The organism is Naasia sp., assembly GCF_025465545.1.
Lineage (GTDB): Bacteria > Actinomycetota > Actinomycetes > Actinomycetales > Microbacteriaceae > Naasia.
On record NZ_JAODMK010000014.1, the window covers coordinates 1 to 57,671 of the forward strand.

Here is a 57,671-nt window from a genome sequence, read left to right on the forward strand (position 1 = left end):
GACGATCTCACGGACCTGCCTGTGACAGCGGAGTCCGGCGTGGGGGAACTGATGACAGCGACAGATGCGGCGAATCCGCCGAGTGCAACGCGCCGTCAGCTCGGCATCGATGTCGGCGGCTCGGCCATCAAGTGGTCGATCGTGGGCGACGGACAGCTCGAGCGCACCGGCTTCCTCGCGACGCCCCGTACCGGCGGCACCGCGGTCATCGACGCGATCTGCGAGCTCGCGACCACCCTGGATGCGGCGCCCTCCGCCATCGGGCTGACGTTCCCGGGAACGATCGACGCGCTGCGCCGCCGAACCCGCTTCATCCCCAACGTCCCCGGCGACTGGGACGGGTTCCCCGTCGCCGAGGTCGTCGAGCAGCGGACCGGGCTGCCGGTCGCTCTGCTCAACGACGCACGTGCGATGGCCTACGCCGAGTTCGTGGCGGGCGCGGCCGCCGGCGAGCAGAACGCGCTCTTCATCGCCCTCGGCACCGGTGTGGGTGGCGCGGTCGCCCTGGGCGGGAAGATCCTCATCGGCGACGTGGATTCCATCGGCGAGATGGGTCATTTCCCTTCCGAGGCAGACGGCGAGCTGTGTCCCTGCGGCGGGCGGGGCTGCCTCGAGACCCTCGCCTCCGCGTCGGCGATCGTCGGCCGCCTCTCGCGCACGTTGATCACGGCGCAGTCGGCCGTCCTCAACGAGCTGTGCGGCGGACGAGTCGAGAATCTCACCGCGCGAGTCGCGTCGGAAGCGGCCCTCCGCGGCGACCCATGGGCGCTCGACGCCTTCGCTCGAGCCGGTCGCGCGATCGGCATGGCCGCCGGAGCGACCTGCATGCTGCTCCAGATCCCGACCCTCGTCCTGGGCGGGGGACTCGCACCGTCCGTCCCCCTGATGCTTCCCGAGGTGCGTCGCATCCTCGACCAGCGCATCTCCATCTCGGGACCCATCGATGCGCGCGTCGGGACTTTCGGCGCCGAGGCGGGATCGGTGGGGGCCGCCCTGTACGCCGCCTCCACCTTCGATCCGCCTCCGTCCACCTCCACTTCCCACCGAAGGAGCAATGCCTGATGTCCTGGATCGACGAAGCACGACACGTCCTCGATCGGATCGAGTCCACCCAGTCCGAGGCCATCGAGCGGGCGGCGGACATCGCGGCCGCCGCGATCGGCGGCGGAGGAGTCGTGCACACGTTCGGCACCGGCCACTCGCGCATCCCCGTGGAGGAGATGTTCCCGCGCTACGGCTCGTACCCGGGCTGGCACCCGCTTGTGGAGCTCTCGATGACCTTCCACACGGAGATCGCCGGCTCCAACGGTCAGCGCCAGGCGATGTTCATCGAACGTGTGCCCGGCTTCGCCGCCGCGATCCTCGCCAACTTCAAGCTGCGCCCGAGCGACGCCATCCTCATGTTCAGCGCGACCGGCCGCAATGCGGTGCCGGTGGAGACCGCGATGCTGGCGAAGGAGGCCGGGCTGAAGGTGATCGCCGTCACCTCCGCCAGCGAAGCACGTGCCGTTCCCGCCACCCACGAGTCGGGCACGATCCTGGCCGACCACGCCGACGTCGTCATCGACATCTGCACCCCGCTGGGTGACGCGGCGATCGCCATCGACGGCTGGGCGAACAAGGTCGGCCCGGTCAGCAGCATCGCCAACATCACGATCGTCAACGAGCTGAAGGTGCGGACCGCTCAGAAGCTCGCCGACATGGGCATCGAGCTTCCCGTGCTCACCGGCGCGCAGATCGTGGGGGTCGACGCCTCCGCGCAGCTCTTCGAGAGCGCCTACCTCGAGCACGCACGGCGCAAGGCAGACGTCCTCAAGGTGGGACCCGCGATCAGGGTGTCGGCTTGACGAAGCAGGCCTGGGTCGTCGGAACCGACGGGGGCATCGGCGGCGCCTGCATCGTCGGTCTCGCGGAAGACGGATTCGCGGTGCACGGATCGGATCGGCCCGATGAGGACATCACCATGCCGGGGGTCGCGGATCGCGTCGCGTCGGCGCTGGCCGCCCAGGGCGGGTTCACCGCGGCCGTCCACACCATCGGCATGAGCGGTCGACGCTTGGGCGATGGCCCGGTGTCCGAGTGCACCGACGAGGCCTGGGACGAGGTGATCCGCGTGGATCTGACCTCCGCCTTCTACTTCCTCCGCTCCTGTCTTCGGCGCTCGGAACCCGGCGCGTCGATCGTGCTGATCGGATCCGCTCTCGCCAGAGGCCTCGACGGCGACTTCCTCACCGCGGCGTATCGAGTCGCGAAGGCGGGCCTCATCCCGCTGCTCGAGGCCGCCGCCTACGAGGGAGCCCGACGAGGCATCCGGGTCAACCTCGTCGCGCCGGGTCTGGTCGATACGCCGATGGCGGCTCGCGCGCTCGGCGACGAGAGCATCCGCTCCCGTTTCGGCGAGCTCATGCCATTGACCCGCCGCCCGTCGTCCGCGGACGAGGTCGCCTCGGCGGTCCGGTGGCTCGTCAGTGAAGACTCGCCTCAGACGACAGGAGCCGTCATCCCCGTCGACGGCGGCTGGCTCCTTCGCTGACCCACTGCCCTGTGCTCCCAGCAGGAGCGTGAAAGGACCGCACCGATGAACGACACCTTCCGTCCCGAGCTCATCCGCACGCCTCCGGACACCGCCTGGTCTCTTGTGCGCCTGTCCGTCGGCGATGCCGTGCACTACCCCGAGCTGTGGGCAGGCGACGTCGCGGTCGTGGGTGGCGGCTCGGCAGGCAGCGCAGCGGCGGTGATGGCAGCGCGGCATGGGGCGAAGACTCTGCTCATCGAGAGCGGCGGCTTCTTCGGAGGAACCGCCGCCGGGGTGCTCGACACCATGTACGGCTTCTTCCCCGCGGGCAGCGAGGAGCGAATCGTCGGCGGCATCGGGTGGGAGGTCGCGGATGCCCTGCTTCGGGACGGTCAGGCGGTGCTGCGGGGCAACACCTACGGCGCGGGCACGGGCGTCACCTACGAACCAGAGGCCCTGAAGCTCGAATGGGACCGTCAGCTGCTCGCAGCGGGGGTGACTCCGCTGCTCCATTCGCGCATGAGCGCGGTGATCATGGACGGCAGCACCGTCTGCGGGGTGATCGTGCTGACCCGCCGCGGTCCCTTCCGCATCACGGCCCGCAGAGTCGTCGATGCGACGGGTGATGCGGACGTCGCCTGGGCAGCGGGCAGCTCGTTGGAGATGCCGGAGGAGAAGCGTCGCGTCCAGCCGCTCACGACCACCTTCCGCGTCGGCGGTGTCGGTGAGCCGGCGAAGACCCCGGAGATCCACCGCCTGATGGCCGAGGCGGATGCCAGCGGCGAATACCGCCTCCCTCGGCTGGAAGGCTCCGCGCACTACACCGTGTTGCCCGGCGTCTACCACACCAACATGACCCGGGTGGCCGGGATCGACCCCACCAACCCGTGGGCCATGACGGCTGCCGAGATCGAGGGACGCTCGCAGGCCACGGAGTACGCGCGCTTCCTTCGTGACAAGGTCCCCGGATATGAGGAGTCCTACCTCTTGGCGACCTCGGTATGGATCGGTACTCGGGAGACTCGACGGCTTCTCGGCGAGTATGTGCTCAGGAAGGAGGACGTGCTGGGCGCTCGGCAGTTCGACGACGCCATCGCTCTCTGCGGCGCCCCTGTCGAAGATCATGACGGTGGCGCCGGGACCATCTGGCAGTACGTCGGCACGAACGGCGAAGGCGGGCCGACCGGGAAGTCCTACGGCATCCCCTACCGCTGCCTGCTTCCCGTCGAGACGGAGGGACTCATCGTCGCGGGCCGATGCCTGTCGGCCACCCACGACGCGCACGCGTCCGCTCGCTCCATCGCTCAGTGCCTGTCCTACGGGCAGGCGGCCGGAACCGCCGCCGCCCTGTCGGTCTCCGCGGACGTGCGGCTCCGCGATCTGGACCGGAACGCGCTCCGGGCGGCGCTCGTCGCTGACGGCGTGATCCTGTGACGGGCTCGACGGGCGGGTTCGTCCGCACCGTGCTCGGCGACCGTGCGTCGATCGGCCCGGGCACGGTCTACATGCACGAGCACCTCATCATCGATTCACCGCTCATCGCGGACCGGTTCCCGCATATCCACCTCTCTGACGTCGAGGCCGCCGTCGAGGAGGTTGTCGCCTGTCGCGAGGCGGGGGCCGTGCTGATGGTGGATGCGATGCCCGTCTCCTCCGGACGAGATGCGGTGCGTCTCGCCGCGATCTCGACTCGCACGGGCGTGGATGTCATCACGGCGACCGGTCTGCATCACGACCGCTACTACGGACCCGCCCACTGGACCAACCGCGTGAGCGTCGACGAGCTGATCAGCGCATTCGTCGCGGACCTCACCGAGGGCGTCGATGAGTTCGACTACACGGGCCCTTTCGTGCATCGGACGCCGCATCGAGCCGGGCTCGTCAAAGTCGCCACAAGCGGCGAGATCCCGGATGACCGCGATGTGCGCAACATGACGGCCGTTGCGGAGGCGGCGCTGATCACCGGCGCGCCGATCCTGACCCATTGCGAAGGCGGCGTCGGCGGCCTGGCCCAGATCGAGTTCCTCGTCGGCCGGGGGATCGCACCCAGCCGAATCATCCTCAGCCACGTCGACAAGTCGGGGGACCTCGGCTATCTGCGGGCTCTCGCCGGCACGGGTGTCGTGCTCGAACTCGACCAGGGACTCCGTCAGGCGGGGAAGGGCCTGTCATCGATCACCGTGCGGGCGACCCTCGATCTGATCACGGCGGGGTACGGGCGACAGCTCGTGGTCGGCACCGACGGTGCCCGGCGGGACCTGTGGACGTCTCTCGGAGGATCCCCCGGCCTGGCCTGGCTGAGCGCGCAGCTTCCGAAGCAGCTCGCCGAGGCGGGAGTGTCCGCCTCGGACATCCGAAGCATCTTCCGGGACAACGCGGTCCGCGCCCTCACCTGGTCCCCGAGCGCCGCGATTCAGCCCTCCTGAGTGCCGGACAGCGAGAACACGGCATCGATCACGTATCTCTCCGGCGCATACACGGTCGTCGTGAACTCGAGCTCCTTCGACTCCTGATCGGAGATCACCCGCTCCTCGGTCAGCACCGCCGACCGAGGAGCCAGTCCCAGGAGCTTCGCCTCCTTCGCGGTGGCCGCCCGCGCGCTGATCCGGCAGAGCGCAAGGGTCGGCTCCCTTCCGAAGGTCCTCAGCGCCTCGTGGAGTGAGCCCTTCTCGAGGTCCCCGCCCAGCAGGGGCAGGCAATCCGGCGTGAGCCGCGTGTGCTCGATCGCCATCGGTGACCCGTTCGCCAGGCGCAGCCGGATTATCGCAACCAGTCGCAGCCCGGGTGCGAGTCCCAGCGCAGTGGACTCCGATCCGGTGGGCTCCCGGAGTTCCGCCGAGATGAGCTGCGAGGACGCCATCAGCCCTCGTCGCTTCATGTCCGCCGTGAAGCTCATCAGCGGGCCGAAATGGCGATGCATCGGCGTGGCAGCGATGAACGTCCCTGCACCGGGCCGCCGACTGACCAGCCCTTCTGAGGCGAGGTTCTGCACGGCATGACGAGCGGTCATGCGGCTCACACCGAACCGGGTCGCGAGTTCCGTCTCGGAGGGGAGGGGGTCTCCCTCCTTGCCTGCGTGCACCTTCTCGCGGAGCCAGTCCTCGATGGCTTGCGCCCTCGTCGTGCCGCCCGCCGTCGTCATCGCGTCGCCCTTCCCGCCGAAAGGAGTCTATTGCGTGGCCGTCGCCAGCCGTCTATACAGGCGCGCAGAAGCTGTGCATACTGCTTTGGCGGCAGAGAGACGCCACCGGGATCCGGCGGCGTCTCTGCAGTGCCTGGACCGGTGCGGGCAATCCGTGCCTGCACCGTGCGGTCAGATCAGTCGTCCTCGCTGTCGCCCTCGTCGTCGGAGCTGTCATGCCCGGAGTTCGCGGAGTCGTCCGACTGCTCGTCCTCGGCGGTGTCGCGTGCCGCCCTGTCGGCTGCCTTCGCCGCATTCTTGGCCGCCTTGTCGGCGTGCTTCTGTTCGTGCTCGGCGTCCTTCGCGGCGTCGCGGGCGTCCTCCTCCGCATCCTCCGCGGCCTCGCGGGCGTCCTCCTCGGCGTCCTCCGCGGCCTCGAGTGCGTCCTCCGCGGCGTCCGCGGCGTCCTCGAGTGCGTCCTCTTCCGCTCGGGCGGCATCGCCCGCCGGCGTGGAGTCGTCGCCGTCCGCGGCGCTGGACGTGTCGTCGCTCTGCGACTCGTCGTCCGCACCCGCGAGCTCGTCGTCGGCGCTGTCGTCCGCTGCCGCCTCGTCCGACGCGGTGTCGTCCGGGGTGCTGGCGTCCGAGGCGCTGTCGTCCGCGGAAGTGACCTGGCTCGGGTCGGTGACGCCGTCCGAGCTGTCGTCCGTCGGCGCGATCACGGTGGCGGCGGTGTCGAAGGCCTCCTGAGCGACGATGGGCAGCACATGTGCTGCGCCGGCCCCGACGACGGTCGCCGTGGCGGCCGTGACCCCGATGCTGACCTTTGCCACGAGCCCAAGCCCGACGAACCATCCGAACATTGCGTATCCCCCTTGAGACTGCGACCCCCCCGGCCGCACCTCGGAGACTAGGCCGGGGGGAGTGCGCCCGGGGAGCCCCACAGCGGGGGCCCCTCGATGCGGGGCCAGGCCGCGAGCCGCCGCCGAAGAACGCAGGCGGAGGGTGAACTCGGTTGATGTCCGGTCGACAGGGGCCGGCTGCAGGCGACCGGCGTCGTGGTCGGCGTGCCTAGAGGAAGACGACGTTGCAGGTGCGGCAGGACCAGTAGGGAGTCGCGACCTCCCCGCCGGCTTCGAGCCTTCCGCCGCAGTCCGGGCACCGGCTGGCGGGAGCGCGGTCGGCCGGCGTGTTCACGAGCGGCGCTGCCCGAAGTCGGCGACGACAGCGTCGGGGTGCTGAGCGTGGGTGAGACGAGTCTCCATGGTGCGGTGCGGCGAGCCGATTCGGTGCTGCCGCTTCCTCCCGGTCCCCACGCTACGTCCGTTCGGCCTGGCAGCCAAGCGCCGGATTCCCCGCGGAACCACGGGCTCGCCGGCAGGAGCGCACAAGGAGAGAGCCCTCCCGCTCCTCGTGGAGAGCGGAAGGGCTCGACCTTCGTGCTGTCAGGTGGTGCTCGTAAGGATGTGTTCGACGTGGGGAGACGCCGCATTCCAGGGGCTGAAGGCCGGCCGGGTGAACCGTCCTCTGTACCCCATGAACAGCATGCCTGTCCGCAGGATGGGGGACAAGGGGGTCGACTTCCCCACTTCGCGGGTCAGCGGACGAGCAGCACGCCGACCAGGAAGGTGGCCGCCGCAGCGCCGAGCGTGCCGGTGGCGGCCCACATCAGGACTGCATCCCGCCGTCGGGGCTCGAAGGTGGAGCGGCGGTGGCCGCTTCCTCCCTCGACCGGGAAGGAATGCACGGGGGCCACGTCAGAGGCTCCGAACCGATCGAGCATCGACGAGGTGGCGACCGGATCGCTGTCGCCTTCGCGCACCTCGTGCGAGAAGAGCGCCTGGCGTGCCGGGCTGAGCAGGGAGTCGGAGCGCGTGGTGCTGGCCATGCTGACCGTGCCTCTCGAGGCGTCGTGATGCCTCGCTATCGACCGAGGACAGCGTCCTGGCCGGGCTTCGCTGACTGCGTTCGTCCCGGCGTCGGACGGGGGTGGGGCTCCCCGGTGAGGAGAAAGTACCGCGCACCCCCGACATCCGTGCGGGGGTTTACCGAATTGTCATCATGTGTATCCTGCCCGGGCGCCTTAGGGGATCGTGCGGCGGCTGTCCAGGGCCAGCTCAGCGGAGGCGACACGCAATCCACCAGGACTACGCTGGTCGCGCTCGACTATGGACGACAAGAGGGATTCGCCTTGGTGACACTGCACAGGCTCACGGTCAACGGACGTGACTACTTTCTGCCGGATCCGGTGACCCAGCTCAAGGGTGAGATCCTCCGTGCCATCCAGGCGGGGGGCGGCTATGTCACCATTCCGCCGCTCCGCGGTGGACCCGGGCTGGAGATCCTGTTCTCGCCGGGCATGCCCGTGCTGTGGGCGGAGATCGATGTGAGCGGCGGGAACGACGACGCCGACCATCAGCCGCAGCACGCCGGAGCGTACGAGGACCCGAGCGGCTTCGATCCGCTGATGTGATCCGGCCGCTCGCGGCCCGCCCATCGGGGTGACCGGTCGCCCTAGACGGCGACGACGGTGACTCTGTCCTTGCCCTCGGTCTTCGACCGGTACATCGCCTCGTCGGCCTCGTGCAGCAGGCCCTCGCCCGTCATCGAACGACTGGACTCGGGGGAGTGCACGGCGACGCCGATGCTCGCCGTGACGAGGAAGCCGTCGGCGACTCCGGGGAACGGCTGACGTATCGACTCCCGGATCCGCTCCGCGATCAGCAGAGCGGTCGCCTCGTCCGCGTCCTCGCAGAGGACCACGAATTCGTCGCCGCCGAGCCGCCCCACAGTGTCCTCTCGGCGCACCACCTCGCGCAGCCGCTCGGAGATCTCTGCCAGCACCTGGTCGCCGGCGGCGTGGCCGAGCGTGTCGTTGATGGGCTTGAACCCGTCGAGGTCGACGAAGACCAGGGCGACGGACGTCTTGCGCTGCCGGGCGCCGAGGACGACGTCGCCCAGCCGCGTCCGGAGGAGATTGCGATTGGCGAGCCCGGTGAGGCTGTCGTGGAACGCGTCGTGCCTGAGCTGGTCCTGCAGGCGGAGCCACTGGAGCACCTGCGCGGCCTGCCGGCCCAGTGCGCTCTGCAGGTCCAGCGCGCCGCTGTCGAAGGTGCGCTGCCGGCCGAAGAAGGCGACGACGACGCCGAGAGGGGTGGTGCCCTGGATCAGGGGCGCCACGGTCAGCGCCTCCAGATGCGCGTCGAGCATCGCCCGCGCGAGCGCGGGATACTTCCGCTCCGCCTCGTCCACGCTCGTCACGACGACCGGCATTCCGGAACGGAGCGCTTCGGTCTCGGGGCCGGAATCGGAGCGGGGAAGCGACATGCCGATCGGGTGGACTCCCGCCCGGAGGCGGAGATCGCCGTTGCCCTCCAGCAGGAGGACCGCGGCGGCGCGCGCGTCGAAGGCGTCGTGCATCGTGGAGACCAGCGCCTCGGCAAGCGCCTCCTCCGAGGTGCTGGAGCCGAACCGTCCCGACGCCTCCTGCAGCACCCGCACCCGCGCCTCCGACTGCTCGGACGCACGACGAGCCAGGAGCAGGTCCCGCTCGTAGTCCTGCCGCTTGGTGGAGTCGAACACGGCGGTGCGCACGGAGACCGGGGAGCCCGCGTCGTCCCGCACCAGGATCGAGTTGACCAGCACCGGGAGGACGGTGTCGTCAGCCCGCCGGACGCTCAGCGCGGCCTCCCGGATCTCGCCCTCGAGGCGGAGGATCGGCAGGAAGCGGGTCTCGAAGAAGAGACGGCTGCCGACGCTCAGGAGGCTGTCGAACGAGCGGCCCAGCAGCTGCTCGCGGGTGTAGCCGGTCCAGTCCAGGAAGGTCTGGTTGACGCGGACGATGCCGCCTGAGATCTCTGCGGAGAGGTATCCGCATGGCGCGTGCTCGTAAAGCTCCTCCGCGGACTCCGCGGTCACGAGGACTGCTCGGGGGCAGGTCGCCGGGTCATGCGAGATAAGCCAGGATCTCTGCCGAGACCAGCTCCGGATCGGAGAGATTGGGGCAGTGCCCGGTCGTCGGCATGACGCGGAGCGTGCTTCCCGGGATGTGCTCGTGCACGTACTGGCCCACCTGGCGCGGGGCGATGGCGTCGTCCGCCGACTGGAGCACCAGCGTCGGCACGGAGACCGCCGCGAGGTCACGGCGGTTGTCGGACAGGAAGGTGACCCGGGCGAAGTGCCGCGCGATGGCCGGCTCGGTGCGGCAGAAGCTCTCAGTGAGCTCGGCGCCCAGCTCCGGGCGCTGGGGAACGCCCATGATGACGGGCGCCATCCCCGCGGACCAGCCCAGATAGTTGGCATCGAGCGCGTCCAGCATCGACTCGATGTCCGGCAGTGTGAAGCCCCCGGAGTACCCGTCGTCGTCGATGTACCGCGGCGAGGGGCAGACGAGGATCAGCGCGCGGAAGCGGGACGGGTCCATGTTGGCGGCCAGCACGCCGATCATCGCGCTCACCGAGTGGCCCACGTAGACGACATCGTGCAGGTCGAGCTGCTCCAGGATCTGCAGCAGATCCTCCGCGTACCCGTGCAGGGAGTCGTATCGGCTGCGCTGGTAGGCCGAGAGGTCCGAGTTGCCGGCGCCGACGTGATCGAACAGCACAACGGGGTGGTCCGCCTCGAAGGCGGGCGCCACGTGCCGCCACATCTCCTGGCTGCAGCCGAACCCGTGCGCGAAGACCAGGGGCGAGCCGGACGCGGCACCGAGCACGTGAACGTTGTTGCGGCGCCGCACGTCCGCCGTCGGCGCGGTTGCTGTCACCGAGTACCTCCTGGGATGGGCACGCGGCACTCGGCGGGTCCGGACGGCACGGCGGCCCTTTCACTATAAGTGTCAACCTCCAATTGACGCAGTTAGGCGCATGCAGGACCGAGTGACAGGCTGTCGGTACGGAGTGGAGAGGGTTCTGGACGTGGTCGGAAGCGCGGAAGCTGGCACTGCCCTGCAGCTCGGGATCGAGCGCGAGGAGATGGTCCTCGTCTACCAGCCGGTGCGCCGCCTCGACGACGGATCGGTGCAGGGCGCCGAGGCGCTGGTGCGCTGGATGCGCCCCGAGCTCGGTCAAGTGGCTCCCGACGACTTCATCCCGCTGGCCGAAGCCACCGGCCTCATCGTGCCGCTGGGGGAGTGGGTGCTCGGTGAGGCACTTCGCCAGCTCACCGAGTGGCGCAGGAGCGCGTCCGTCCCGGACGACTTCCAGATCGCCGTCAACCTCTCGCCCCGGCAGTTGGAGGACCCCGAGCTGGTCGACAGCGTCGCGCGGCTGCTGGACTTCCACGAGGTGGAGCCGAGCGGGCTCATCCTCGAGCTCACCGAGTCGGTTCCGGTCGCCGATGCCGACTCCGTCGCCCGGGTCGCCGAGATCGCGGCGACCGGTGTCTCCATCTCGATCGACGACTTCGGCACCGGCTACGCCTCGTTCGCGCACCTTCGCCGCCTGCCCGCCCGGCAGCTCAAGGCGGACCGCTCCTTCGTCGCGGGGCTGCTCACCAGCCCGGTGGATGCGGCGCTGGTCGGCACGCTGATCTCCCTCGCCCACGATCTGGGCATGACCTGCGTGGCCGAGGGCGTGGAGACGCTGGGACAGCTCGAGCTGCTGCGGGAGCTCGGCTGCGATCTCGGGCAGGGCTACCTGCTCGGCCGCCCTGCCCCGGCCGTTGCGCTGACGCCGGCCGAGCTGATCCTGCCCTGGGTGGGGCCCGTCGGCGCCTGACCCTCCTGACCGGCGTCCGATTCAGCTCTGGCAGCGGGGGCACCAGAACACGATGCGATCGGTGCTCCCCTGCCCGGGACTCACCGGATCGCCGAGGCTGTCGGTGATGATTCGGGTGCCGCAGCGGCGGCACGGCTCGCCCGCCCGGCCGTAGACCCACTTGCCCTGGCCCTTGCGGGTGTTGCCGGTGAAGACGCGGGAGGGGCGGTCCCGGTTGGCGAACATGGTCCGCCGGCTCAGGGCGACCCACGCGGGCAGATCCGGGACCTCCCTCACCGGCCGGGTGGGCAGCACCCCCCGGAGGAAGCAGATCTCGCTGCGATAGACGTTGCCGAGCCCCGCCATCACCCGCTGGTCGAGCAGGGCGATGCCGATGGGGCGCTCGCCCTCCGCCCGCAGCCGGCGCTCGGCCTCCGCCGCATCCCAGTCGGGGCCCAGCAGGTCGGGGCCGAGATGACCGAGGACGTCGTACTCCTCGGTGCGGGAGAGGATGTCGAGCGCGCCGAGGGAGAAGCCCACCGCCTGCACATCGACGGTGCCGAGCACGATTCGGGCCTCGTGGGCGGGCCGGTTCCACCGCCTGCCGGGGGCATAGAGGATCCACTCGCCCTCCATCTTCAGGTGCGAGTGGATCGTCGTGTCGCCGAGGCGCATCAGCAGGTGCTTGCCGCGGGAGAGGACCTCGTCGATGGTCCTGCCGGTCAGGTCCACCGTCGCGTACTGCGGCACCCGCACATCGCACGAGGTGAGCACCTTGCCGCGGAGTGCCGCGTCCAGGCGCTTGGCGGCGCGGTAGACGGTGTCGCCCTCAGGCACGGAGCCGGAGTCCGCGGGGAGTGGGGGAGAAGCCGGCGCTCTCCAGCGCGGTGCCCACCTCCGTGCCGAGCACGAACTCGCCATTGACCTTCTCGATGGCGAGCTTGTCCACGAACCCGGACCGCACCAGATCGCCGAGCGCCGCAGACGCCTGAGTGAGGTCGCCTGGGTCGTCCGTGAACGTGAGGAGGGTCTTGCCGCCGCGTTCGAGGTAGAGGGCGAGCGAGCCGTCGACGAGCACGACCAGCCCGCCCGCCTTGCGTCCGGGGCGGTGGCCCTCGAGCTGCGGCCACGGCAGGGCGGCCCCGTACGGGTTGGCCGGATCGGTCGCCGCGAGGGCGAGCACGGGGGTGTCGCCCCGGTCGTCGCCGGGCGCCCTGCTGAAGGAGCGCAGTCGATCGACGGCGCCGCTCGTGGCGAACTGCGCGGCGCCGAGCGACTCGATGAAGTACCCGCGACGGGCCTTGCCGCTGTCCTCGAAGGCGCTCAGCGTCTTGTAGACGAGAGCGAAGCCGCCCGGGACGCGCTCGCTGGCCACGGCGCCGCGGGTCACGACCCCGTACCGGTCCAGCAGGATCTCGGCCGTCGCGGCGGCCCGCACGGTGGTCTCCGCCTCGGCGAGCGGCACGATCGACCAGCGGCCGCTCACGAGCGGTGTGCCGGAGCGGGCGGGCATCGAGGGTCGGCTGCGGCCCCGGTAGGAGCGCGTGCGGGTGGGGCGGCGCGGTTGGCGATGGGCGGAGCCGCCCGAGCCGACCATCGCGCGCAACGGGGAGAACGTGTCGCCCGTCACGAGACCCGCCCAGACCAGATTCCAGATCGCCGTCGACATCGCCTCGTCGTCGAGGCTGCCCACAGAATCGGAGAGCTGGCGGAAGAAGTAGCCGCCGCCGGTGCCGAGTGCGGCGAGGATCTCGGTCTCGAGGGGGCTGAGCTCGGGCTCGGTGGGTTCGGGCAGGGTGACGGGGACCGTGTCGGCGAGGTGCAGGCTGACCCAGCCGTCGTTCCCGGGGAGCGGCCCCGACCCCGTCCACAGCACCTCGCCGGTCGCGGTGAGCTCGTCCAGCATGCTGGGCAGGTAGTCCCGGACCCGGGCGGGCAGCACCAGGCTCTCCCAGGCGGACGCGGGGATCGGCACGCCGCCCAGCTGATCGATGACGGCGGCGACCCCGTCCACCCCGCGGAGTCTGCCGCCGACCTGCTGCCAGCTGGGCAGGAAGCGCGCGTAGGCGGTGCCGTCGACGGGCTCCACCTCCTTGCGGAGCGCCGCGAGGGAGCGGCTCCGCAGCCGACGGAGCACTTCTGCGTCACACCATTCGGTGCCCTGGCCACCCGGGCGGAACTCGCCGTCCACCACGCGCCTCTGGGCCGACAGCCGCCGGAGGGTGTCGGTGACGACCGCGGTGCCGAGGCCGAACCGGGCGGCGGCTGCCGCGGCCGTGAAGGGTGCGTGCGTCCGGGCGTAGCGACTGATCAGGTCGCCCAGCGGGTCCTCGACGGGCTCGACGAAGGCGGTGGGGGTGCCGATGGGGAGGGGGACCCCGAGCGCGTCCCGGAGCCGACTGGCGTCCTCGATGGCGGTCCACCACTCGCTTCCGGCGAAGGACACCCGGAGTGCGCGGCGGGAGTCGACGAGCTCGGCGAGCCAGCCCGCCGCGGAGGCCCGGAACTCCGGCTCGAGCCGCTCCCTGACCTCGTCCTCGGTGAGCGGGCCGAGCAGGCGGAGGTGGTCGGCGATCCCCTCCAGGTCGTGGCCGCGGCGGTCCACCGCGAGTCGCTGGAGCTCGAGCTCGGTGCGCTCGATCACAGCGGGGTCGAGCAGCTCGCGGAGCTCGGTGCGCCCGAGCAGCTCGGAGAGGAGGGAGGTGTCGAGGGAGAGGGCCGCCGCCCGGCGCTCGGCGAGCGGGCTGTCGCCCTCGTACATGAACGCGCCGACGTAGCCGAAGAGGATGGAGCCGGCGAACGGGGAGGCGGACTCGGTGGTCGTCTCGACGATGCGGATGCGGCGGGACGCGATCTCGCGGGTGATCTGGTCGAGGGCGGGCAGGTCGTAGACGTCCTGCATGACCTCGCGGATGGTCTCGAGGATGATCGGGAACGACGGGTACTTGCGGGCCACGTCGAGCAGCTGGGAGGCGCGCTGCCGCTGCTGCCAGAGCGGCGAGCGGCGGGCCGGGTTGTAGCGCGGGAGCAGGAGCGCCCGGGCGGCGCACTCCCGGAAGCGGGACGCGAAGAGGGCAGACCCGGCGACCTCCGCGGTCACGATCCCGTCGATCTCGTCGGGGTCGAAGACGAACAGGTCGGCGCCGGGCGGCTCCGCGTCGGTGTCGGGGATGCGCACCACGATGCCGTCGTCGCTGGCGATGGTGTTGCCGTCGATCCCGTATCTCTCCTCGACCCGTGCGCCGACGGCCAGGGCCCACGGGGCGTGCACCTTCATCCCGTACGGGGAGTGCAGTACCACCCGCCAGTCGCCCAGCTCGTCGTGGAAGCGCTCGACCACCATCGTGCGGTCGGTCGGCAGGGTGCCCGTGGCCGCGCGCTGCTCGGTGAGATAGGCGAGGAGGTTGCTGGTGGCCCGCGCGTCGAGCCCGAGAGCGCCCACCCGGTCGGTGCCTGTTGCGGCGTCCAGCGAGCCCACCTCGCGGAGGAAGGCGCCGATCGCGCGCCCCAACTCGGCCGGACGACCGAGTCCGTCGCCCTTCCAGAACGGCACCCGGCCCGGCTGACCGTAGGCCGGGGTGACGAGGACGCGATCGTGGGTGATCTCCTGGATGCGCCAGCTGGTGGCGCCGAGGGCGAAGACGTCGCCGACCCGCGACTCGTAGACCATCTCCTCGTCGAGCTCGCCGACGCGGGACGAGCCTTCACCGCCGACCATGAAGACGCCGAAGAGTCCGCGGTCGGGGATGGTGCCGCCCGAGGTGACCGCCAGCCGCTGGGCTCCGGGACGACCGGTGAGGGTGCCGGCGTCGCGGTCCCAGACGATGCGCGGCCGCAGCTCGGCGAACTCGTCCGACGGGTAGCGGCCGGCCAGCAGGTCGAGGGTCGCCTCATAGGCGGAGCGTGGCAGGGAGCCGAACGGGGCGCTGCGCCGGACCAGGTCGAACCACTCCTCCACGTCCAGCTCGTCCATGGCGGAGGCGGCCACGGTGTGCTGGGCGAGGATGTCGAGCGGGTTGGCGGGAACGGCGATGGCCTCGATCTGGCCGGTCACCATGCGGCCGGCCGCGACGGCGGAGTGCACCAGGTCGGCCCGGTGGGTGGGATAGACGACGCCGCGGGACACCTCGCCCACCTGGTGGCCGGCGCGGCCGAGGCGCTGCAGCCCGCTCGCCACCGACGGCGGGGCCCCCACCTGCACGACGAGGTCCACGGCGCCCATGTCGATGCCCAGCTCGAGGCTCGAGGTGGCGACCACGCAGCGGAGGCGCCCGCTCTTGAGGTCGTCCTCGATGCCGGCCCGCTGCTCCTTGCTGACGGAGCCGTGGTGGGCGCGGGCCAGCACCGGATCGGCTCCCCGCGTCGACCCGCTCTGGGCCTGCATCAAGGCGACGGGCACCCCGGCCGGGGCGAGCTCCAGCTCCTGCCGCTCAGACCAGACCTCGTTGAGGCGGGCGGTGAGGCGCTCGGCGAGCCGCCGCGAGTTGGCGAACACGATGGTGGAGCGCTGCTTCTCGACCAGATCGACGATGGCCTCCTCCACGTGCGGCCAGATCGAGCCCTGGGCGGGGGCGCCGGGGGAGCCGTCGAGCGCCGGTGGGGCGCCGAGGTCGGTCATGTCGTCGACGGGGACCACGACGCGGAGGTCGAATCTCTTGGTGGAGGTCGGCGCGACCAGCGCGACCGGGGCCCGGCCGCCGAGGAAGCGCGCGACCTCCTCGATGGGCCGGACGGTGGCGGAGAGGCCGATGCGCTGCGCCGGCTTGGCGAGCAGGGCGTCGAGCCGCTCGAGCGAGACGGCGAGGTGCGACCCGCGCTTGGTGGCCGCGACCGCGTGCACCTCGTCGACGATCACGGTGTCGACGCCGCGGAGCGTCTCCCGCGCGCTCGAGGTGAGCATGAGGAAGAGGGACTCGGGGGTCGTGATGAGGATGTCGGGCGGGTCCCGAAGCAGCGCACGCCGGTCGCCCGCTGGGGTGTCGCCGGACCGGACCCCCACCCGGATGTCGGGAGCCGGCAGGCCCATGCGCTTGGCGGTCTGGGTGATGCCGACGAGCGGGCTGCGCAGGTTGCGCTCCACGTCCACGCCGAGCGCCTTGAGGGGCGAGAGGTAGAGCACCCGGGTGCGGGGCAGGTCGGGATCCCGGGTGCCTGCGGCCAGGCGGTCGAGGGCCCAGAGGAACGCGGCGAGCGTCTTGCCCGACCCCGTGGGCGCCACCACGAGGGCGTGAGAGCCGCCCGAGATCGCGTTCCACGCCCCCGACTGCGCCTCGGTGGGGGCGGGGAAGGCGCCCTGGAACCACTCGCGGGTCGCCTCCGAGAAGAGGGCGAGTGCCCCCGCTTCCGCGGGTGTGTCGGGTGTCACCCCGACATTCTCGCCGCAGCTCCCGACATCCGGCAGGGAGTCAGGCCTGCCGGCGTCCGAGGAACGCCACGACGTCGGCCAGCTCCTCGTTCGAGACGCTGTGTCCGAGGTCCTCGTAGATGTGCGACTCCAGCGACGAGTGGCGGGGCAGCCACTGCTCGGTGTGCTCGATCGCGATGCCGGGGATCACCTCGTCGACGGTTCCCCTGCCCCAGAACACCGGCGGCCTGCGCCGCTCCAGCTGTGCGTCGCCCGGCAGGTCGCCGGAGGTGACGTAGCCCGAGAGGTGCACGAGGTAGGCGAACCGGTCCGGCGCGTGGCGGAGCATCTGGGTGGCGACGGCGGCGCCCTGGGAGAAGCCGAGCAGTCCGATCGACGGGGGAGCGACGGGGAGCTCGTCGAGCCAGCGGAGCACGGCCCGCGCGGCCGCGTCGACTCCGTCGCTGTTCGGCTCACCCGGCGTGCCGAGCTCGTACCACGACCAGCCGGCCCCGTACGGGCTCGGGGCCCGCAGCGATGCGATGACGGGATGCAGCGGCAGCCGCGGGGAGAAGGAGAACAGGTCGCCCTCGTCGGCGCCCACGCCGTGCAGCAGGATCAGGAGCGGCCGGTCGGCGAGGGCCTTCGGGGCGGACGACCAGAGCACCGCGTCCGGGTCCACGCGGGGTTGGCCAGCATCCGTCATCGGTCGATCTTCGCATCCGGAAGCTGACAGGACGGCGGGAGGCCGGGGAAGGGCTGGTAAGAATGGGGGATGAGCTTCGTTCGGACCCCCGACCCGAACCCCGGCTGGCTGAGCGACGAGGAGCTCGAGAGCATCCGGCAGCGGCTGCCCCTGCTCTACGTAGAGGCGGTCCCCGTTCGGGTGGACGGCCTGGGGCAGGTCACCGAGGTCGGCATCCTGCTCCGCGTGAGCCAGACCGGCAACATCGCCCGCTCGATCGTCTCAGGCCGCGTCATGTACGGAGAGACCCTGCGGGACGCGCTGTTCCGGCACCTGGAGAAGGACCTCGGTCCGATGGCCTTCCCGCAGCTGCCGGTGAGCCCGAACCCGTTCTCGGTGGCGGAGTACTTCCCGCAGCCGACCCTCAGCCAGTACACCGACTCGCGCCAGCACGCCGTCGCCCTCGCCTACGTGGTCCCCGTCACCGGCACCTGCGAGCCGCGCCAGGACGCCCTCGAGCTGACCTGGCTGACACCGGAGGAGGCGGCGAGCGACGCGGTGGCCGCCGAGATGGACGGCGGTCGCGGCGCTCTGGTCAAAGCGGCCCTGGCGTCCGTCGGCCGCCTGACCTAGAGCGTCCCCTCGCTGAGCTGCCCAGCTCTGCGGCAACTCAGCGGTGACGTGCCGCAGTCCCTGGCCCAAGCATGCGCCAGGGGCCCAGTGGGCGGGTTGCTTCCGCGAACTCACACTGACGCGAAAACGCTCCGGCGGTCCCGAAGGACCACCGGAGCGTTTCGGCAGGAGCGGAAGGCTCAGCGGCCGCCGGATCGGCGACCGGCGCCGGCCTGCGACATGCGGACCAGACCGCCGACGGCGAGCGGCTTGGCGGGTGCGCCGTTGCCGCGAGCGGGACGGCCCTCGCCGCGGGCAGGACGACCGTCTCCGCGGGCGGGCCGGGCGTCGGTCCGCTCACCGGTGCGCTGTCCACCCCTGCGGGCGCGGTTGCGCTCGGCGTTGGCGCCAGTCGAGCGGCCGGAGGGCGCCTGCTCGGTGCGGATGGAGGGCGTCACGTGCGCCGCGACCACGCCGACGAGCTGGGCGATCGTCTCGCCCGCCGCGCTCGCGGCGACCGGGATCGCCGTGATGGCGGCCTTCCGGAGCAGGGCGCGCACGTCCGAGCGCTGTTCGGGCAGCACGACGGTGACGACGTCGCCGGCCTTGCCTGCCCGGGCGGTGCGACCGGAGCGGTGCAGGTAGGACTTGTGCTCCATGGGCGGGTCCACGTGGACCACCAGGTCCACGTCGTCCACGTGCACGCCGCGGGCTGCAACGTCGGTGGCCACCAGCACGCGCACCTCGCCTGCGCCGAACGCGGCAAGGTTGCGATCGCGAGCGGCCTGGGAGAGGTTGCCGTGCAGGTCGACCGCGGGGATGCCGGAGTCGGTGAGCTGACGGGCGAGCTTCTTGGCGGCGTGCTTGGTGCGGAGGAACAGCACCCGGCGTCCGCTGCCGGAGGCCAGCTTGTGCACGAGGTCGCGCTTGCCGTCGGTCCCGGTCACTTCGAGGATGTGGTGCGTCATCGCGGCGACAGGCGAGTTGGCCTCGTCGACGGAGTGCAGCACCTGGTTGTGCAGGAAGCGCCCGACCAGCTTGTCCACGCCGTTGTCGAGCGTGGCCGAGAACAGCAGGCGCTGCCCGCCGGACGGGGTCGCGGCGAGGATGCGCGTCACGGCGGGGAGGAAGCCGAGGTCGGCCATGTGGTCGGCCTCGTCGATGACGGTGATCTCCACGGCGTCGAGGCTCACGAAGCGCTGCTTCATGAGGTCCTCGAGGCGGCCGGGACAGGCGACGACGATGTCCACGCCGGATTTGAGGGCCGCGACCTGGCGGCTCTGGGAGACGCCGCCGAAGATCGTGGTGGTCTTCAGGCCGTAGGGGGCCGCGAGCGGCTCGATCACGGCTGCGATCTGGGTGGCCAGCTCCCGGGTCGGCGCCAGGATGAGCGCAGTCGGGTGGCCAGCACGGCGGGATCCGCCGGAGAGCGCCCCAGCGAGCCGGGCGATGACCGGGATGGCGAAGGCGAGGGTCTTGCCGCTGCCCGTCTTGCCGCGACCGAGCACGTCACGCCCGGAGAGCGTGTCGGCAAGGGTGTCGGCCTGGATGGGGAAGGGCTCCGCGATGCCCTGCTCGGCGAGCACGGAGACGATGCGGCTCGGCACGCCGAGCGCGCTGAAGGAAGGGGTAGAGCTCATGGAGAACGAGTGCCTTTCAGGCAGTATCCGACCGGAATCGGTCGGAGAGGCGAGTGCACCGGACGGCGCATCCGTTCGCCGTTAGAAGATCCATCGCAGGGATCGGATCCTTGGGATCCGCTCCGCGGAGTGAGGGGCGTTCTTTCGACGCAGGCGCACGCAGATGGGCGCCAGATTCGTCAAGCCTACCGGCTTTCCGCCTCGGGGTGGTAACGCTCGCCCACCGGCACCGCCACTGCCAGCCGATTCCCGGGCGGCGCGAGCGGGCACGCCCACGCCTCGTCGTAGGCGCACGACGGGTTGTAGGCGAAGTTGAAGTCGACCAGGAGAGCCGCCCGGCCGGGACCGAGATCGGCGCCCTTCACCGTGTCGAGGAGGTACCGGCCGCCGCCATAGGTGTCGAGCGACGGGTCGCCGACCGGAAGGAACAGGCCGCCGCCGTAGGAGTCGAGCCACCACACGTCGAGGGGGCCGGCATCCGGGACCTCGACTCGGCCGACGAGCTGGAAGGGGACGACGCCGTCGGTTCCCGTCTCGACCTCCCACAGCCGTGGCTCGGCGGGAAGCAGGGGAAGCTCGAAGCGCCAGCTCGGGTCGTAGTCCGCCACCGGCAGCCCCGTGAACCCGGCTCGCTCCTCCGCCGGGATCGGCGAGGCGGGGTGGCTGGCGAAGAGGCGGTCGCGCCCCTCCCGCCAGAGCCGGTGCCCCTCCTCGGGGTCGGCGGCACGGACCGCGGCGTAGAGCGCGGTGACCTGGCGCCGCCAGTCGAGGATGTCCAGCGCGTCCACCTAGACGGCCGGTTCGCCGATGCGCGATGACCAGCTCGGCGCCAGGTGGGTGAGGCGGGCGCCCCGCCACTGCCACAGCGCCCACAGACCCGGCCAGACGGCCGCCGTGTAGGGGCCGGCCGAGTAGCTGAGCCGGTCCCGATACAGGGTCTTGCCGGTGCCGGCGGGGTCAGCGGCGATCGCCATCCGGTGGTCCCAGCGGGTGAAGAGCGCGTTCAGCCCGGAGTCGCCCGTCCCGTTGTCGCGAAGGATCTGCACGCCCTCGTGGCGCCGCTCCGGGAACTCCAGGTTGAGGGTCTGCCGCCCGATCGGCACGGTGCCGGCGACCATCATCCGCACCGGGTGCGCGCCGGGCTGCCAGCGCGACGGGAACCCGCTGGGCTCGAGCGAGGCGATGTCGATGAACGGCGCGGACACCTCCCGGAAGACCGTGGGGGACTGCAGCGCCCTCCAGGCCGCCTCGGGCTCGCAGTCGAGGAGAAGCTTGAGCAGGACCCGCATCGCGCCAGTCTGACACGCGGGTCTCAGCGCGGAACTGGGGATTCCCTGGCCGGGGAATCCTCGGAGCGCGAGGCGGGTTGGCAGAGGGAGTACCCACCGAAGGAGAGCGCATGAAGGCAGTCCTGAACGACATCGTGATCGCCGAGGCGGACCCCTCCGACCTCATCAAGATCGAGGGGAACTGGTACTTCCCGCCGCAGAGCGTCAACGCCGAGCTGCTCCAGAAGAGCTCCACCCCGTACACCTGCCCGTGGAAGGGCGAGTGCCAGTACTTCAGCCTCAAGTCGGGCGACGTCCTGCTGCAGGACCGCGCCTGGAGCTATCCCACCCCCTACCCGACCTCGTTCGACCGCGTGGGCAAGGACTACTCCGACTACGTGGCGTTCTGGAAGGAAGTCCAGGTCGTCGACTGACCCGGTCTCCTGCTGCCGGGCTCGTCTCGCCGCCCCGGGTCGCTCCTCAGCGGAGGCCGGCGGCATCGGTGGCTCGCATGGCCGCCCGCCGGTCCGCCGTGCTGACCTCGCGCCTGGTCCAGGAGATGGCCCGGGTCGGTGAGAAGCCGGGGCCGCAGAGTCGGCAGGACAGCGGGGCGGTGGGAGCCCGGAACCGGTAGTGCACGTGCCCGTTCGGGCAGCGCCCCGTCCAGGGCGCGAGCTCGGACGCGGTTTCGCCGTCGTGCAGGCGCGCGCCGGTGTAGCCGAGCCGCCGGGCGACGCTCAGCCAGCGGGCACCGTGCCCGGCTCGATGGCCCGCGAGAGCGTGCGCGATCTCGTGCAGCAGCACCTGATCCACCTCGTCGTCGCTCCAGCGCGCGGCGAGGTATCGGGACACACTGATCCGCTTCGCGGAGTAGTCGCAGAGGCCGGCCCTCTTCTTGGCCGCGTCGAAGCCGAACGTCCAGGTGCTGTCGAGGTGGCGGCCGAGGAGGGCGTGCGCTCGGTCGCGCACGCGGGTGAGTTCCGCCATCGTCTTCTTCTCCTTCCCCGGCACGGCCCCGAAGCTAGCCGTGGCGCCCGACAGCGCCGCGGCCCGCCTCTCCCGGTGGCCGACAGCGACCTTCATTGTGCGCGGTCGGGCAGCCTTCCCCGCTCTCCGCCACCGCCGACCTGCCCACTTCGGTCGCAGATCTCGCCGAAAGACCGACCAAAGTGGGCAGGTCGGGGGATCAGGCGGGCGCGAGGGGGATCCGGACGAGCCGGTCGTCACCGTCGCGGGGGCTGCCGCGCCCGTCCGTGTTGTTGGTGAGGAACCAGAGCGAGCCGTCCGGGGCGGCCAGCACGTCGCGGATCCGCCCGTACTCGTCCGAGAAGTACGCGGTGGCCTCGGCGCCGTCGTCCTGGATGACCCAGAGCCGCCTGCCGCCGAGGCCGGCCAGGAAGAGGGTGCCGCCGACGGCGGCAAGGCCGCTCGGGCTCGCCTCGTCGGTGCTCCACTGCCGCACCGGGTCGACGAAGCGGGCGTCGTGCGCCTCGCCCTCCACCACGGGCCACCCGTAGTTGTTGCCCGGCTCGATGCGGTTGAGCTCGTCCCAGGTGTCCTGGCCGAACTCGGCGGCCCACATCGTGCCGTCGGACGCCCACGCGAGGCCCTGCGGGTTGCGGTGGCCCAGCGACCAGACGAGCGAGTCCCCGAGCGGGTTGCCGTCGGGCACGTCGCCCTCGGGCGTCATCCGCAGGATCTTGCCGTTCAGCGAGGCCGGGTCCTGGGGCGCGTCGGGATCGCCCGCGTCGCCCACGGTGGCGTAGAGCATCCCGTCGGGACCGAACGCGATGCGCCCGCCGTCGTGGTTGCCCGCCTTCTTCAGGCCGGTGAGGATCTCCTCCTGGTCGCCCAGTTCGAGTGCCCCCGGGTCTCCGGAGAGCGGCATGCGGACGACCCGGTTGTCCGTCGCCGACGTGTAATAGGCGTAGACCCAGTCGGCCGTGCCGTCGAGGAGCGCGCCCCCCTGGAGGAGCGCGAGCCCGAGCAGTCCGCCCTCGCCCTCGTGCACGGAGCCCGTGACGGCGGTGACCTCCCGCAGCTGGCCGGTGGAATCGAGCTCGACGATGGTTCCGGCGTCGCGCTGGCTGATGAGCGTGGATCCGGTGTCGCCGATCGGCAGCACCGACCAGGGCGCCTCGAGCCCGGTGACGACGTCCTCCGGCGTGCCCGCCGGCTGCAGGGCGTCCTCGAGCGGCGTGCCGGAGGGCGTCGAGGAGGCGCCGGGCGGGGGGCTGGGCAGCGGAACGGGCGTCGCGCCGCCGCCCGCGTCCTGCGGGACGCAGCCGGCCAGCACAAGCGCCGCCGCGGTCAGGCCGGCGGTCGCGCTGACCCGCGGGAACACCACGAACCCGCCGGCGCCCTGGCGTCCTTGGCGCGGCTCGCGTGGCTCCCGGCGCCCGCGGCGCTCGCACTGAGCGTCCCTCATCCCCCGACGCTCGCACGTCTTCCTGCAAGCCGCACGTGTCTGGCGACGCAAGAGCGGCCGAATTGCCACTCGATGTCCCTTCCCGGGCCATGAGGGGACATCACGTGCCACTTCGGCCGGCGAGGGGAGGGGTCAGGGGCGGGTGCGGTCCACCGCGAGGAAGGTGCGCGCCGGCGGCGGGGACGGCTTCGCGGACTCGTCGGTCACCACCGCGGCGCCGCCGAGGAAGTTGCGCAGCTCCGCGCCGGCCACCGCCTTGGCGGGATGCGGGCCCGCGGCGAGCAGCCGCGGCAGCCACTCGAGGGGCAGCGCCGACGTCGAGCCGATCAGCACGATGTTGCCGAAGCGCCGGCCCTTGAGGATCTGCGTCTCGGCGAGCGCGGCGACCTCGCGAACCGCCGCGGCGAGCGTCGCGGCCTGCCCGCGGGCGAAGGCGAGCCCCGGGCCGTCGGCGAGGTTCACGGCGACCACGCCGCCGGGGGCGAGGAGGCCGGCGACCTCCCGGTAGAACTCCACCGAGGTGACGTGGGCGGGGATCTGGGCGCCGCTGAAGATGTCGACCACGACCATGTCCACCGATCCGTGGAGCGCGGCGGGCAGCTTGCCGAGGCCCGCGCGGGCGTCGCCGTAGCGGACGCGGATGCCCGAGTCCTGGGGCAGGGGGATGCGGCGGCGCACCAGATCGACCAGGGCGGGCTCGAGCTCGAGCACCTGCTGGCGCGAGCCCGGACGGGTGGCGGCGACGTAGCGGGGGAGGGTGAGGGCGCCCGCACCCAGGTGGACCGCGGTGATGGGGGCGCCGGGCTCGGCGACCAGGTCGATGACGTGCCCGATCCGCTGCACGTACTCGAAGCCCAGCTCTCGCGGGTCGTCCGGGTTCACCTGGGACTGCGGGGTGCCGTCCACCACGAGGTTGAGGAACCCCGGCCGGTACCGGTCCTCCTCCACGAGGGCTCGCATGCCGTTGGAGAGGATGGTGTCCGGCTCGCTGTCCACCCGGCGATCCTGCCATGGCGGCGACGGCCGATCGGGGGAATGCGCACGGCGCTCGCCGGGTTATACCCGGTACCGCACGGACAGGTCAAGGATTCCGCTGGACACCGCCTGATCGGCGACATATAGTAGATCCTTGCGCTCCCACGTTCTCCCTCGCGGAGATCCTCGCCTTCATATTGCGGTCGGCGGTCGCGTGCCCACAACCTCGACCCTTCTCCGGCCCTTCGGTCTGACTATTCGTCGAGCGCGCTGGCTCCCTCCAAGCAGGGAGATCACCGGGAGTTTCTCGTCCCATCGTTCCATCCCATACTCGGCACACCGACAGTGACACGGCTCCCACCAGGGGCCCCGGAGGTTATTTCTTTGGCTGCTGCGCGCAACGCATCGTCCACCACTCCCAAGAACGGCCGCGACGCACAGCGGCTCTCGTTCGCGAAGATCACGGACACCCTTACCGTCCCCGACCTCCTCGCCCTGCAGACCGAGAGCTTCGACTGGCTCGTGGGAAGCGATGCCTGGAAGGCCCGCGTCACGCAGGCCAAGGCCGAGGGCCGCACCGATCTCCCGGCGCACAGCGGACTCGAGGAGATCTTCGAGGAGATCTCGCCGATCGAGGACCTGGCCGAGACGATGCAGCTCTCGTTCACCAACCCCTTCCTCGAGGAGAAGAAGTACACCCTCGACGAGTGCAAGGAGCGCGGCAAGACCTACGCCGCCCCGCTGTACGTCGAGGCGGAGTTCATGAACCACCAGACCGGTGAGATCAAGACCCAGACGGTCTTCATGGGCGACTTCCCGCTGATGACCGACAAGGGCACCTTCATCATCAACGGCACCGAGCGCGTCGTCGTGTCGCAGCTCGTCCGTTCCCCCGGCGTCTACTTCGACAGCGCCCAGGAGAAGACGTCCGACAAGGACATCTACTCCGCGCGCATCATCCCCAGCCGCGGCGCCTGGCTCGAATTCGAGATCGACAAGCGCGACCAGGTCGGCGTCCGCATCGACCGCAAGCGCAAGCAGTCCGTCACCGTGTTCCTCAAGGCCCTGGGCCTGACGAGCGAGGAGATCCTCGAGCACTTCCAGGGGTTCGCGTCCATCGAGGCCACCCTGGAGAAGGACAACATCCTCACCAAGGAGGAGGCGCTCAAGGACATCTACCGGAAGCTGCGCCCGGGAGAGCAGGTCGCCGCCGAGGCCGCGCGTGCGCTCCTCGACAACTTCTACTTCAACTCCAAGCGCTACGACCTCGCCAAGGTCGGCCGGTACAAGATCAACCGCAAGCTGGGCCTCGACGCCCCGCTCAGCGACTCGGTCCTGACGATCGATGACATCCTCGCCACGATCAAGTACCTCGTCGCGCTCCACGACAACCGCACCACGCTGCCCGGCATGCGTGACGGTGCGCCCGTGGAGCTCCGCCTCGACGTGGACGACATCGACCACTTCGGCAACCGCCGCATCCGCGCGGTCGGCGAGCTCATCCAGAACCAGGTCCGCACCGGACTGTCCCGCATGGAGCGCGTCGTCCGCGAGCGCATGACCACGCAGGACATCGAGGCGATCACCCCGCAGACCCTGATCAACGTGCGCCCCGTCGTCGCCGCGATCAAGGAGTTCTTCGGGACCAGCCAGCTCTCCCAGTTCATGGACCAGAACAACCCGCTGGCGGGCCTGACCCACAAGCGCCGCCTGTCCGCGCTCGGCCCCGGCGGACTCTCCCGTGAGCGCGCCGGCGTCGAGGTGCGCGACGTGCACCCGAGCCACTACGGCCGCATGTGCCCGATCGAGACCCCGGAAGGCCCGAACATCGGCCTGATCGGCTCGCTCGCGTCGTTCGCCCGGATCAACTCGTTCGGGTTCATCGAGACCCCGTACCGCAAGGTCGTCGGCAAGCTGGTCACCGACCAGATCGACTACCTCACCGCGAGCGAGGAGGACGAGTACCTCGTCGCCCAGGCCAACGCCCCCCTCAACCCGGACTTCACGTTCGCCGAGGACTCGGTGCTGGTCCGCCCCAAGGGCGGCGAGGTCGAGCTGGTCGACGCGGAGCGCGTGCACTACATGGACGTCTCCCCGCGCCAGATGGTGTCGGTCGCGACGAGCCTCATCCCGTTCCTCGAGCACGACGATGCGAACCGCGCGCTGATGGGCGCCAACATGCAGCGTCAGGCCGTCCCGCTGCTCCGCTCCGAGTCGCCGGTCGTCGGCACCGGAATGGAGGGCTACGCCGCCATCGACGCGGGTGACGTGGTCACCGCCGAGAAGGCCGGTGTGGTTCTCGAGGTCTCGGCCGACGTGGTCACCGTCCAGCTGGACGAGGGCGGCACGCAGAGCTACTACCTGCGCAAGTTCGACCGCTCCAACCAGGGCACCAGCTACAACCACCGCGTGATCGTCGATGCAGGCGAGCGCGTGGAGGTCGGCCAGGTCCTCGCGGACGGTCCCGCGACCGAGAACGGCGAGCTCGCGCTCGGCAAGAACCTCCTCGTGGCCTTCATGCCGTGGGAGGGCCACAACTTCGAGGACGCGATCATCCTCAGCCAGAACCTGGTGAAGGACGACGTCCTCTCCTCGATCCACATCGAGGAGTACGAGGTCGACGCCCGCGACACCAAGCTCGGCAAGGAGGAGATCACCCGTGACCTCCCGAACGTGAGCCCGGAACTGCTCGCAGACCTCGACGAGCGCGGCATCATCCGCATCGGCGCCGAGGTCCGTCCCGGTGACATCCTGGTCGGCAAGGTCACGCCCAAGGGCGAGACCGAGCTGTCCGCGGAGGAGCGCCTGCTGCGCGCGATCTTCAACGAGAAGAGCCGCGAGGTGCGCGACACCTCGCTGAAGGTTCCGCACGGTGAAGAGGGCACGATCATCGCCGTCAAGGAGTTCTCCGCGGAGAACGACGACGAGCTCGGCTCGGGCGTCAACCAGCGGGTCGTCGTCTACATCGCCCAGAAGCGCAAGATCACCGAGGGTGACAAGCTCGCCGGCCGTCACGGCAACAAGGGCGTCATCGCGAAGATCCTGCCCGTCGAGGACATGCCGTTCCTCACCGACGGCACGCCGGTCGACATCATCCTCAACCCGATGGGCATCCCCGGACGGATGAACTTCGGCCAGGTGCTGGAGACCCACCTCGGGTGGGCCGCCAAGCAGGGCTGGGACGTCGAGGGCAACCCCTCGTGGGCCGGTCGCCTGCCCGCCGCCGCGCACACCGCGGCTCCGGGCACCAAGGTGGCAACGCCCGTGTTCGACGGCGCCCTCGAGGAGGAGATCGCGGGTCTGCTCGACTCGACGACCCCCAACCGCGACGGTGAGCGGCTGATCGGCTCGTCCGGCAAGACGCGCCTGTTCGACGGCCGTTCCGGTGAGCCCTTCCCCGAGCCCGTCTCGGTCGGCTACATGTACATCCTGAAGCTGCACCACCTGGTCGACGACAAGATCCACGCCCGCTCGACCGGACCGTACTCGATGATCACCCAGCAGCCGCTCGGTGGTAAGGCGCAGTTCGGCGGTCAGCGCTTCGGCGAGATGGAGGTGTGGGCCCTCGAGGCCTACGGCGCCGCCTACGCGCTGCAGGAGCTCCTCACGATCAAGTCCGACGACATCCTCGGCCGCGTGAAGGTTTACGAGGCCATCGTCAAGGGCGAGAACATCCAGGAGCCCGGCATCCCCGAGAGCTTCAAGGTGCTGATCAAGGAGATGCAGTCGCTGTGCCTGAACGTCGAGGTCCTCTCGGCAGACGGCACCGCAGTGAGCCTGCGGGACACGGACGACGAGGTCTTCCGTGCCGCCGAGGAGCTCGGCATCAACATCTCCTCGCGCTTCGAGTCGTCCTCGATCGACGACATCTGATCCGCAGCCCGTCTCAACGATCTATACGTAACGCAGGGAAGAAGAGAAATTGCTGGACGTAACCACATTTGACGAGCTGCGCATCGGCCTTGCCACGGCCGACGACATCCGTCGCTGGTCCCACGGTGAGGTCAAGAAGCCGGAGACGATCAACTACCGCACGCTGAAGCCCGAGAAGGATGGCCTCTTCGGGGAGCAGATCTTCGGTCCCAGCCGGGACTGGGAGTGCGCGTGCGGCAAGTACAAGCGCGTGCGCTTCAAGGGCATCGTCTGCGAGCGGTGCGGTGTCGAGGTCACGAAGTCGTCGGTGCGCCGTGAGCGCATGGGCCACATCGAGCTCGCCGCTCCCGTCACCCACATCTGGTACTTCAAGGGTGTGCCGAGCCGCCTCGGCTACCTCCTCGACATGGCGCCGAAGGACCTCGAGAAGGTCATCTACTTCGCCGCGTACATGATCATCCATGTCGACATCGAGGGCCGTCACTCCGACATGCCCGACCTCGAGAACGAGCTCCGGCTCGAGATCAAGGCGCTCAGCGACCAGCGCGACGCGCGGATCAACGAGCGGCTCAAGCGCCTCGAGGGCGACCTCGCCGCGCTCGAGGAGGAGGGCGCCAAGAGCGACCAGAAGCGCCGCACCAAGGATGGCGCCGAGAAGGAGATGGGCCAGATCCGGAAGTCGTTCGACGACCAGATCACCCACCTGGAGCGCGTCTGGGACGAGTTCAAGAGCCTCAAGGTCGGCGACCTCAAGCCGGAGGACAGCGTCTTCCACGAGCTCCAGGACCGCTTCGGCATCTACTTCGACGCCTTCATGGGCGCCGAGGCGATCAAGAAGCGCCTCGAGGCGTTCGACCTCGCTCAGGAGAGCGAGGACCTGCGCCTGCAGATCTCCGAGGGCAAGGGCCAGAAGAAGATCCGCGCGATCAAGCGCCTCCGGGTCGTCAACTCGTTCCTGCAGACCGGCAACTCGCCGGCCGCCATGGTGCTCGATGTCGTGCCGGTCATCCCGCCGGAGCTGCGCCCGATGGTGCAGCTCGACGGTGGCCGGTTCGCCACGAGCGACCTGAACGACCTCTACCGCCGCGTGATCAACCGGAACAACCGCCTCCGCCGGCTGCTCGATCTCGGGGCTCCCGAGATCATCGTCAACAACGAGAAGCGGATGCTGCAGGAGGCCGTCGACGCACTGTTCGACAACGGCCGCCGCGGCCGCCCCGTCACGGGCACCGGCAACCGCGCGCTGAAGAGCCTCTCGGACATGCTGAAGGGCAAGCAGGGCCGGTTCCGTCAGAACCTGCTCGGCAAGCGCGTCGACTACTCCGGCCGTTCGGTCATCGTGGTCGGCCCGCAGCTCAAGCTGCACCAGTGCGGTCTGCCCAAGCAGATGGCCCTGGAGCTGTTCAAGCCGTTCGTGATCAAGCGCCTGATCGACCTGAGCCACGCTCAGAACATCAAGGCCGCGAAGCGCATGGTCGAGCGCAGCCGTCCGCAGGTGTGGGACGTGCTCGAGGAGATCATCCGCGAGCGCCCCGTGCTGCTGAACCGGGCGCCCACCCTGCACCGCCTCGGCATCCAGGCCTTCGAGCCTCAGCTCGTCGAGGGCAAGGCCATCCAGCTGCACCCGCTCGTCTGCGCCGCGTTCAACGCGGACTTCGACGGCGACCAGATGGCGGTGCACCTGCCGCTGTCGGTCGAGGCCCAGGCCGAGGCCCGCATCCTGATGCTCGCCTCGAACAACATCCTCAAGCCGTCGGACGGCCGTCCGGTGACCCTGCCCAGCCAGGACATGATCATCGGCCTGCACCACCTGACCACGCTCAAGGAGGGTGTCGCCGGAGAGGGCCGTGCCTTCTCGTCGATCGCCGAGGCGATCCTCGCCAAGGACCAGGGCTCGCTCGACCTGAACGCCAAGGTGAAGATCCGCCTCGAGGGGCTGCACTTCGCCGAGGGTCAGGAGCCCGAGGGCTTCGAGCAGGACCGCCCGTTCATCCTCCTCACCACGCTCGGTCGCGCCCTCTTCAACGAGGCGCTGCCGGTGGACTACCCCTACGTCGAGGCCGTCGCCGACAAGGGTCGCCTGTCGATCCTCGTCAACGACCTCGCCGAGCGGTACCCGAAGGTGGAGGTCGCGGCCACGCTCGACCGGATCAAGGACGCCGGCTTCTACTGGGCCACCCGGTCCGGTGTGACCGTCGCCCTGTCCGACATCATCACGCCCCCCAACAAGGGCGCGATCGTGGCGGCCTACGAGAAGCTCGCGAAGAAGGTCCAGGGCCAGTACGAGAAGGGCCTCACGACCGACGCGGAGCGTCGCCAGGAGCTCATCGAGATCTGGAACAAGGCGACCGCCGAAGTCGCCCAGGCCATGCAGGACAACTTCCCGATCGACAACAACATCTTCCGGATGGTGTCCTCGGGTGCCCGCGGAAACTGGATGCAGGTGCGTCAGATCGCCGGCATGCGAGGCCTGGTGTCCAACCCCAAGGGCGACATCATCCCGCGTCCGATCGTGCACTCGTACCGCGAGGGCCTGACCGTGGCCGAGTACTTCATCTCCACCCACGGTGCCCGCAAGGGTCTGGCCGACACGGCGCTCCGCACGGCCGACTCGGGCTACCTGACGCGTCGTCTCGTGGACGTGTCGCAGGACGTCATCATCCGTGAGGACGACTGCGGCACCACCAAGGGACTCGACCTGACGATCGCCGCGGGCGGCGTGCTCGACGCCAACGTCGAGAACTCCGTCTACGCCCGCACGCTCGCCACCGCTGTGGTGAACGAGGCAGGCGAGGTGCTGGCCGATGGGGGCGACGACGTGGGCGACGTGCTCATCGAGAAGCTGTTCGAGGCCGGTGTCGAGAGCATCAAGGTGCGCTCGGTCCTGACCTGCGAGTCCGCCGTCGGTGTGTGCGCGCGCTGCTACGGCCGCTCGCTCGCCACGGGGAACCTGGTGGACATCGGCGAGGCGGTCGGCATCAACGCCGCCCAGTCGATCGGCGAGCCCGGAACCCAGCTCACGATGCGCACCTTCCACACCGGTGGTGTGGCGTCCGCCGATGACATCACGCAGGGTCTTCCCCGCGTGCAGGAGCTGTTCGAGGCACGCACCCCGAAGAGCGCATCCCCGATCGCGGAGGCCGCAGGGCGCATCACGATCGAGGACACGGACCGCCAGCGCCGCCTGATCCTCACGCCCGACAACGGCGATGAGGCGCACATCTACCCCGTGCTGAAGCGCGCCACCCTCCTGGTGGAGGATGGCCAGCACGTGGAGCTGGGCACGCAGCTGCATGTCGGGTCTGTCGACCCGAAGGAGGTGCTGCGCGTCAAGGGCGTGCGCGCCGTGCAGCAGCACCTGGTCGACGGTGTGCAGGGCGTGTACCGCTCGCAGGGCGTTCCGATCCACGACAAGCACATCGAGGTCATCGTGCGGCAGATGCTGCGCAAGGTCACCGTCGTCGAGCACGCCGACACCGACCTGCTCCCCGGTGAGCTCGTGGACCGCTCCCGCTACAACGAGGTCAACCGCACCGCGCTGGCCGAGGGTCGCAAGACCGCCTCGGCCCGCCAGGAGGTCATGGGCATCACCAAGGCGTCCCTCGCGACGGAGTCCTGGCTGTCGGCCGCGTCCTTCCAGGAGACGACCCGGGTGCTCACCCAGGCGGCCATGGAGGGCAAGTCGGACCCGCTGATGGGCCTCAAGGAGAACGTCATCATCGGAAAGCTCATCCCCGCGGGGACCGGTCTCGCGAAGTACCGCGACGTCCGGGTCGAGGCGACCGAAGAGGCGAAGGCCGAGCGCTACCCGAACCGGATCTTCGGAGACGACGCGGTGTTCTCGGAGGCGGACCTCTCGTTCGTCGACTTCGACTCGTTCAACTCGACGGACTACGAGCCCGGCACCTACAACTGAGTTGCGCGGGGCCGAGAGGCCCCCGCACAACGCAGGTTCAGGGCGCCGCGCGCTCGCGACGGGTCAGAGACCCGTGCAGGCTCACGGAACCTGAACACACGAACGAAGGCCCCCACTCCACTGGAGCGGGGGCCTTCGTCGTACCGGTCGTGGGGCGGCGCTACGAGGCGAGCTCCTCCCGGAGCTCCCGCGCGTACCGGAAGCGGGACTCGAGCCGCCACCACGGCTCCTGCTCGAGCGCCGGATGGCGGTAGGTGCCGGTGGTCGCGAGCGAGCGCACCATCTTCGTCAGCTCGGTGGCCCGCACGGCGCCTGATCGCACATCGAAGACGCCCGGCTCGTAGTAGACCTCGCCGCCCGGCGGGGTCGTGCAGAGGGTGTTCCAGTCGTACGTGCCGAGGAGGCTCCACGCGGTCACCGCCACCAGCGGGGCGCCCTCGCCGCGGAGGCGGGAGGCGGCGTTCCACACCTCCCACAGCCACTGGAGCTGGGTTCCGGGATCTCCGTCGATGTGCACCTCGGTCACCGCATACGGGAGGTCGCCGTACCGCTCCCACACTTCGCGGAGGATGTCCTCGAGGGGCGGGGAGTCGGCGCGCGCCGTCTCCAGGGCGGGGACGTCCGCGTACTCCAGCCCGTTCTCCGGATCCCGCGGCCCGTGCGTGAAGCCCGGGTACCAGTCCGTCTCGGAGTCGAGGAACCGGTTGCTCAGCAGGTAGTGGTTGATGCCGAGGATGTCGGGCGGGCAGGGGGAGTCGGCGAGCTCCCGCAGTTCGTCCACGCTGAGGCCGCCCTTCTGCACGAGGTAGTCGTGCAGGGGGTGCTCGGGCGTGACGCGCCCGAGCAGCAGGTCCCAGCTCAGCCAGCGGCGGGTGTTCTCGAAGTCGACCTGACCCCGTGTCTGCTCGGTGCCGGTCGCCCGGCCCAGGTCGTCGGTGGCGACCAGCTTGGCGTGCGGGTTCACCTTGCGGATCTCCGCCATGGCGAGCACCGTGCCCCGGACCTGGTTGACGAGCGCGCGGGCGAAGGTGGCGTGATCCCGCGCATGCGGGTACCAGACGCCGTAGAGACCGCTGAAGCGCGCGGTCGTGAGCGGCTCGTTGACCGGCGTGTAGTAGGTGACCCAGGGGTAGCGCTCCGCCACCGCGGCGGCGTACGCGGCCAGCTTCTCGGGGAAGGCAGGATCCACGAGCGAGGTGTAGTGCGGCCCGCTGCCGTGGTGGAGCAGGCCCAGGATCGGCTCGAGCCGGGACTCCCGGAGCACGTCCATGCGCTCATCGAAAACCTCGAACCGGGGCTGTTCGAGCGAGTCGGGCGCTACCGCCTCCCAGAGCAGCGGGTAGCGCACGAGCGGGATGCCGAGTCCCTCGAATCGGCGGATGTCCTCGACGGCGCGCTCGTGGTGCCCGGTGAATCGGGCCTGATCCGACCAGGCGTCGCCGACCCGGTTGATGGTGCACTCGACTCCGCCCCACAGCTGCAGGCGTCCGGGTCCGGGCAGGGAGGCCCGCTGCCTGCTCTCCCGGGGCAGGTCGGCGACCGCGCCTCCGGCGGCGGGAGCGTCCGAGAACGGGGGAGAGCTGGGCAGGTGGGGCATCGGGTCCTCAGGGATGGGGCGACGGGCACGGAGCGCCCGCGCCCGGGTGGCGGCGAGCGAGATCGCGCTGCGGCGCCTAGCTGGCGAGGTGCTCACTCTCCGACGCGCGGGCGCGGAGCAGCCGCGGCGGAGTCAGCGGGCGGGCGGCGCTGCGGTCGGCGAGCGCGTCCTCGACGATCCGCCACATCTTGTCGGCGATCGCGTCCCAGCTGTGCCGCTCCTCCAGCCGCGCCCGGCCGTCCCGGTCCTCGACCGCGTCCTCCACCACGATGCGGCAGGCTCCGGCGAAGCCGTGCGCATCGTCGGCGAAGTGCACGACGCCCGAGTAGTCGGAGACCACGTCCGCGACCCGGGTGGAGACGACGGGAAGACCTGCGGCGAGGTACTCGAGGGTCTTCGTGGGGCTGATCGACCGGGTGGCCTCATTGAGCGCGAACGGCATGAGGGCCACGTCGAATCCCGCCATCACGCCGGGCAGGTCCTCGTACAGCGCCATTCCCGGATACTCGATGTTCGGCTCCGTTGGCAGGTCGGCGACCTCGATCTTGAGGACCGGTCCGACCACCCGGATGGTCCAGTCGGGCAGCTCATGGGCGAGCCCGCTGAGGAGCTCCAGGTCGAGGCGCTCGTCGACCACGCCGACGTAGCCGGCGACCCGTTGGCCTTCGGTCCGCTCGGATCGCAGGGCGCGCGAGGGGGCGTAGTGGCGCGGGTCGACGCCACTCGGGAAGAGGTGGCTCTCGCCCTCGCGCTGCCCGGAGATGGACCGGTGCAGGGTGCGACCGCCCGCGAACACGACGTCGGCGCTGCGCAGCAGCTCCCCCTGGCGCAGTCGCAGCCCAGCCGGCGCGAACTTGAACGAGGCGAGGTCGTCCATCACGTCGTAGCAGGTGAGACGGGGGTGCAGCGCGCACGCCATGTCGTAGGCCATCGGCGTGTAGAGGAGGACGATCGGCGCGGGGGTGGATCCCTGCTCGGCGAGGAACTCCGCGAGCAGTTCCGGATAGCGCTCCGCTCCGGCCGCGGCGAAGCCGAACAGCCCGGGGCGATCCTCGAGGGCGGGGATCGCCAGCCAGACCCGGGTGACGCCGTCGCGCTCCTCGGAGCGCATCACGGGGGAGTCCACGTCCTCGGTGATCGGCTCCTCGACGAACCAGATGCGTCCCACCTCGTCCTCGGCGGCGAAGCGCGACACCAGATGCTGCGGACGCTGCCACACGAAGACCCAGCGCAGGTGGGAGAGGACGACGAGATCGGTGGGCATGCGGTTCCTTTCGGTGCGCCGTGCGGAAGCAGGACCGACGATGCCTCCTCAGACTCTCCTGGCCCTCGGGGTGCGACAAGGCCCTTGCGCGCCGCGCCCATTCGCGCAACAGGCGCCCCCGCAGGCCGGCCGGGGACCTCCTCCCTCTGCCCCAGCAGGCGGAACGGCCTCCGGCAGGCGATTCCGCCTCGGACAGGGCGGCGCCAGGCGGGGGCTGGCGGTCATCCGGACCGCCGGCGGAGGCCGGTCAGTTGCCCGGCGTGAAGTTGTAGCCGTAGTCCGTCGACAGGCCCGTGCCGTGGGTCGCCTTGCGCATGCCCTCGAGAGGGAACTTCGGCGTGCGGTCGGCGAAGAAGAGCCCGTTCGCCTCCTGGTAGGTGTCGGTGAACTGGGTGTAGCAGAAGCCCCCGAGGGCCTCCACGCGGCTGACGGCGCTGATGAGCTTGGCGTACCGCTCCTGCAGGTCCCCGCTCGAACTCGTGACGCTGTACCCCCACACGCCGTCCGGGCCTTCCTCGGGCGGGCTGTAGGCGATGCCGCCGAACTCGGTGAGCATCACGGGCTGACCCGAATGCGGGTGCCCCTCCAGGGTGAGCACCCGACCGCTCGGGAAGCCGCGCATCACGGCGTCCCGAAGCGTGAGGTCCTCGGCCGTGCCGTACCGGCGGAGGATCCGCTCGGGGTCGTCGTCGTAGTCGTGGATGGTGAGGATGTCCGTCGCCGTGCTCTCCCAGCCGTCGTTGCCGATCACCGGCCGGGTCGGGTCGAGCGTCCGGGTGAGGTGGTACAGGGACTGGACGAAGCTGCGGTGAGCCTCGTTGTCGGGCAGATCGGGCACGCCCCACGACTCGTTGAACGGCACCCAGACCACGATGCACGGATGGTTGGAGTCTCGGTCGATCACCTCCATCCACTCCCGGACGAGGCGCTCCACCGCCTCGTGGGTGAACCGGTATGCGCTCGGCATCTCCTCCCAGACGAGGAGTCCCATCCGGTCGGCCCAGTAGAGGAACCGGGGGTCCTCGATCTTCTGGTGCTTGCGGACGCCGTTGAAGCCTGCAGCCTTGATCAGTCGGATGTCCTCGATGATCGCCTCCTCGGAGGGCGGAGTCATCAGGGTGTCGGGCCAGTAGCCCTGATCGAGGACGAGGCGCATGTAGTAGGGGCGGTTGTTGAGCATGGCCCGCCCCCGCTGGAGGGCGATCCGCCGGAGCGCTGTGTAGGAGCGGATCTCGTCGATCACGGACCCGCCGGCCACGAGCTGGATCTGGGCGTCCACGAGAGTCGGCTTCTCGGGGCTCCACAGGAGCTCGTTGCGGAAGTCGTCGATGCCCGGGTCGGAGAGGGCCAGCCGGCGGTGCACCTCGTTGTCCACGATGCGGTATGAGTCGTCGGCGAGGATCCGGTCGTCCACGCTGAGGCGCACCCGCAGTTCGAGGTCCAGCCCTTCGATCCGCTCGTGCGAGTGCACATACGCGGCCAGGTCGAACTCCCAGCGGGAGAGGTCCGGCGTCCAGCGGATGCGGTCGAGGTACACGTCCGGCACGCGCTCCACCCACACGGTCTGCCAGATCCCCGACGTGCGCGGGTACCAGATCCCGTGGGGGCGCAGCTGCCAATCCTGCTTGCCGCGGGGCTTGGCGATGTCGGCGGGGTCGTCCTGCGCCCACACCGCCACCGTCTGGGTTCCGCCCGGCTTCAGCGCGTCCGTGATGTCCAGCGAGAACGGGGTGTGGCCGCCCTCGTGCCCGCCCACCAGGACCCCGTTCACCCAGACGCGCGCGGTGTAGTCCACCGCGCCGAAGTGCAGCAGGGTGCGTCCGGGGGCCGGCTCGAGCTCGAACTCCCGCTCGTACCAGTGGTTGGCGTGGAAGCCCTCGTCGTGGATGCCGCTGCGCGGCGACTCTGGCGCGAAGGGGACCTGGATCCGCCGGTCCCACTCGGGGATCTGGCTCGGGTGCGTGGCGCGCCGGTCGTCGTCGAAGGCGAACCGCCACTCGCCGTTGAGGCACAGCCAGTCCCGCCGCTGGAACTGCCTGCGGGGGTAGTCCGGGGAGTCCGTCGGCCAGTCCCCGGAGTCGAATCCCGGGCCGAGCCTTCCGATGTCGAGGGTCACATCGTCCTTCCGTTGCACGGAGTCCAACGCTACGGGAACCATCGGGGAGGGAGAAAGTGCTGCCTGCCGCAGGATCGTCGGGTCCGCATCTCGCACGGCCCGGTACGGTGATCCCGGGAGGACGATGATGAGCGATCCAGTGCCCGGGAGCGGCATTCCCCTGTCTGCGCGCATCCGGCAGGAGGAGGACGAGCTCGACTTCGGCTCCTTCGGCTACGACACCGCATGGCGGATCGGCACCTGGCTGACCGAGCGGGCGCGGGCGGACTCCCTCCCGGTCGCGATCTCGATCGTGTTCGGCCTGCAGCGGGTGTTCCACGCCGCGATGCCGGGCACGAGTGCCGACAACGACCGCTGGCTGGCGCGCAAGCAGCGCGTGGTGGCCACCTACGGCGCCTCCTCCTACCGCGTCGGCGCCGAGTTCCGGGAGCGCGGCGAGGACTTCGCCACGCACTCGGGCTACGACCCGGCCGAGTACGCCGCACACGGCGGGGCGGTGCCGATCCGCGTGGGCGGCGCGATCGTCGGGTCGGTGGCCGTGTCGGGTCTCGCCCAGGACGCGGATCACGACCTGGTGGTCGAGGCGCTCAGGGCCGCGCTCGCCGCCCAGCACGCCCGCTAGCCCGCGCCCCCGATCAGTCGGGACGCATGCCCCCCATTCGAGGCCTAGTCCTGGGGGCGGCGCGGAACTATCCTGTGGATATCCCGATACCCGATCGGATGCGTTGCGACGACCCATCGCGCCGCCCCCTGCACACACCTGGACCCAAGGTGACCACGAACCCGAACGTGGTCGACGCGCTCGCCCCGGCGACTCGCTCGACTCCGCAGACCAGTCTCCCCGGCGCGCCCCGCGTGCAGAAGGGCGACTGACCCGTGCTGCGTCCCTACCGCTTCGAGCGCGAGCTCGATCGATCCGTCGCCCAGTGGCTCGCCTGGCTGCCCCGCTGGGAGCCCGGCTCACTGCGCCGGCGCAGCGAGGTCTGCACCGTCTGCCCCCGGTACGCCGACGAGCTCGGCTTCGACGACCTGCCCCATGGCCCCCTGCATGCACTCGTGACGAGTGTCGAGTCGCTGCTCATCGAGCAGTTCCTCCGCAACGCCGCCGCCCGGTTCCCCGAACTGGAGCGCGACGGCGAGTGGAAGGTGTGGCTGGAGCGCGGCGTCGTGCGCGTGACCGCCACGGACGGCCGCGACGTCGACGACTTCCTGGACCAGTTCGATCCGATGGGCACGGTGTCCATCCAGGCGACTGGGACGGTCACTGCGGTGCACGCGGCGCAGGCTCGGGTGGAGCTGGTCCGGCTGTACTACAGCCTCTTCAACTCCGCCGTGTCCCGGCTGCACGGGCAGCGCACGGTCGTGCTGCGTGCCGTCGGCGCCTACATCGAGCCGAAGGTGCAGCGGATGGCCGACGAGCTCGTCGCCGAGGTCTGCGGAGCCGCCTGACCCTTCCGGCGGCCCTGTCCAGGCTCCTTCTCCCGGCCCCTCCTTTCGCTCAGCAGGCAGATTCCCCTCCAGCAGGCAGAAAAACCCCCCTAGGGGCACCCGTCGCGTTTTCTGCCTGCTGAGCGAGAGCGCGGCCTGAGCGCCCCTGCCGCCCGCCGTGCCGTGTCCCCCTTTCTGCCGACACCCGGAAGCGGGATGTTCCGGCGACCCCTCGGCGCGTAGCGTCGTAGCCGTACAGGGGGAGCTTCCGGTACGGCTTCGGGGGAATGCCCGGACCGAAAGATGCTCCGGTGCGGCGTCGGGGGGACGCCGCCCGGAGCCCCTGTCCCCCTTTTGCGGCATGGCGGGCGCCTGCCGACCGGGCCTAGCCTCGCATCAGCCCGCTTACCCGATCGGGCTGCGGATGCGACCACCCATCGCTCCCGGCACTGCTACCCGAACCTGAGCCGTGAACCCGAACCCGAAATTCGGGGTCCATGGCGCCGCGCTGACCAGCGCCCCGCCGACCCCTTCCTCCCCGCTCCTCGACGCGGTCGCGTTCGTGCGCGACGCCGGAGGATCCGACCTGCACCTCGCCGCCGACGCGGTTCCGCGCGTCCGCATCGACGGGGCCCTCGCTCCGCTGCCTTCCTCCCCGCCGTGGGCCCCTGAACTCCTCGTGCATGAGCTGCGCCGCATGATGACCGACGCCGAGTGGGCCCGCTTCGAGACCGAGCGCGAGCTCGACTTCTCCTGGCAGGCCGGCGACGGTCAGCGGCTGCGCGTCAACGTGTACCGCCAGCGCGGCAGCATCGGCGCCGCGATCCGGCTCGTGCCGTCCGAGGTGCAGTCCGTCCGCCGACTCGGCCTGCCCGAGAGCGTCGAGGCGCTCGCGGACCTGCCTCGCGGGCTCGTGCTCGTGACGGGGCCCACCGGGTCCGGCAAGTCGGCCACCCTCGCTGCGCTCCTCGACCGGGTGAACAGCACGCGCGACGGCCACATCCTCACCATCGAGGACCCCATCGAGGTCGTCCACGCCGGCAAGCGCTCGGTCGTGACCCAGCGGGAGATCGATCGGGACACCCGCGACTATGCCTCGGCGCTGCGCCAGGCGCTCCGTCAGGACCCGGACGTGATCTTCCTCGGCGAGCTGCGCGACAAGGAGACCATCTCCGTGGCGCTGAGCGCCGCCGAGACCGGGCACCTGGTCCTCGCGACCATGCACACGTCCGACGCGCCCTCCGCCATCGACCGGATCATCGACGTGTTCCCCGGCACCCAGCAGGAGCAGGTCCGGGCCCAGCTGGCGCTCACCCTGCGCGGCGTGGTCGCGCAGACCCTTCTGCCCCGCGCCCTCGGCTCCGGCCGGGTCGTGGCCGCAGAGGTGCTCCTCGTGACGCCGGCCATCGCCAACCTGGTGCGCCAGGGCAAGGTGGCGCAGATCCGGACGGCGATGGGCTCCGGCGCCGACCTCGGCATGCAGACCCTCGACCAGGCGCTGGCCGATCTCGTCGACCGCGGTGCGGTCGACGCGGCAGCGGCGCTCCGGGTCGCGCACGATCCCGACCTGCTCGGCAGGATGCTCGCCCCCTACCTGCTGATCGACGCCGCGCTCGGACGGACCGCCTGATGGGCGCCTCCGCCCTGCGGCTCGAGCGGGACATCGATCGCATCACCGCCGGCTGGCTCGCCGACCTCGCCACCTGGACGCTCGACCCCGACGCCGGCGAGACGGGAACCTGCACGCTCTGCCTGCACTACGCCGAGCGGTGGCAGCTCGACGAGGTGCCGCACGCGCTGCTGCACCTGCTGACCCTTCCCGTTGAGGGTGCCGTCGTGGACTACGCGTCCGAATCGTTCGGCGAGCGCCGCGGCGCGGTGTCGGCCGGATCGCTCCGGAATCTCGCGTCCCGGCAGGCGTCGCTGCGCGTCCTCGCCCAGCACTCCGCGATCGCCTGGGCTCTCAGCGCTTACGTGGAGCCCCAGATCCGGCGGCTCGCCGCGCGTCTGCTGGAGGAGATCGATGCCCGCTAGGAAGCCGGACCGCGGCGCTGGCCCCTCTAAGGGCGGCACGACAACGGGGGATCGCCCCCGCCGTACGCCCCCGGATACCGTGAGCCACAGCCTGGAAGGGGACTACCTTCCCGGGGGACGCGGATTTGAAGAGGTACTCGTGACATCGCTCACCGAAGTCCTGGTCGTGCGCGGACATCTTCCGGTGGATGCGATCGACCGGATCGGGCCCGACTCGGACGATGAGTCGCGCGTCCGCCAGTACCTGGCCGAAGGGGCGGTGACGCCCGCTCAGGTCGCCATGGCCCGCGCCTCTCAGCTCGGCTTCGCCTTCGTCGAGCTCGCCGAGCGAACCGCGGACGCCGGAGCGCTCGCCCTCGTGCCGTCCACCCTCTGCCGCCGGCACGCCGTGCTGCCGATCGCGATCGAGCAGGGCCGACTCGTGCTCGCGATGAGCGACCCGAACGACGTCCTCGCCCTCGACGACGTGCGCGCCGCCGCCGCGATGCCGATCCGTCCCGCCGTCGCCGAGCACGCCGACCTGATGTCCGCCATCGACCGGTTCTACCGGGCCGACGGCGAGCTCAACGACCTCACCACGTCCTTCGAGCGCGACAGCGCCGCGGGCGGCAACGACATCAGCATCGCGGAGTCCGGTGACGACGACGCGCCCATCGTGCGCTTCGTCAACCTGCTCGTGAGCCAGGCCATCAAGGACAACGCGTCCGACATCCACATCGAGCCGGGCGAGGAGGAGCTCCGCGTCCGCTACCGGATCGACGGGGTGCTGCACGAGGTGCAGCGCGCTCCCCGCAACATCCAGGCCGGCGTCATCTCCCGGCTCAAGATCATGTCGGAGATCAACATCGCCGAGCGCCGGCGCCCCCAGGACGGGCGCATGTCCGTCTCGCACGAGGGACGCCAGATCGACCTCCGCGTCGCCACCCTCCCCACCGTGTGGGGCGAGAAGGTGGTCATGCGCATCCTGGACAATTCGAACACCAAGCGCAGGATGAGCGAGCTGCACCTGCTCGAGCGCAACTTCGAGACCTACGAGCGCGCCTACACCAAGCCGTACGGGATGATCCTCGTCACGGGGCCGACGGGCTCCGGCAAGTCGACCACGCTCTACACGACGCTGCACGCCGTCGCCCGCCCTGAGATCAACGTGATCACGGTGGAGGACCCGGTGGAGTACCGCATGGAGGGCATCAACCAGGTGCAGGTGAACCCGAAGGCGGGCCTCACCTTCGCCAGCGCCCTCCGCTCGATCCTCCGCTCCGACCCCGATGTGGTCCTGCTCGGCGAGATCCGGGACAAGGAGACCGCGCAGATCGCGATCGAGGCGTCCCTCACCGGACACCTCGTGCTCTCGACGCTGCACACCAACGACGCCCCGAGTGCCGTGACCCGCCTCATCGAGATGGACATCGAGCCCTTCCTGGTGGGCTCCGCCCTCGACTGCGTGGTCGCCCAGCGACTCGCCCGCCGGCTCTGCGAGAAGTGCAAGGCGCCCTACGCGGTGCCCGCCGCCGAACTGCGCCTCCTCGGATTCCCCGAGCGGCTGCTCGACGCGGACGGCCCGATGTACCGTGCGGTCGGCTGCGCCGCCTGCTCCGGCACCGGCTACCGCGGACGGCTCGCCGTGCACGAGGTCATGGAGGTCAGCGAGCAGATCGAGCGACTCGCGGTGAGCCGGGCCTCGAGCGCCGAGATCGCGCGGACCGCGCAGTCGGAGGGCATGATCACGCTTCGCCAGGACGGCTGGGCCAAGGTCCGCGCCGGGCTGACGAGCGTCGACGAGGTATTGCGCGTCGTCGCCTGACGACGCGCAGAGCGACCATGACCTGGGGGGACAGTCGCATGGACGATTCGATGCAGACGGGCGGACGCCCGCGCTCGCACACCGTGTGGGACGTCGGCGTGGAGGACACTCCTGTCGGTGCCGACTACGTGGGCAACCGCCCGGGGGAGACCCGCGGGCGGCGTGCCGCCGTGGTGGACGACGCGACCCTGGTGGCCGCGGTGGCCGCCGCCGAGTCGGAGCCTGAGGACGACGACCTGGTGGAAGACCTCACCGATCGGCTCAATGCCGTGGCGGCCCCTCCCGTGCCGGAGAGCCGGTTCGACGTGGCTCGCGGACCGGAGGCCGCCCTCCAGGCGGCGCTCCGCGAGGTCGTCTCCCGCGGCGCCTCGGACCTGCACCTCGGCGCGGACGCCGCCCCGAAGGTGCGTGTCGACGGCGCCCTGATCTCCCTGCCCGACGCTCCCGTCTGGTCGGGGAGCGAGGTGGGCGCCGTGCTGCGCTCGATCATGACCGAGGCGCAGCGACTGCGCTTCGGCACGGAGCTCGAGCTCGACTTCGCCTACTCGCTCTCCACCGAGTACCGCTTCCGCGTCAACGTCTACCAGCAGCGCGACTCCATGGGGGCCGCCTTCCGGCTCATCCCCACCGAGATCCGCACCCTCGGCGACCTGGGCATCCCGGACGCGGTCGCCCGGTTCGCCCAGCTGCCGCGCGGCCTGGTCCTCGTCACCGGCCCGACCGGCTCCGGCAAGTCGACGACCCTCGCGGCGCTCATCGACCTCGCGAACCGCACCCGCAGCGACCACATCATGACGGTGGAGGACCCGATCGAGTTCCTGCACACCAACAAGAAGTCGCTCGTGAACCAGCGCGAAGTGGGCGCGGACACGCACAGCTTCTCCGCGGCCCTCAAGCATGTGCTTCGCCAGGACCCGGACATCATCCTCATCGGCGAGCTCCGCGACCTGGAGACGATCAGCGTGGCCCTGACCGCCGCCGAGACCGGCCACCTCGTGTTCGCGACCCTGCACACCCAGGACGCGCCGCAGACCATCGACCGGATCATCGACGTGTTCCCGCCCGCCCAGCAGGGCCAGGTGCGCGCGCAGCTCGCGGGCACCCTGCAGGGAGTCGTCTCGCAGATCCTCGTGCGCCGGGCGAGCGGCGCCGGCCGCGCCGTCGCCACCGAGGTGCTCGTCACCACTCCGGCCGTCGCGAATCTGATCCGTGAGGGCAAGACCTTCCAGATCTCCTCGAGCATGCAGGCGGGGCGCGACCTCGGCATGCACACGCTCGACCAGCGCCTCGCCGAGCTCGTCACCGCGGGCGTCATCACGCGGCAGGCCGCCGCCGAGAAGGCGCACGACCTCGAGGGGCTCAGCCGCATCCTGGGCCGCTCGGGCGCGGGCATGGGTGACCTGGACCTCGGCTACGAGACGACCGAGCGCCGAGTGGAACTCACGTCAGAGGGACGCGGCTGATGTCGACGACCGCAGTCCGGACCTACGTGCACCGGAGCCGCAACTCCTCGGGCAAGCTCATCAAGGGCAAGCTCGACGCCCCCAGCGAGTCGGCCGCCCTCGGCAAGCTCCGCACCATGGGCCTCGCGCCGGTCGCGATCGGCGAGTGGACCCGGGGCACCGGCCTGCAGCGCGAGATCGAGATCCCCGGGCTGAGCAAGGGCGTGGGCCTCAAGGACCTCGCCGTGGTCAGCCGGCAGCTCGCGACCATGCTCTCGGCGGGACTGTCGCTGCTGCGGACCCTCACGATCCTCGGCTCGCAGACCGACAACAAGAAGCTCGCCGGCATCCTCGCCAAGGTCACCGAGGACGTGGAGACGGGAACGGCCTTCTCGGTCGCGCTCGCGGCCCACCCCAAGGTCTTCCCGCCGCTGATGATCAACATGATCCGCGCGGGCGAGACCGGCGGCTTCCTCGACTCGGCCCTCGCCTCGATCGCCACCAACTTCGAGAAGGAGGCGAAGCTGCGCGCGCAGATCAAGTCCGCCATGACCTATCCGGTGATGGTGCTCCTGATGTCGCTCGTCGCCGTCATCGCGATGCTCCTCTTCATCGTGCCGGTGTTCCAGAACATGTTCGAAGGGCTCGGCGGGCAGCTGCCGCTGCCCACGATGGCACTCGTCGTGCTGTCCCAGAACATGGTGTGGGCACTGCCGCTCCTGCTCGTGATCACCGTGGCCGGCGGATTCTGGTGGCGTGCGAACAAGCACAAGGAAGCCGTCCGCAAGCTGGTGGACCCCGTGAAGCTCAAGATGCCGGTCTTCGGCGCGCTCGCGACGAAGATCGCCGTCGCCCGCTTCACCCGCAACTTCTCCGACATGATCGGCGCCGGCGTGCCCATCCTCACCGCGCTGAACGTCGTCGGCTCCACCTCCGGCAACTGGGTGCTCGAGACGGCCGCCCACAACATGGGGGAGTCCGTGCGCCAGGGCCGGCCCATCGCCGAGCAGCTGGCCCAGGAGAAGGTGTTCCCGCCCATGGTGACCCAGATGGTCGCGGTGGGTGAGGACTCCGGGGCGCTCGAGACGATGCTGCTCAAGGTGAGCGAGTTCTACGACGCCGAGATCGAGGCGACCACCGCGGCGCTCACCTCGCTCATCGAGCCCCTGCTCATCGCCTTTCTCGGTGTGGTCGTCGGCGGAATGATCGTCGCCCTCTACATGCCTATCTTCAATATCGCCACGCTCGTCCACTGAGCCGCTATTGGATCGGATCCCCCCCGGACCAGGGGCGGGTCGCCCCCCATTTTGGGCGTGCCATCAGGGTAAAAACCCCCCATTCGCGGTCTGGGTAATGCCCCTTCATCGGAATAGTTTGTGCTTTGTCGAATAAGGCCTGGGGAAGAGGCCATTTCGACTACATCTACCAACCGAATGGGGAAACTCGAAATGAACCGCATCGCTGACGCGCTCGCCCGTCACCGCGACCGCGTCAAGAAGGGTGATGAGGGCTTCACCCTCATCGAGCTTCTGGTGGTCGTCATCATCATCGGCATCCTGGCCGCCATCGCCATCCCGATCTACATCGGGGTGCAGGACAACGCCAAGGACTCCGCGGCGAAGTCCGACCTCACCAACGCGAAGACCGCAGCAGTGGCGTTCTGGACCGACAAGGGCACCTCCACCGCCCTGCCGGCGCTCAACACGCTCGGCTCCTACGGCTACAGCAAGAGCTCGACTGCTGACCTGGTCTTCACGGGCAACTCCAGCGCGTTCTGCATCTCCGCGCTGAGCAACGCCAACCACACGTTCCACATCACTCAGGCCGCCGGCGTGCTCGACGGCCCCTGCTAGATCCCAGCACCAAGCCTGTGGGGCGTCGCGAACGCGACGCCCCACAGGCGTACCAGCACCACTCCGCGCACCCGACCGCACCCGAGGAGGTGAACCGTGGTCGAATCTGCCGAGAAGCCGGACGACTCCGGCTTCACCCTCGTCGAGGTCATCATCGCCATGATGGTGTTCGCGCTCATCGCGCTCGGCGTGGGCTACTCCACGATCACCACTCTGCGGATGGCCGCGGACACCCGAGCGCGTGAGGTCGCAGCCAACCTCGCCTCCGGTGAGATCGACTCGGTCCGCGCGGCGGCGGACCCCTTCACCGTCTACGACGCGACCCGCTCGGTGAGCGTGGGGGGCACCACCTACACGATCGCGCGCGACGCCGGCTGGGTCTCCGCTACCGGCACGACCGGCGGCTGCGGCACGGGCACCGGGAACCTCCAGTACAAGCGGGTCAACGTCGCGGTGTCCTGGACCAGCCAGCTCACCTCGACCCCGGCCGCCCACGCAGATACCCTGCTCGCGCCCAACACCCGGCTCACCGACCCCCACTACGGCTCGGTTCTCGTCTCGGTGCTCGGCGTCGACGGGACAGGCGCCAGCGGCGTCTCGGTCAGCGTGACCCCTCAGGGCGGCGGCTCCCCGCTGACCCAGCCGGTGGCCGCCACCGACATGGACGGCTGCACCTACGCCTTCAAGGTCGCTCCTGGCACCTACAGCGTCTCGATCTTCCGCTCGGCCTCCGTCGATGTCGACCAGCAGACCTCGCCCGCCCAGACCATCTCGGTGCAGGCCGGCCAGTCCAGCTCCGCCGCCTTCCAGTACGACTACTCGGGCACGCTCACGGTGGCGTACGGACCGGACACCGCTCCGGCGCGGATCCTGCCATCGAACCTCGTCAGCACCTACTTCAGCAGCTATGGGATGAGCCGCGTCCCGGGGACCCCGGGAAGCGTCGCGCTGCACCCGATCCCGTCCGGCTACACCGCCGTGGCGGGGGGCTACGTGGCGGCCGGGGACTCGAGCGCGGGCTGCCTCTCGGTCGACAGCGGGGCGTGGACCGCGGGCACCGTCGGCGGGAAGGCGCTCGCCGCCGGATCCCGCGCCCCTGCCGTCGCCGCACCTCCGGCAGGCGCCTCCACCTCCCCGGTCCGCGTCCCGATGGGCGCGCTCGTCGTCACCGCCGCCGCCGGGGCCTCCGACGTCCGGGTGATCTCCGCCGCCGCTCCCGTGGGCACGGGGGATCCCGGCTGCTCGGTGCCGCAGACCTTCACCTACACCGTGCCCGCGTCCGGCTCCTACACGCTCGCGGTGCCCTTCGGGTCCTGGACCGTGGAGGAGTTCACCGGGGGCGTCTGGAAGCCGGTGCCCGCGGCCCGCTGCACCGTTCCGACCAACGCGGCCGGTCCCACGGTGACCGGCGCCGTCGTCACCGTCGACCCGAGGAAGCTCGCATGAGCCGGCTGCAGCGCCGGCTGCGCGCCGAGGACTCCGGCATCGGCATGGTCGAGCTCCTCGTCTCGATGATGCTCAGCGCCATCCTGCTCGCGCTCGTCGGCACCATGTTCGTCAACGTGGCGCACGCCACCATCGACGCCAACCGCACGCGCGAAGGCAGCACCTCCGCCGCGAACATCGCCAACGCCCTGAGCAAGGTCGTGCGCTCCTCGGTCCGCAACGCCGTATCCGGCCAGGCGAATCCGGACCCCGGGGTCCTCGCCGGAACCCCGGACAGCATCACCGTGTACTCCCTGGTCGATGCCGATTCGGCGGCACCCGCGCCGGTCAAGGTCCGCTTCCGGGTGAGCGGCGGCGAGCTGATCGAGGAGCGCTGGAGCGCCACCGCGGGCGGCGGCTACTGGACCTTCGGCTCCGGAGCGGCAGAGACCAGCAGGATCCTCGGCGGCACCGTCGTCGCCCCGACCGGCTCCGAGGAGCCGCTCTTCGTCTACCTCGACGCGGCCGGAGCGCAGATCCCCGCCGCCGACTCCGGCCTCACCGCTGCCCAGAGGGAGACGGTCGCCGCCGTCAAGGTCAGCGTGCGCGTGCGGCCGGCCTCCGCGGCGGATGCCAAGACCGTGGTCCTGCAGAACACGATCGGCCTCCCCAACATCGGCACGACGGCGCAGGCCCGCTGATGCGCGCCCTGCTCCGCTCGCTGCGCGGGAACGACGAGGGCTACGCCCTGCTCGCCGTCCTCGGCATCGGCATGGTCCTGATCGCGATGGTGGCCACCTCGCTCACCGTGGCCACGAGCGGCTACGTCCGCGCTCGGGCCGACTCGGACTGGAGCGCCGCTCTCAGCGCCGCGTACGGGGGGCTCGAGGAGTACCAGAGCCGGCTGGCGGGCGACAGCACCTACGAGAAGTACGGCAACCCGTCGGCGCCGTTCAGCGCCGGCAGCGGAGCCACCCTCAGCCTGCCTCCGGCCACCGCGAGCAACCCCGCCTTCGGCATCGGCACGAGCGGGACCTGGGCGAGCATCCCCGGCAGCGGCGGAGCGGCCTCCTACCGCTACGAGATCGACAACTCGGACTACGACGCATCGGGACTGCTGCACCTCCGCGTCACCGGGCGTGCCGGCGACCAGACGCGGTCCCTCGTCGCGGACCTCAAGCAGACCGGCTTCCTCGACTTCCTCTACTTCACCGACTACGAGGTGTTCGATCCGATCTTCTCCGGCGAGCCGGCCTCCTGCGAGATGTATGCGTGGGCCGGTCGCTCCAGCGGCTGCTCCATCATCCAGTTCGGCGCGATGGACGTCATCAACGGTCCTCTGCACAGCAACGACCAACTGGTCATCTGCGGCACCCGCTTCAACGGTGCGGTGTCCACGGCGAGCACCCTCGACCCCATCTACACCCGCCCGAGCGGCTGCGCTGCGCCGGTCTTCGCCACCGGCGCGGGAGTGACCTACTCGGCGAGCATCGGCATGCCCCCCACCAACTCCGAGCTGAAGAAGGAGACGCGCACCGACCTGGCCGACGTCCCGCGTCCCGGCTGCCTCTACACCGGCCCCACCTCCATCACCTTCAACGGGGACGGCACGATGACCGTCGTCTCGCCGTGGAGCCGCTTCACCCAGGTGTCGGCCACCAGCGGATCCAACTCGTCCGCCTGCGGCAGCCCGGGCACCGGCGGCGGCCGGCTCGGCAACCCGGCAGGCGCCACCGTGCCGGTGCTCTCCAGCAACCTGGCCTACGTGCAGAACGTGCCCGGCGTCGGCAGCACCGATCCGAATGCCCCGGCCGATGCCGCCGTGCCGTCGGGCTTCGCCTGCACCGGCACCTCGGACTTCCCGGGCTGGACCTTCGGCTCCACCTCCTACCCGGCCACGGGCGAGGTCCAGCCCGACGGCACGGGTGCGAGCAACCCGGCGTACAAGTGCACCAACGGGGACGTCTTCGTGCGCGGGTCGGTGAGCGGGGCCATGACGGTCGCCGCCGAGAACTTCGTCTACGTGACCGGCGATCTCCGATATGCCAACGCCCAGTCCTCCATCCTCGGACTCGTCGGCAACAACGCCGTCCAGGTCTGGAACCCGCGCTCCTCCACCGGGCTGCTCGACACGACGGCCAACCGCACCATCGACGCGGCCATCCTGTCCGTCGCCCACACCTTCACCGTGCAGAACTACCGGCGCGGCCCGGCGAGGGGCACCCTCACCGTGCTCGGCGCCATCGCGCAGCGGTTCCGAGGCCCGGTCGCCACCACGTCGGGCGGCGGCATCGTCTCCGGCTACGCCAAGAACTACATCTACGATCAGCGCCTCCGCTCCACCGCGCCGCCCAAGTTCCTCACGCCGACCTCCACCACCTACGGGATCACCCAGGTCGCCGAAGTGCCGAAGGCCTTCACCGCGAAGGGGGTGGCACAGTGATCGCCGCCCTGTGCCTGCTGCTTCCCCTCGGACTGGCCGTCGGGTCGTTCCTCAACGTGGTCGTCTACCGGGTTCCCCGGGGCCTCTCGGTGGTCCGGCCCGCCTCGGCCTGCCCCGGCTGCCGCCGCGGCATCGCCGCATACGACAACGTGCCGGTGCTCTCCTGGGTGCTCCTCGGCGGTCGCTGCCGCGGCTGCCGCAGGCGCATCTCGGCGCGCTATCCGCTCGTGGAGGCGCTCACCGGCGTCGCCTTCCTCGTGGTCGCCTTCCGGTTCGTACCCGAGGTGGTCGGCGCGGCCGACGCGCCGGGGATCATGTCCCGTCTGCTCGCGCTCGCCGCCTTCCTCTACCTCGCCGCGCTCAGCGTGGCCCTCAGCGCCATCGACATCGAGCTGCGCCGGCTGCCGGATCGCATCGTGCTGCCCGCCTACCTGGTCGGCGTGGTGCTGCTCGGCAGCTCCGGCGCCGTCGCCGGGGACCTGCCTGCTCTTGCCGGGACCGCGATCGGCGGCGCCGCCTCCTTCGGCCTCTACCTGCTGCTCGCCGTCGTCCGCCCGGGCGGCATGGGCATGGGCGACGTCAAGCTGGCCGGAGTCCTCGGCCTCTTCCTCGGCTTCCTCGGTCCCGCACCGCTGCTCGTGGGGGTGGCCGCGGCCTTCCTCACCGGCGGGGTCGTCGGCATCGCGGCAGTCGCCGCCGGCTCGGCCGGCCGGCGCACCGCGCTTCCCTTCGGCCCGTTCATGTTCGCGGGCGCCTGGGTCGGAATCCTGGCCGGCGAGCCCCTCGCCGCCGCCTATCTCTCTCTCGCCGGAATCAGTTGAGGAGCAGTCCCATGTCCAAGCACAGCGTGGTCGGAGTCGACTTCGGGAAGGGGGTCCTCCGCGCCGTCGAGGTCCTCGACCCGTCCGGCAGCAGGCCCACCATCACCCGCCATCACGAGGTTCCCCTGCCTCTCGGCGCCGTCGTGGGCGGGGAGGTGCGGAGCATCGACCAGGTGACCGCCGCCCTGAAGGCTCTCTGGTCGGAGGCCGGCTTCAAGACCAAGAAGGTGGTCCTCGGCATGGGCAACCAGCGCGTGCTCGTGCGTGAACTGGCCATGCCCAAGATGCCGCTCGAGCGGATCCGGGAGGCGCTGCCCTTCCAGGTGCAGGAGCTGCTTCCTGTGCCGGTCGCCGACGCCCTGCTCGACTTCTATCCGATCTCCGAGGGCGAGTCCGACGGCGCAGAGGTGATCCACGGCCTGCTCGTCGCCGCGGTGCGCGGAGCGGTCGAGAACAACGTGGAGGCGGCCCTGCAGGCGGGGCTCGAGCCGGTCGGAGTCGACCTCATCCCGTTCGCGCTCACCCGGCTGCTGCTGCCGGTCGGCGACGAGGGTCACACCGTGCTCGTGCACATCGGCGCATCGACGACCAGCGTGGTCTTCGTGTCCGACGGAGTGCCGCAGTTCGTGCGGATCATCCCGGCCGGCGGCGACGACGTGACGCGCGCCCTGGTGACCCGCTTCGAGCTCGACCTGCCCGCCGCGGACCGGCTCAAGCGCGACCTGGGCCTCGGCAAGCGCGTGGCCGCCAAGGACAAGAAGGCCGTCGAGGTGATGTTCGAGGTGACCGGCGAGCTCCTCACCAGCCTGCGGAACACCTTCGCCTTCTACCTGAACACCCGCAGCGTCGCCGCCCTCGACCGGATCGTGCTCAGCGGAGGCGGCGCCCGCCTCGAAGGCCTCGCGGCCGCCCTCGGCGAGGTCTCGCGGCTCCGCGTCGATGTGATCGATCCGGGAGCCGGGTTCGCCGTCGCGGAAGGCGCCGAACTCGCCGAGGAGACGCGCGACGACTTCGCCGTCGCACTCGGCCTCACCCTGGGGAGCGCAGCATGAGCACCGGCATCGAGACTCCGAAGATCGACGTCAACCGGCTCTCCGGGCCCGCAGAGCCGGCCGAGCCGGCGCCGCGGCGCAAGCCCGAGGCCGGCATCGGGGGCGCACCTCGGGTGGATCTGCTCCCGCTCGCCCTGCGTCAGCGGCAGCAGCAGAAGCGCCTCCGCCGCCGGCTCGGTGCAGGCGTGGTCGGCATCGCCGTCCTGGTCGCCGTCGCCGTCGCCGGAGGCGCCACCGTGAACGGGATGGCTCAGGCCTCCCTCGCCTCCGCCCAGGACGAGACGCTCACCCTGCTCGCCCAGCGCGGGCAGTACTCCGAGCTGAGTGATGTGCAGGACCGCATCTCGCTCGCCCGGGCCGCCCAGGCGGTGGGCGCGTCGCCCGAGGTGGACTGGAACGCATACCTCGGGCGGCTCCGTGACACGCTTCCGTCCGGGGTGACCCTCACGGCCGTCTCGATCGACTCCGCCTCGGCCACGCAGGCCTACGAGCAGCCGACCGGGCCTCTCGAGGGCCCCCGGATCGCCACGCTCGCCTTCACCGCGCTGAGCCCCAAGCTGCCGGACGTGCCGGAGTGGCTCACCGGACTCGGCACCCTTCCCGCGTTCGTCGACGCCGTTCCCAACTCGGTGACGCGCGACGAGAGCGGCTCGTACATCGTCAACATCACGCTGCATGTGGGTCCCGACGCCTTCACGGGACGCTTCACCGAGACGGAAGGGGCGCAGAAGTGACGCTCACACTCGACCACCGGATCAAGGTGCTCATCGCCGTCCTGCTGATGCTCGTCCTCGCGGCGGGCGGCTGGCTGCTCGGCGTCCAGCCCGCGGTCACGGCCGCGCTCGACGCCGCCACGCAGGAGACCGCCGTCCGGACGCAGAACGACGCCGCACGCGCGACGCTCGCCGAGCTCGAGAAGGCTCAATCGACCCTGCCCGCCCTGAAGAAGCAGCTCGTGGTGCTCGACGCGTCGGTCCCGGCGACCCCGGGGGGATCCGAGCTGCTCGACAGCATCGACGCTCTCGCCGATGCACGCGGCGTGACGGTGCAGCGCATCGCCATCGACGCCGCCGTCCCGTACCTGCCTCCGACGCCCGCGGACGCCGCGGTGGACCCCGAGACGGGCGAGGCGGTGGCCGGCCCGCCCGCTGACCCCGCGCTGGTGCCCACGACCGACCCCCGCATCACCTCCGACGACTTCGTGGTGGTTCCGGTGGCGCTGGACGTGACGGGCACCCTGACTCACGTGCTGCAGTTCGTGCACGGCGTGCAGAACGGCCCCCGGCTGTTCCTCGTCAACAAGTTCTCCAGCGTCACCGACGAGGGATCCTCCTCGGTCAAGGCGACGATGTCGGGCTTCGTGTACGTGCTGCTCGACGGGGTGGACGCCGCGGCCCAGGCGGCGGCCCCCGCCGCCTGACCCGACCGCGCCGGCTCCTGTCCGCTTTCCCCCTGCCTTCACCCTCAAGCCCAGCCCTAGACTGGCCAGGACCTGGGCGGACGCCGAGGGTGGAAGGAGAGTGCGCCATGAGCGACGAGCGACCGATTCGCCGAACCGAGGAGCCCGCCCCGACGGCCGACCCGGCCGAGGTGGGCAAGCCCACTCTGGTCGAGAGCCACGGTGACCCCATCGTGGTCGACGGCCACACCGCCGACGGCGTGCTCGTCGAGCCCGGGGAGCCCGCACCCGAGGAGGGTCCGGCGCACCGCGCAGCGGCGCCCGTGGACGGCGACGCTCCCTCGGAGCCCGGCAGAGCCGAGCGTCCGGCGGCCGAGACGCGCGAGCCGATCGGGCAGGGGTCCCGTCCTGCCGCCGTCGCGGTTCCCGCTGACGCCCCCGCCGCATCACCGGCTCCGGCTTCCGCTTCTGCGGAGTCCAGCGTGACCGCCGACGCGCCGATCCCGCCGGTGCCGACCCCCACCGAGCCGGTCGCCGAGACGTCCACCGCCCCGGTGGCCGCGCCGCCGACCCCTCGCACGGTGTACGTAGAGTCGCCCATCCCGCCCAGGAAGAAGGGCAACCGCGGCTTCGCGATCCTCATGTCCCTGCTGGGCACGATCGTCTACGCGCTCATCTGGGCGGCGGTGGCGGCGGCGGTCATCGCGACCGGCTCCGACCAGGCCGGTTTCGGGCAGTCGTTCTCCAACTTCGTCACGAGTCCCGTCTTCTGGATCCCGATCCTCCTCTTCGGCCTCTCGATGATCCTGGTGTCCCTGATCCTCAACCGGGCCGGCTGGACCTGGTGGATCCTGCTCGGCTTCGTCGTCGCGGTCGTCGTCTACTTCGGCTACCTGGGCGGCGCTCTGCTCACCGTCTCGCAGCAGATCACCTCGGCCGACGTAGGCAGCTTCCTCAACCAGGTGGCGTTCACTCCGCTCTCGATCGGCGCCGCCGTGGTGGCCCGGGAGGTCTCCATCTGGACCGGTCGCGCGATCAGCGCCCGCGGCAAGCGCCTCAAGGCGCACAACGCGACCGCGCGTGCGGAGTTCGACCACGAGACGGCCGAGCGCAAGGCGGAGTACGAGCGCGCTCAGGCGGGCTACGCGGGGAGCTGAGCTCCGGGCACCAGTGACGCCGAGCGCGCCCCGAGCCGCCGGACGCGCCCCGAAACGACGAGCGCGCCCCGTGCCCAGGGCGCGCTCGGCGTTTCAGAACGCGCTCGGCGAAGAAGTTCGGCGAAGAAGCGCGCCAGCGCGCGCCGAGCAGGTGAGACCCGCGAGGGCAGTGCCCGGTCAGGCGGCGTTCGGCGCCACCAGCTCCGCACGGAGCGGCCAGCGCGAGCCGTCGAGGATCACCTGGGCGGCAGAGCGGGTGTCCCGGTTCACCAGGATGGGCGCCAGCAGGTTCACGACCGGCGCTCCCTCGGAGATGGTGGCCACGACGAAGGCGTCCACGTCGTCGCTCGACGTCGCGCCGATCGGGGCGAGGTGCTCGCTGGTGATGTCGGGCGCGTAGTCCGGCACGAAGATCGCCGGGTCGAGAAGGAACAGCCGCAGGTCAGCGCCTGCGGTGTCGCGCAGGGTGAACAGTCCCACCGCGCCGTCGACCGCGGCCAGCTCGAAGTCGACGACCGGCGAGAAGCCGGGAGGCGACGCGGTGAAGGTCACGTTCAGAGTCGTGCCGGGGAGGGTGGGGGTCATGGTGCTCACGAGAGGTAGGAGAGGAGGGTGGGCTGCAGGGCGCGAGCGGTGACCGCGAGCGCGCTCTGGTAGGTGATTTCCTGCGACTTGAGATCCACGATCGCCTTCGCCGGATCGATGTCCTCGATACCCGCGCGCTGCGACTCGAGGGCCGTCGACTGGGTCAGATTGTTGTGAGCGGCCTGCTCGAGGCGAGCGTAGCGCGTCCCCACGAACGCGTGCTGAGTCGTGATGTTGGCGCGGTGGGCGTCGAGTTCGGCGAGTCGGGGATTGACCTCGACGCCGGCCCTGAGATCGGCGACGATGCTGTCGATCGTTGCGAAGACGCTGGACGTGCCGCTGCCGAATGCGGCCGCCCCGTCCGCGTCGACCCGCACGGATTCGGTGTCGTTCACTCTGCGCTGGACCGAGCTGCCGGTGGCTCCCGAATAGGCGTAGGTGCTGTCGAAGGCGGCGCCGGTGTCGGAGCTGCCCGCGAAGACGGTGCGCCCGAGGTAAGTGGTGTTCGCCTTGGACAGCAGGTCTGCCCTGAGGCCCTCGAGCTCGGCCGCGATCGCGTCCCGTGAGGCCGGCGTCATGACGCCGCTGCTGGCGCCGCGGACCGTGAGGTCGCGCACCTGGCCCATGATGGACTCCGCCGAGGTGAGTGCCGAGTCGACGGTGGCCAGCCAGCCGGTGCCGTCGGCGATGTTGCTTCCGTACTGGTCGGTGGCCCGCTGCTGGGCGTGCACCCGCAGGATGGAGGCGGTCGCCGAGGGGTCGTCCGAGGGCTTCGTGACCGCCTTGCCGGTGGAGACGCGGTCCTGCAGCTGGGCGAGGAGCGTGCGCGACGACTGCAGATTGCGCTGCGTCGTGACGAGCTGCTGCTGGTTGGTGATGCGTCCGAGCATGGTGCGTTACCTTCCGACGACGCCGGTGCGATTGATGAGGGTGTCGAGCATCTCGTCCATGGCGGTGAGCACTCGCGCGGCGCCCTGATAGGCGTGCTGGAACGTGAGCAGATTCATCGTCTCCTCGTCGAGGTCGACCGCCGACTGGGAGGACTGCGCGGTCGTTGCCGCGACGGCGCTCTGATCGCTGAGGACCGCCTGCTGCATGCTCGTACGCGCGGCCACGCCGACCTGGACAACATATGTCGCCCACCGGGAGTCGGGTCCGTCGAGGGCGCTCGCCAGGTCGGCGATCTCGTCGGCCTTGCTGCCGTCGGCCCCGCCCTTGCCGCTCGCTGCCGCTGCGATCTGAGAGACGTCGGTGGGGACGACCGAGAGCCCGAGGGCCGCGGAGGGGATGGCCGCGTTCAGGGCGAAGAACCGGCCACCGGTCGCGCCGGAGTACGTGACGGCGCTGGAGTGGATGGCGTTGACCTTCGTGTACAGCGTCGTAGCGAGCGTGTTGTAGAGCGCCGCGGCCTCCGCGAACGGGCCGCCGGTGCCACCGGTCTCGGCCGGACCCATGGTAGCGAGGCGCCCCGCGAGTTCTCCGCCGTCGAGGTCGACCGTGCCGCCGCCGCCTGCCCACTCCAGGTGGGCGGGGTTGGCCGCCGCGTCCTCGAGGCGGGCGGCGCCCCCGAGGGTGAGGGCGCGGGAGGTCGTTCCCGCGACGAGGGCGTTGCCGCCGAGGACGACGTCGACCGTGTTGTCGGGGTTCTCGCGCACCGTGGCGCCGGTGAGCCCGGCCAGGTTCGTCAGGAGCAGCGACCGCTGGTCGAGCAGCTCGTTCGCGGATCCGCCGGACGCGACGGTCCTCCGGATCTGGTCGTTGAGCTGCGCGACCTGGCCCGCGGCCGTGTTGACGGCCTGAACGGCGGTCTGGGCAGCCGTCCGTGCGTCCGACCAGCCGGCGCTCGCCTGCGCATAGCCGTCGGCGATGCGGGACACCAGCTGTCCGGCTTGAGCGAGCAGGGTTGCGCCGGGGCCGGCCGAGTTCGCGGAGCCGGCGTTGTTGGAGAGGTTCTGCCAGGCGGACCAGAAGTCGGAGAGGGTGACCGAGAGGCCGTCGCTGCCCGGCTCATTGAGGGAGGTCTCGATGGTGGAGACTGCGGAGGACGCGACCTTCCAGTAGCCGGAGCTTGAGGCGGCGGCGCGGACGCGGCTGTCCAGGATCGAGTCGCCCAGGCGTGCGATGCGGTCGATCTGCACGCCCTGGCCGATGTTGACACCGGTGCGGAAGATGCTCGACGAGCTGACCGAGCCCACCGCCGACTGGGACACGCGCTGACGGGTGTAGCCGTCGGTTGTGGCATTCGCGATGTTCTGGCCGGTCAGGTCGATCGCCGCGCGCGCGGCGACGAGACCGCTGTACGCGGTCTGCAGTCCGCCGAAGGTGCTCATCTCAGAACCGCCGGTCGAAGAGGTGCCCGCCGCTGGTGGCCAGCGCGGGCGCGCCCTGTCCGTCGTAGACGCCGGCGGCAGGCTGCAGGTTCGCGAGCGTCTCCTGCGTAGAGCGGGTGGCGGCGCGGAGGTACTGCAGGTTGGTGTCGCGGATGTCGGCGATCTGAGCCGTGATGCTGGTGAGCGCGTTGAGGTGCGAGGTGAAGATCTCACTCCAGGTCTCGGAGGGGCTGGAGGCGGCGATCTCGCGGAGAGTCGCGTCCTCAGGGAGTCCCCACTCCAGGGCGACGGAGGACGACTCGACGGTGCGCTCGATGCCCACCTTGCGGAGCCGGACAAGCACCTGCTCGACCTCGCGGGTGGCGAAGGGCAGCCACTTGCTCTTGCCCGTGGTCAGGAGCAGGTGCTCCTCCTCGAGCTTGAACATGAGCAGCTCGAGCAGTTCCCGCTCGCGCCACAGCAGCGTCGACAGCTCGTTGGCGGCCATGGTTCTCACGCTCCTCGTGCTCCCTTCCGGCAGCTCGGTGCCGGCTGATTCGGCGCAAGGTTTTTCTGCGCGTCTCCTTTCACATTCGGCAATGGGTGCCGATAGGTAAGGGTGCCGCGCGAATTCCCCCTGTCCGGAGCGCCGAATGATACCGGCCTCGCCCTCGCGACACGGGAGGCGCACGCGACCATTAGTGGGGGATGTCGGCCCCCTTGCCTTCCCAAGCAGAATTGCCGGACGGACGCATCCGCCCTGGGAAGCGGAAAGCGCCGGAGAGGCACCGCCTTGAGTGGTACCGCTCCACATGTCACATGCGCGGGGGAGCATTTCATGGATCGTCGCGAGCGCAACCGCCTTGTCGAGG

49 protein-coding genes (1 of these 49 running past the window's edge) are annotated in these 57,671 nt (G+C 70.6%); 28 read left to right on the plus strand and 21 right to left on the minus strand.

Annotated elements, in window-relative coordinates; genetic code table 11:
* The 5 genes from JWR33_RS03965 to JWR33_RS03985 form a co-directional block, all read left to right on the plus strand.
* A partial coding sequence (locus JWR33_RS03965) for an ROK family protein (protein ID WP_297409654.1) occupies positions 1–1,062 on the plus strand: 1,062 nt, incomplete at its 5' end.
* Positions 1,062–1,847: a sugar isomerase domain-containing protein gene (locus JWR33_RS03970; protein WP_297409655.1), complete on the plus strand. Its 786-nt coding sequence runs from the start codon at positions 1,062–1,064 to the stop codon at positions 1,845–1,847. The genes JWR33_RS03965 and JWR33_RS03970, both read left to right, overlap by 1 nt.
* Positions 1,844–2,533: an SDR family oxidoreductase gene (locus JWR33_RS03975; protein ID WP_297409657.1), complete on the plus strand. Its 690-nt coding sequence runs from the start codon at positions 1,844–1,846 to the stop codon at positions 2,531–2,533. The genes JWR33_RS03970 and JWR33_RS03975 overlap by 4 nt, the downstream gene beginning before the upstream one ends.
* Before the next feature lie 45 nt (positions 2,534–2,578).
* A complete protein-coding gene (locus JWR33_RS03980; RefSeq protein WP_297409658.1) occupies positions 2,579–3,949 on the plus strand; it encodes an FAD-dependent oxidoreductase in 1,371 nt (456 codons plus the stop codon).
* Positions 3,946–4,941, plus strand: a complete 996-nt coding sequence (locus JWR33_RS03985) for a hypothetical protein (protein WP_297409659.1) — start codon at positions 3,946–3,948, stop codon at positions 4,939–4,941. Before JWR33_RS03980 ends, JWR33_RS03985 begins: the two co-directional genes overlap by 4 nt.
* Here the strand turns inward: JWR33_RS03985 and JWR33_RS03990 are convergent.
* The 3 genes from JWR33_RS03990 to JWR33_RS04000 all read right to left on the minus strand — a co-directional run bounded on the left by JWR33_RS03990 (position 4,929) and on the right by JWR33_RS04000 (position 7,524).
* The gene (locus tag JWR33_RS03990; RefSeq protein ID WP_297409660.1) at positions 4,929–5,657 is read right to left on the minus strand and encodes a GntR family transcriptional regulator; all 729 of its coding nucleotides are present in this window, start codon (positions 5,655–5,657) and stop codon (positions 4,929–4,931) included. The two genes, JWR33_RS03985 and JWR33_RS03990, sit on opposite strands and share 13 nt — an antisense overlap.
* A gap of 176 nt (positions 5,658–5,833) precedes the next feature.
* Positions 5,834–6,499, minus strand: a complete 666-nt coding sequence (locus tag JWR33_RS03995) for a hypothetical protein (RefSeq protein ID WP_297409662.1) — start codon at positions 6,497–6,499, stop codon at positions 5,834–5,836.
* 734 nt (positions 6,500–7,233) lie between these two features.
* Positions 7,234–7,524 (minus strand): hypothetical protein, encoded by a 291-nt coding sequence (locus tag JWR33_RS04000; protein ID WP_297409664.1) that lies wholly within the window; start codon positions 7,522–7,524, stop codon positions 7,234–7,236.
* Positions 7,525–7,830: 306 nt separating this feature from the next.
* On the opposite strand from JWR33_RS04000, the gene JWR33_RS04005 reads away from it, so the two are divergent.
* Positions 7,831–8,109 (plus strand): hypothetical protein, encoded by a 279-nt coding sequence (locus JWR33_RS04005; protein WP_297409667.1) that lies wholly within the window; start codon positions 7,831–7,833, stop codon positions 8,107–8,109.
* Between the two features lie 41 nt (positions 8,110–8,150).
* Here the strand turns inward: JWR33_RS04005 and JWR33_RS04010 are convergent, their stop codons facing one another.
* Positions 8,151–9,554, minus strand: a complete 1,404-nt coding sequence (locus tag JWR33_RS04010) for a diguanylate cyclase (protein ID WP_297409669.1) — start codon at positions 9,552–9,554, stop codon at positions 8,151–8,153.
* 28 nt (positions 9,555–9,582) lie between these two features.
* Positions 9,583–10,398, minus strand: coding sequence for an alpha/beta hydrolase (locus JWR33_RS04015; RefSeq protein ID WP_297409671.1), 816 nt, complete (start codon positions 10,396–10,398; stop codon positions 9,583–9,585).
* Positions 10,399–10,549: 151 nt separating this feature from the next.
* Here JWR33_RS04015 and JWR33_RS04020 point away from each other — a divergent pair, with 151 nt between their 5' ends.
* Entirely contained in the window at positions 10,550–11,350 is an 801-nt protein-coding gene (locus JWR33_RS04020; protein ID WP_297409674.1) for an EAL domain-containing protein, read from the plus strand.
* A 21-nt stretch (positions 11,351–11,371) separates the two neighbouring features.
* Here JWR33_RS04020 and JWR33_RS04025 read toward each other — a convergent pair whose 3' ends face one another.
* From JWR33_RS04025 to JWR33_RS04035, 3 genes are read right to left on the minus strand one after another with little or no spacing between them, the layout of a single operon-like run.
* Positions 11,372–12,166 (minus strand): DNA-formamidopyrimidine glycosylase family protein, encoded by a 795-nt coding sequence (locus JWR33_RS04025; protein WP_297409676.1) that lies wholly within the window; start codon positions 12,164–12,166, stop codon positions 11,372–11,374.
* Positions 12,159–16,694 carry an ATP-dependent helicase gene (locus JWR33_RS04030; RefSeq protein WP_297409678.1) on the minus strand — a complete coding sequence of 1,512 codons (4,536 nt, stop codon included), beginning with the start codon at positions 16,692–16,694 and terminating at the stop codon, positions 12,159–12,161. Before JWR33_RS04030 ends, JWR33_RS04025 begins: the two co-directional genes overlap by 8 nt.
* Positions 16,695–16,734: 40 nt before the next feature.
* Positions 16,735–17,379 carry an alpha/beta fold hydrolase gene (locus tag JWR33_RS04035; RefSeq protein WP_297409680.1) on the minus strand — a complete coding sequence of 215 codons (645 nt, stop codon included), beginning with the start codon at positions 17,377–17,379 and terminating at the stop codon, positions 16,735–16,737.
* 69 nt (positions 17,380–17,448) lie between these two features.
* On the opposite strand from JWR33_RS04035, the gene JWR33_RS04040 reads away from it, so the two are divergent.
* Complete coding sequence (locus tag JWR33_RS04040) at positions 17,449–17,991, plus strand: NUDIX hydrolase family protein (protein WP_297409681.1); 543 nt, start codon at positions 17,449–17,451, stop codon at positions 17,989–17,991.
* A 179-nt stretch (positions 17,992–18,170) separates the two neighbouring features.
* On the opposite strand, the gene JWR33_RS04045 is transcribed toward JWR33_RS04040, so the two are convergent.
* The 3 genes from JWR33_RS04045 to JWR33_RS04055 all read right to left on the minus strand — a co-directional run bounded on the left by JWR33_RS04045 (position 18,171) and on the right by JWR33_RS04055 (position 20,899).
* Entirely contained in the window at positions 18,171–19,610 is a 1,440-nt protein-coding gene (locus JWR33_RS04045; protein ID WP_297409682.1) for a DEAD/DEAH box helicase, read from the minus strand.
* 185 nt (positions 19,611–19,795) lie between these two features.
* On the minus strand, positions 19,796–20,398 hold the full coding sequence (locus JWR33_RS04050) for a DUF1684 domain-containing protein (RefSeq protein WP_297409683.1): 603 nt from the start codon (positions 20,396–20,398) through the stop codon (positions 19,796–19,798).
* Positions 20,399–20,899, minus strand: coding sequence for a hypothetical protein (locus tag JWR33_RS04055; RefSeq protein WP_297409684.1), 501 nt, complete (start codon positions 20,897–20,899; stop codon positions 20,399–20,401).
* A gap of 110 nt (positions 20,900–21,009) precedes the next feature.
* Between JWR33_RS04055 and JWR33_RS04060 the strand changes: the two genes are divergently transcribed.
* A complete protein-coding gene (locus JWR33_RS04060) occupies positions 21,010–21,312 on the plus strand; it encodes a DUF427 domain-containing protein (RefSeq protein ID WP_297409685.1) in 303 nt (100 codons plus the stop codon).
* A 46-nt stretch (positions 21,313–21,358) separates the two neighbouring features.
* On the opposite strand, the gene JWR33_RS04065 is transcribed toward JWR33_RS04060, so the two are convergent.
* From JWR33_RS04065 to JWR33_RS04075, 3 genes are all read right to left on the minus strand, one after another.
* Entirely contained in the window at positions 21,359–21,865 is a 507-nt protein-coding gene (locus JWR33_RS04065) for a SprT-like domain-containing protein (protein WP_297409727.1), read from the minus strand.
* A 199-nt stretch (positions 21,866–22,064) separates the two neighbouring features.
* The gene (locus tag JWR33_RS04070; protein ID WP_297409686.1) at positions 22,065–23,306 is read right to left on the minus strand and encodes a PQQ-dependent sugar dehydrogenase; all 1,242 of its coding nucleotides are present in this window, start codon (positions 23,304–23,306) and stop codon (positions 22,065–22,067) included.
* Between the two features lie 132 nt (positions 23,307–23,438).
* The gene (locus JWR33_RS04075) at positions 23,439–24,266 is read right to left on the minus strand and encodes a fused MFS/spermidine synthase (RefSeq protein ID WP_297409728.1); all 828 of its coding nucleotides are present in this window, start codon (positions 24,264–24,266) and stop codon (positions 23,439–23,441) included.
* Positions 24,267–24,665: 399 nt separating this feature from the next.
* On the opposite strand from JWR33_RS04075, the gene rpoB reads away from it, so the two are divergent.
* Together rpoB and JWR33_RS04085 are read left to right on the plus strand one after the other, a co-directional pair.
* A complete protein-coding gene (gene rpoB, locus JWR33_RS04080) occupies positions 24,666–28,154 on the plus strand; it encodes a DNA-directed RNA polymerase subunit beta (protein WP_297409687.1) in 3,489 nt (1,162 codons plus the stop codon).
* A 49-nt stretch (positions 28,155–28,203) separates the two neighbouring features.
* Positions 28,204–32,070: a DNA-directed RNA polymerase subunit beta' gene (locus tag JWR33_RS04085; protein ID WP_297409688.1), complete on the plus strand. Its 3,867-nt coding sequence runs from the start codon at positions 28,204–28,206 to the stop codon at positions 32,068–32,070.
* A gap of 160 nt (positions 32,071–32,230) precedes the next feature.
* On the opposite strand, the gene JWR33_RS04090 is transcribed toward JWR33_RS04085, so the two are convergent.
* The 3 genes from JWR33_RS04090 to JWR33_RS04100 form a co-directional block, all read right to left on the minus strand.
* Positions 32,231–33,763, minus strand: a complete 1,533-nt coding sequence (locus JWR33_RS04090; protein ID WP_297409689.1) for a family 1 glycosylhydrolase — start codon at positions 33,761–33,763, stop codon at positions 32,231–32,233.
* Positions 33,744–34,931: a glycosyltransferase gene (locus tag JWR33_RS04095; protein WP_297409690.1), complete on the minus strand. Its 1,188-nt coding sequence runs from the start codon at positions 34,929–34,931 to the stop codon at positions 33,744–33,746. The genes JWR33_RS04090 and JWR33_RS04095 overlap by 20 nt, the downstream gene beginning before the upstream one ends.
* 247 nt (positions 34,932–35,178) lie before the next feature.
* Positions 35,179–37,065, minus strand: coding sequence for a glycoside hydrolase family 2 TIM barrel-domain containing protein (locus JWR33_RS04100; protein WP_297409692.1), 1,887 nt, complete (start codon positions 37,063–37,065; stop codon positions 35,179–35,181).
* A gap of 109 nt (positions 37,066–37,174) precedes the next feature.
* Between JWR33_RS04100 and JWR33_RS04105 the strand changes: the two genes are divergently transcribed.
* The 16 genes from JWR33_RS04105 (at position 37,175) to JWR33_RS04180 (ending at position 53,905) form a co-directional block, all read left to right on the plus strand.
* Complete coding sequence (locus JWR33_RS04105) at positions 37,175–37,669, plus strand: heme-degrading domain-containing protein (RefSeq protein WP_297409694.1); 495 nt, start codon at positions 37,175–37,177, stop codon at positions 37,667–37,669.
* 254 nt (positions 37,670–37,923) lie between these two features.
* Entirely contained in the window at positions 37,924–38,496 is a 573-nt protein-coding gene (locus tag JWR33_RS04110) for a hypothetical protein (protein WP_297409696.1), read from the plus strand.
* Positions 38,497–38,944: 448 nt separating this feature from the next.
* Positions 38,945–40,105, plus strand: a complete 1,161-nt coding sequence (locus JWR33_RS04115; RefSeq protein WP_297409698.1) for a type IV pilus twitching motility protein PilT — start codon at positions 38,945–38,947, stop codon at positions 40,103–40,105.
* Entirely contained in the window at positions 40,105–40,509 is a 405-nt protein-coding gene (locus JWR33_RS04120) for a hypothetical protein (RefSeq protein ID WP_297409700.1), read from the plus strand. The genes JWR33_RS04115 and JWR33_RS04120 overlap by 1 nt, the downstream gene beginning before the upstream one ends.
* Before the next feature lie 139 nt (positions 40,510–40,648).
* Positions 40,649–42,313: an ATPase, T2SS/T4P/T4SS family gene (locus JWR33_RS04125; protein ID WP_297409702.1), complete on the plus strand. Its 1,665-nt coding sequence runs from the start codon at positions 40,649–40,651 to the stop codon at positions 42,311–42,313.
* Positions 42,314–42,351: 38 nt separating this feature from the next.
* Positions 42,352–43,776: a type IV pilus twitching motility protein PilT gene (locus JWR33_RS04130; RefSeq protein ID WP_297409704.1), complete on the plus strand. Its 1,425-nt coding sequence runs from the start codon at positions 42,352–42,354 to the stop codon at positions 43,774–43,776.
* Positions 43,776–45,011: a type II secretion system F family protein gene (locus tag JWR33_RS04135; protein WP_297409706.1), complete on the plus strand. Its 1,236-nt coding sequence runs from the start codon at positions 43,776–43,778 to the stop codon at positions 45,009–45,011. Before JWR33_RS04130 ends, JWR33_RS04135 begins: the two co-directional genes overlap by 1 nt.
* Positions 45,012–45,203: 192 nt before the next feature.
* A complete protein-coding gene (locus JWR33_RS04140; protein ID WP_297409707.1) occupies positions 45,204–45,608 on the plus strand; it encodes a prepilin-type N-terminal cleavage/methylation domain-containing protein in 405 nt (134 codons plus the stop codon).
* 96 nt (positions 45,609–45,704) lie between these two features.
* Positions 45,705–47,054: a type II secretion system protein gene (locus JWR33_RS04145; protein ID WP_297409709.1), complete on the plus strand. Its 1,350-nt coding sequence runs from the start codon at positions 45,705–45,707 to the stop codon at positions 47,052–47,054.
* Positions 47,051–47,734, plus strand: coding sequence for a hypothetical protein (locus JWR33_RS04150; protein WP_297409711.1), 684 nt, complete (start codon positions 47,051–47,053; stop codon positions 47,732–47,734). Before JWR33_RS04145 ends, JWR33_RS04150 begins: the two co-directional genes overlap by 4 nt.
* Positions 47,734–49,476, plus strand: coding sequence for a hypothetical protein (locus JWR33_RS04155; protein WP_297409713.1), 1,743 nt, complete (start codon positions 47,734–47,736; stop codon positions 49,474–49,476). The genes JWR33_RS04150 and JWR33_RS04155 overlap by 1 nt, the downstream gene beginning before the upstream one ends.
* Positions 49,473–50,297: an A24 family peptidase gene (locus tag JWR33_RS04160; RefSeq protein ID WP_297409715.1), complete on the plus strand. Its 825-nt coding sequence runs from the start codon at positions 49,473–49,475 to the stop codon at positions 50,295–50,297. The genes JWR33_RS04155 and JWR33_RS04160 overlap by 4 nt, the downstream gene beginning before the upstream one ends.
* A gap of 11 nt (positions 50,298–50,308) precedes the next feature.
* The gene (pilM, locus tag JWR33_RS04165) at positions 50,309–51,349 is read left to right on the plus strand and encodes a type IV pilus assembly protein PilM (RefSeq protein ID WP_297409716.1); all 1,041 of its coding nucleotides are present in this window, start codon (positions 50,309–50,311) and stop codon (positions 51,347–51,349) included.
* Positions 51,346–52,083, plus strand: a complete 738-nt coding sequence (locus tag JWR33_RS04170; protein ID WP_297409717.1) for a hypothetical protein — start codon at positions 51,346–51,348, stop codon at positions 52,081–52,083. The genes pilM and JWR33_RS04170 overlap by 4 nt, the downstream gene beginning before the upstream one ends.
* Entirely contained in the window at positions 52,080–52,769 is a 690-nt protein-coding gene (locus tag JWR33_RS04175) for a hypothetical protein (protein ID WP_297409718.1), read from the plus strand. Before JWR33_RS04170 ends, JWR33_RS04175 begins: the two co-directional genes overlap by 4 nt.
* Before the next feature lie 107 nt (positions 52,770–52,876).
* The gene (locus tag JWR33_RS04180; protein ID WP_297409719.1) at positions 52,877–53,905 is read left to right on the plus strand and encodes a hypothetical protein; all 1,029 of its coding nucleotides are present in this window, start codon (positions 52,877–52,879) and stop codon (positions 53,903–53,905) included.
* A 177-nt stretch (positions 53,906–54,082) separates the two neighbouring features.
* Here the strand turns inward: JWR33_RS04180 and JWR33_RS04185 are convergent, their stop codons facing one another.
* From JWR33_RS04185 to JWR33_RS04200, 4 genes are read right to left on the minus strand one after another with little or no spacing between them, the layout of a single operon-like run.
* Positions 54,083–54,490: a flagellar assembly protein FliW gene (locus JWR33_RS04185; protein WP_297409730.1), complete on the minus strand. Its 408-nt coding sequence runs from the start codon at positions 54,488–54,490 to the stop codon at positions 54,083–54,085.
* 5 nt (positions 54,491–54,495) lie between these two features.
* Entirely contained in the window at positions 54,496–55,380 is an 885-nt protein-coding gene (gene flgL / locus JWR33_RS04190) for a flagellar hook-associated protein FlgL (protein WP_297409721.1), read from the minus strand.
* A gap of 6 nt (positions 55,381–55,386) precedes the next feature.
* On the minus strand, positions 55,387–56,820 hold the full coding sequence (gene flgK / locus JWR33_RS04195) for a flagellar hook-associated protein FlgK (RefSeq protein ID WP_297409722.1): 1,434 nt from the start codon (positions 56,818–56,820) through the stop codon (positions 55,387–55,389).
* Position 56,821: 1 nt separating this feature from the next.
* Complete coding sequence (locus JWR33_RS04200; protein ID WP_297409723.1) at positions 56,822–57,307, minus strand: flagellar protein FlgN; 486 nt, start codon at positions 57,305–57,307, stop codon at positions 56,822–56,824.
* 330 nt (positions 57,308–57,637) lie between these two features.
* Between JWR33_RS04200 and JWR33_RS04205 the strand changes: the two genes are divergently transcribed.
* Positions 57,638–57,671 carry the beginning of a sigma-70 family RNA polymerase sigma factor gene (locus JWR33_RS04205; RefSeq protein WP_297409724.1) on the plus strand. The gene runs 785 nt beyond the window's last position, so only the first 34 of its 819 coding nucleotides appear in the window; its start codon is at positions 57,638–57,640; the stop codon falls past the right edge of the window.

Coding starts and splice junctions, on each gene's coding strand:
- JWR33_RS04075 (WP_297409728.1), bottom strand. CDS start 24,266: ATGCGAGCCCTCGTGGAGGAGGACCGGTACCGGCCGGGGTTCCTCAAC.
- JWR33_RS04060 (WP_297409685.1), top strand. CDS start 21,010: ATGAAGGCAGTCCTGAACGACATCGTGATCGCCGAGGCGGACCCCTCC.
- JWR33_RS04070 (WP_297409686.1), bottom strand. CDS start 23,306: ATGAGGGACGCTCAGTGCGAGCGCCGCGGGCGCCGGGAGCCACGCGAG.
- JWR33_RS04155 (WP_297409713.1), top strand. CDS start 47,734: ATGCGCGCCCTGCTCCGCTCGCTGCGCGGGAACGACGAGGGCTACGCC.
- JWR33_RS04200 (WP_297409723.1), bottom strand. CDS start 57,307: ATGGCCGCCAACGAGCTGTCGACGCTGCTGTGGCGCGAGCGGGAACTG.
- JWR33_RS04180 (WP_297409719.1), top strand. CDS start 52,877: ATGAGCGACGAGCGACCGATTCGCCGAACCGAGGAGCCCGCCCCGACG.
- JWR33_RS03970 (WP_297409655.1), top strand. CDS start 1,062: ATGTCCTGGATCGACGAAGCACGACACGTCCTCGATCGGATCGAGTCC.
- JWR33_RS04105 (WP_297409694.1), top strand. CDS start 37,175: ATGAGCGATCCAGTGCCCGGGAGCGGCATTCCCCTGTCTGCGCGCATC.
- JWR33_RS03995 (WP_297409662.1), bottom strand. CDS start 6,499: ATGTTCGGATGGTTCGTCGGGCTTGGGCTCGTGGCAAAGGTCAGCATC.
- pilM (WP_297409716.1), top strand. CDS start 50,309: ATGTCCAAGCACAGCGTGGTCGGAGTCGACTTCGGGAAGGGGGTCCTC.
- flgK (WP_297409722.1), bottom strand. CDS start 56,820: ATGAGCACCTTCGGCGGACTGCAGACCGCGTACAGCGGTCTCGTCGCC.
- JWR33_RS04185 (WP_297409730.1), bottom strand. CDS start 54,490: ATGACCCCCACCCTCCCCGGCACGACTCTGAACGTGACCTTCACCGCG.
- JWR33_RS04035 (WP_297409680.1), bottom strand. CDS start 17,379: ATGACGGATGCTGGCCAACCCCGCGTGGACCCGGACGCGGTGCTCTGG.
- JWR33_RS04065 (WP_297409727.1), bottom strand. CDS start 21,865: ATGGCGGAACTCACCCGCGTGCGCGACCGAGCGCACGCCCTCCTCGGC.
- JWR33_RS03980 (WP_297409658.1), top strand. CDS start 2,579: ATGAACGACACCTTCCGTCCCGAGCTCATCCGCACGCCTCCGGACACC.
- JWR33_RS04170 (WP_297409717.1), top strand. CDS start 51,346: ATGAGCACCGGCATCGAGACTCCGAAGATCGACGTCAACCGGCTCTCC.
- JWR33_RS04045 (WP_297409682.1), bottom strand. CDS start 19,610: ATGAGCTCTACCCCTTCCTTCAGCGCGCTCGGCGTGCCGAGCCGCATC.
- JWR33_RS03990 (WP_297409660.1), bottom strand. CDS start 5,657: ATGACGACGGCGGGCGGCACGACGAGGGCGCAAGCCATCGAGGACTGG.
- JWR33_RS04095 (WP_297409690.1), bottom strand. CDS start 34,931: ATGCCCACCGATCTCGTCGTCCTCTCCCACCTGCGCTGGGTCTTCGTG.
- JWR33_RS04135 (WP_297409706.1), top strand. CDS start 43,776: ATGTCGACGACCGCAGTCCGGACCTACGTGCACCGGAGCCGCAACTCC.
- JWR33_RS04140 (WP_297409707.1), top strand. CDS start 45,204: ATGAACCGCATCGCTGACGCGCTCGCCCGTCACCGCGACCGCGTCAAG.
- JWR33_RS04150 (WP_297409711.1), top strand. CDS start 47,051: ATGAGCCGGCTGCAGCGCCGGCTGCGCGCCGAGGACTCCGGCATCGGC.
- JWR33_RS04055 (WP_297409684.1), bottom strand. CDS start 20,899: ATGCGGGTCCTGCTCAAGCTTCTCCTCGACTGCGAGCCCGAGGCGGCC.
- flgL (WP_297409721.1), bottom strand. CDS start 55,380: ATGCTCGGACGCATCACCAACCAGCAGCAGCTCGTCACGACGCAGCGC.
- JWR33_RS04000 (WP_297409664.1), bottom strand. CDS start 7,524: ATGGCCAGCACCACGCGCTCCGACTCCCTGCTCAGCCCGGCACGCCAG.
- JWR33_RS04130 (WP_297409704.1), top strand. CDS start 42,352: ATGGACGATTCGATGCAGACGGGCGGACGCCCGCGCTCGCACACCGTG.
- JWR33_RS04040 (WP_297409681.1), top strand. CDS start 17,449: ATGAGCTTCGTTCGGACCCCCGACCCGAACCCCGGCTGGCTGAGCGAC.
- JWR33_RS04120 (WP_297409700.1), top strand. CDS start 40,105: ATGGGCGCCTCCGCCCTGCGGCTCGAGCGGGACATCGATCGCATCACC.